Genomic DNA, 56,575 nt, shown 5'->3' with positions numbered 1-56,575 from the left:
GAGAGTCGAGCTTCCTGAGTCGCAGGCGGAGTTCGCCGGCCTGGGGGCTGTGCTCACCGGCAAGGAGATCAACTGGCGATTGGCCACGGCGGCAGGCCGAACCAACTCGGTTGTGCACAACAACACGGTGATGGACACCAGCCGGTTGGAGAACCAGCTCACTCGCACACAGGAACAGCTCGTGGCCATGCGAAAAGAGCTGTTCGGTGAGGTGCGAGCCGACGCGGCGCAGCGCGACTGGCAGGCGAGGACCGACGAGCGTCTGGCCGGACTCCCGGCGCTGCTGAAGTCCTCGCTCGCGGAAGCGCTGTCGGGGCCCACGATGGTGAACTTCACCGGATATCTCGTGGTGGAGCACCTGGACGACGACGCGTTCGTCAACGGCAGCACGATCGTCGCAGAGCCGGGGTCGCAGGTCGGTGTGGTCGTCTCGGTGATCGCCAACAGCGGTGCACAGGACTCGGCACCTGAACGCGGTACTCAAGCCGACCAGTTCATGGTGTTGCAGCCGGTTCACATCGAGGGCGGGCGAACCGTGTCGGTGGTGGAGTTCGAGCTGGTCGTCGACAGCGCCACCTTGCGTGCGGCGCCGAGGCGGCACACGGTTCGCGTGACACCGGACTCCGGTCAGGCTCAGTTACAGGTGTCGCTGCTGGTGCCGGCGCAGGAGGGCAGGCACGAGGCGTGGCTGCAACTGTTCCAGGCGGGCCAGTTGGTGCAGGCGATCGTGGTGGTGGTCGAGGCGGGTCATGCCTGATCGTCAGGCGCCGTCGGTGACGGTGCGGTTCGTCCCGATCCTGGGAGGCGTGGAGCTGGAGTTCTCTTCGCCCCACACCACTGCGCGGCCGACATTCAACCTCTCCGACACGAGCCGGATCACGTTGACGCGGAAGATCCTGCGCGACGGTCTGCGTGACCTGAAAAGCCTTGTGGTCAAGCACTTCGACGGCGCGCGGGTGTGCAACGAAGGGCTCCCCGAGATCGCGGCGCTGATGGGTACCACCGGGCGGCTGATGATCTCCACGCTCTGTTCCCAGAACCCTCGGCTGCTCAACCAGCTGCAGGACTTCTGGCGGCGTGCCACCCGATGGGACACACCTGGTCACCCGATTCCCGTTGTCGAGTACGTGGGACAACCGGAGCACGTGATCCCCATCGAGCACATGCCGTTCTTCGACCTGTCCAGGTGTGGCAGATCGACCACGGACCCGGACATGTTCGTCGAGCAGTGTCGGGCGTTCGTCGGTTTCTCCTGCGTGGTGCGGCGCAAGCTGCTGCTCGACAGCCCCATCCCGCAGCGCGACGAGCTCCGGCCGTCGGCGCAGGGCAGGCTCCAGATGAGGTTTCTGCGGCACAGCAAGCTCAAGGGTGCCGACGCCGAGTACAGCTGGCTGACGTCGGACGGCAGGGACAGGGTGGACGTACTCGGCCCGTTTCCCGCGGAGGGGGAGAACGCTGCCGACATCGCCGCCCAGATCTTCGATCCGAGGTGGCTGCCCGATGGCGCCCGGCGGTCCGAGCCCGAGCAGATTCAGCACTTCTCGTGCCACTGCGACACGAACACGAAGGACCCGCTGGACTACGAGCTCCAGCTCAGGGGTGAGGGCGCGGACGTGCGGTTGCGGGTGGGCGACCTCAAGGACCACTTCACCCGGCTCGCGGGCGACGGCCGCACGGACATGGCCATGCCGCTGATCGTGCTGAACGCGTGCGGCACCTCGGCGGCCGACCCGGAGAGCGCGACGTCGTTCCCGCGGATCTTTCTGGAGAACGAGAACCGGGCCGTGATCGGCACCGAGGTCGCGATGCCGGACCGGATGGCGGCGGCGTTCTCGAAGAAGTTCTACGAACTGCTCTTGCTCAAGGGCGAACCGCTGGGCATCGCGGCACACGAGGCCCGCGCCCATTTGCTGACCGAGTTCCGCAATCCGCTGGGACTCGCCTACTCGGTGTACGGCAACACCGAACTGCGCATCGTGAACGGAGTGGTCTGAGTGGCGGACGACGTGATCAGGATCTTCAGTGTCGAGGACGACGGCGACGATGATGACCGCGGGTTGTTCAAACGGGCCGACGACCTGCGGTACGGGCGCAGTGAGATTCCCGTGGACGAGTTCCGGCTGCGTGTCGCCGAGTTTGTGAGCGGGATCGAGAACGTCATCCAAGATATCGCCGCCACTGCTGGCGAATACGACCTGGACGAGGTGCAGGTCGCGGTCGAGGTGAGTGCCAAAGGTTCGTTGTCGCTGCTCGGCACAGGTGGTGAGCTGGCCGGTAAAGGTGCGATGACGTTCAAGTTCAAGAAGCGCGGTCAAGTTCAAGAAGTCCGGCTGCGAGGGACCGACTAACGTTCGGGTATGCACAACGAGCAACGTGCCGCCCGCCGGTCAGCAGGCGTGGGCAGGACGGCCGACCTGGCGACCAACCCGTTCCGGGTAGACCGCGACCGCGTCGCCAGCTCCCCGTTCTTCGCGAGGCTCGGCGGCGTCACGCAGGTCGTCAGCTCCACCGGCTCCGGCCTGCTCGTGCACAACCGCCTCACCCACAGCCTCAAGGTCGCCCAGGCCGCCCGCGCCATCGCCGAACGCCTGACCGTCCGCCCCGAGCTCACCGCGGTGCTCGAGAAGCTGGGCGGGTGCGACCCCGACGTCGTCGAGGCGGCCGCGCTCGCGCACGACCTGGGGCACCCGCCGTTCGGGCACCTCGGGGAACAGGTCCTCGACAGGCTGGCTCGCCACCGGTTCGGGTTGCCGGACGGGTTCGAGGGCAACGCGCAGTCGTTCCGGATCATCACGACCACGGACGTGCGGGGGCCCAAGGCACTCGGTCTCGACCTGACCGTGGCGGTGCGGGCCGCGATGTTGAAGTACCCGTGGACGCGTCACCAGCCGCTGGGGTTGCCGGTGGCGCCGCGTGGTGCGTCCGAGCCGGAGGACATGCCCGGGACGGGTAGTTCGAAGTTCTCCGCGTACGTCACGGAGATCAACGACCTGCGGCAGGCGCGCGAGCCGTTCGAGGGGCGCATCGAGTCGTGGCAGCAGACGGTCGAGGCGAGTGTCATGGACACCGCGGACGACATCGCGTACGCGATCCACGACCTGGAGGACTTCCATCGGGTCGGGGTGTTGCAGCACGCGACGGTCGCCGCGGAGCTCGGCACGTGGCAGGCGCAGGCGCTCGACCTCGCCGGGCTGAGCGACGCTGAGCTCTCCGCGGAGATCCGCATGCCGGGGAGGTCGTTGGAGACGCTCAGGCGGCGCATGCACCTCAAGGACTCCTGGGTGATGAGCGACGAGGCGTTCGCGATGGCGGTGCGCAAGGTCAGCAAGGAGCTCGTGGACGGGCTGTTGTCGGTGCCGTTCGACGGGTCGGTCGAGGCCGAGCAGGCGGTTGCCGGGTTCAGTGCGCGGTGGACGCGCCGGCTGGTCGATGCCGTTGGTGTCATCGAGGAGCCGACGCCGCGGTCTGGGCATGTGGTGCTGGCTGTGCAGCAGTGGCACGAGGTGCAGGTGCTGAAGTTCGTGCATCGCCGGTTTGTGTTGCTGCGGCCGGATCTGGCTTTGCACCAACGTGGACAGGCGCGGCTGTTGAGCTCGCTCGTGGACGCTCTGGAGCAGTGGGTGACCGATCGGGCGGAGGCTGACCGGTTGCCGCGCAGGTTGCACGATCTGGTGGAGCTGGCCGAAACGGAGTACGCGGCGATCGCCCGGACGGAGCCGTCCACATTGGTCGGTGCCGCCGGTGAGCTGCCGGTTGGGCCGGATGTCGTCAAGGGATTGGCGCGCGGGCGTGCTGTCGTCGACTTCATCGCCTCGTTGACGGACAACCAGGCGGCCGCTCTGCTGGAAGCCCTTTCCGGGCGAACCGGTCAGTTGTGGACTGACGCTTTTGTTCTGTGAAGTGTGATTGCGTCTGCTAAGTGAGAAGTAGCCCAATCGGATGCTGACTGTGATCAGGCAAGCACCATACGTTGGCGCCTCGACCGGGAATCGCCGGTCGCAGGCCGCGTGCTCGGGGGCACGCCAACGTTCGGGGGAGAAACTCCTGTGCGCCGATCTCGAAGAGGCACGACCTTAGTCACCGCAGGCACCGCAGTTCTTCTGGCCGCACTGACCGTCGTCACGCCGGCGTCCGCGGATCCGGGCAAGGCGTCCAAGACCATCAACGACCGCACGGCAGCGCAGATCGCGGCGCTGCAGAGCATCAAGAAGTCGCTCACCCCTGCCGAGTCCAAGGTGGACAGCGCGCTGGTCGTCGAGGCGCGCAAGCGCGTCTCAGCCGCGACGACGAGCGCTCTTCCGCAGGTGCAGACCGGCGTTGCCGTGACGCCGAAGTCGACCACCCTCGTGGACATCCGGGCCAAGCAGTACTCGGAGGACCTGGTCAACGCTGTCCGCGCGGCGGGTGGACAGATCCGGGCAGTGTCTCCCGAGCATCGCACCGTGCGTGCGGAGGTCCCGGTCGCGAAGATCGCCGAGATCGCCGCGCGTGCCGACGTCGCGCGCGTCGAGCCCGGTAGTGACGCGATGACGCAGGACGTGAAGAACAAGAAGGACACCAAGTCCCGCAAGCAGGCTCCGTCCAAAGAGGACAAGTCGCGCGAGATCGAGCGCCGGCTGTCGGAGAAGCAGCTCTCCGTGCAGGCCGCCAAGGTCGCGGAGAGCGACAAGGCGCACAACGCCGAGGCCGCGCGCGGGTCGTTCCGCGTGACCGGTGTCGGCACGAAGCTCTGCGCGCTGTCGGACGGCGTGAGCTCGCTGTCCGTGTCGCAGGCCTCCGGCGAGCTGCCGGCCGTCGACATCGTGCCGGGCCAGGCCGGTTCCGGTGACGAGGGCACCGCGATGCTCGAGATCCTGCACGACATCGCGCCCAACGCCGAGCTCGGCTTCGCCACGGCGTTCAACGGCGACGCGAGCTTCGCGGACAACATCAAGAAGCTCCGCTTCGACCTCGGTTGCGATGTCATCGTTGACGACGTCATCTACTTCAACGAGTCGCCGTTCCAGGACGGCATCATCGCGCGCGCCGTGGACGCCGTCGTCGCTGATGGCGCGATGTTCTTCTCCAGCGCCGGCAACCAGGGCAACGTCGTGGACGGCACCTCCGGCCACTACGAGGGCCAGTTCGTCGACTCCGGTGTGGGCGTCGGCAAGTTCGCCGGTTCCGCGCACGACTTCAACCCGGACCCGAACGCGAAGCAGCTGTTCAACCCGCTGTCGAACTTCTCCGGCGACACCCCGACCGTGCTGCACTGGGCCGACCCGCTCGGCCAGTCGGCGAACGACTACGACCTCTACCTGGTCAACGCCCAGGGCAACGTCGTGACGTTCAGCCAGAACAACCAGGACGGCGCGCAGGACCCGTACGAGCGGATCAACACCCCGGCCAGTTCGACGGGCACGCGTCTCGCGGTCGTGAAGTACCGCGGTGACGACAAGTACTTCGCGCTGTCGCTGTTCGGCGGCCGGTTCGCCGACACCAACGACGGCCTCAAGAAGTACGTCACGCCGGGCACGACCCGCGGGCACTCGGCGGCCAAGGGCGCGATCTCGGTCGCGGCCGCACCCGCCGCGGCGGCACTGCCGTTCGACCTGGAGCCGGGCGACCCGGCCAACCCGAAGGGCCCGTACCCCGGCGCCTTCGACAACCTGCAGAAGCCGGAGCGCTTCACCTCCGACGGCCCGCGCAAGACGTTCTTCGCGCCGGACGGCTCGCCGCTCGCCGAGACCCGGCAGAAGCCGGACATCACCGCGGCCGACGGCGTGACCACGTCGGTGCCGGGCTTCGCGCCGTTCTTCGGCACGTCCGCCTCGGCTCCGAACGCCGCCGCGATCGCCGGTCTGATCCTGTCGGGCAACCCGACGCTGTCGCCCGCCGAGGTCAAGGAAGCCCTTGTGACGACGGCGATCGACATCGTCGAGTCCGGTGTGGACAACCGCACCGGCGCCGGCATCGTGATGGCCGACCGAGCCCTGCAGTACACGGGTGCGTCACCGCAGGCACTGGCCCGCGCGCAGAAGCCGACGATCGTCAACGACGCCGACGGAAGCGCTTTCCTCAAGCCCGGCACCACCTCCACGGTGACGGTGCCTGTGGCCAACAACGGTGACGGCTCTGCCGCGTCGACCTCGGTCGTGCTGTCGACGACGTCCGCCGGTGTGACCATCGCGCCGCGGTCCAAGTACTACGGCAACATCGACCCGGGCCAGACCGTCAGCAACACCTACAAGGTGACCGTGCCGGCCTCGGCCACGCTCGGTTCGGCGGTCAAGCTCGACGCTCGCGTGACCTACGCGGGCTCGACGTCGCCGACGACCAACTCGTTCACGCTGCGCGTGGGTGAGCCGTCGCGCGAGTTCAAGACCTTCGCGTACACCGGCGAACCGGTCGCCATCCCGGACAACGACCAGACCGGTGTCTCGGTCTCGCTGCCGGTGACGGGTGTCGGCGCGGCGTCGAACCTGAAGTTCTCCGTGGACGGCTCCGCGTGCTCGGCGACCGAGGGCTCGACGACGGTCGGCATCGACCACACGTTCGTCGGTGACCTGGTGGGCACGCTCACCTCGCCGTCGGGCAAGTCCGTGACGCTGTTCTCGCGGGCTGGTGGCACCGGCAACAACATCTGCCAGGCCGTGTTCACCGACGACGCCACGCTGCCGTTCTCGGGCGTGACGAGCGGCAACGCGCCGTTCACGGGCTCGTGGAAGGCGGGGGCGCCGCTGTCCTCGCTGACCGCGGACGCCGTCGACGGCACGTGGGTGTTCAAGGTGGCCGACGTCGTGGGCTCCGACCGCGGTTCGATCCGCGCGGTGACCCTGAGCATCGCCGGCTGGGTCTGATGACCTGAGCCAGACCGCACGCGGGGACCTTTCGTACTGCATGTCGGTACGAAAGGTCCCCGCGTGCGGTCTGGCACCGGGCACGACGCGACGAAAGGGGCGCCTCCCGGGATGGGAGGCGCCCCTTTCGCGTCTGTCAGAGCATCGTCAGCGGTTCGGCCACTCCCAGCGAATGCCGAACACGCCGGGCCCGAACCCGAGCGCCACGGCGTGTACGCCGCCACCCGAGTCCAGGGTGAGGTTGCGACGGCGCGACGGCGTCTCGTCTCCCGCGGGCACGCTGTACTGCTGCACGCGCGAAGGCAGGTTCGTCTCGTCGAAGCGGACCTCGATCACGTACTCGCGCACCGGCAACCGGAACTTGCGCGCGAACGTGTTGTTGCCCTTGGGGGCGTGGCCCTCGGGGAACACCAGCTGGTATTCCATGATGAGGGTCTCGCCGCGGGTGAGTGGGCGTTCGAACATCATCTCCGCGACCATGATGTTGGCATCGTGGTCACGGGCGATGCGGCCGAGGTGGCAGTTGCGCACGTTGACGATCTCGGGGAGCACGTCGGACTCCTCGGTCTCGAACACGAGCGCCCAGCGGTCGGGGCCGTCCTGCTCCGCGCGGAGGATCTGCCGCACCCACACTGATTTCTGCCCGCCGTCGGCAGAGATCTCGATGCGGTCGTGCTGGCTGATCCGGCCGAGCTTCAGGTCAGAGGATGTGTCGACCTTCGAGAGCAGGTTCGCGACCCGTTCCCTACGCGCCCAGAGCGCGTCGATCGGCATCATCGTCGTCGGACGGCAACGGCGGCCTCGCGGACGAGGTGGACCGAGCAGTGCCGACAGACCCGACTGGGGCACTCCCAGAACCGACTCGAGGTGCCGCAGCGCCTCCAGCGATTCAGGGCGTTCAGGCCTTCGTCGTCCTGACTGCCAGTAGCTGAGCGTCGCGACGCTGATCGTCACGCCGCGCAGTGCCAACCTGTGCTGGATGCGGTCGAGACTGAGTCGGCTGGCCTTGATCGCCGCCCTCAACGCTTCCGGGAACGGTCCCGTCGTCAAGAGCTGCGTAAGGCTGCCGTGGCCCGTTGAGTCCGTCTCTTCAACGGTCAGTGTTGGTCGACCGGCAGCAGTCGTCATGGTGACTCCCCGCTGTCATAAGATCACGCCCCAGTGACCCTACCCGTCCGTGAACATCGCTGGTCGGAGCCGGATGGAGTCAATGGTTAATCCATACGGTTGATGAGTTCACGCTTTCGAGACTCATCTGTCAAGTGAATCGAACCGATCAGTAACATCTCTGTGCCGTGCACGCCCCGTGTCCGGCCGGTTCTACTGTGTGTGCGGTGATCGACCTCGGTCACGGGTGCCAGGGGGTGACGGCCGGATGAGCAGGGTGCGGCCGGTGCCCGGCGGAAGGGCCGTCGAGGTCGAGCCGGAACGGGTGCTGGGCTGGATCGACCGGTTCGCGGACCGGCACGGCGCGGCCGACGTTCGAGTCGGGGAGACCGAGGTCGTGGTCACCGCCGAGGACGGCGCGACGGCCACGTTCGCGACGCGCGGCGGCACCTCTGTAATAGAGGTGGTTGAAAAGTTGACGGAGCCCCGCCGGATCGGCCTCGTCCTAGTGCGGCTCGGCGGTCACAGCGTCGGTGTGGCGTTCGGCGGCAAGGTCGAGGTGTCGGCCACCGATCGCAAGCAGGTCCACGGCCGCATCCGCGCAGGCGGGTGGTCGCAGCAGCGGTTCGCCCGGCGTCGCGAGGGGCAGGCCAGGGTCGCGCTGCAGGCCGCGGCGGACGACGTGGCCAGGGTGCTCGTCCCGCGGCTCGGCGAGCTCGACAGCGTCGTGCTGGGCGGCGACTGGCAGGCGCTGGACGTCCTGCGCAACGACCGCAGGCTCTCGGGCGTCTTCTCCAAGGCCGAGGACCGCGTCCTGGACGTGCCGGAACCCCGGCGGACGGTGCTCGACGAGGCCGCTGAACGGGCCCGCTGCGTCGAGATCGTGATCCAGGACACACGGGCAACCGGCTGAGGGCCCGTCCGCATGGATACGGGTGAGGGTGCCTGATCCTGGCGCCACTGACCTGCTGGAGCTGCAAGTGCGCAAACGAATGGTGATCGTGGCCGGAGCGGTCGCGCTGGGTGCCGTCGGCATCGCCGTGCCCGCCCTCGCGCTGAGTGGCGGCGACACCGCGCCCCAGCCCACGACCTCGGCTCCGCAGCCGCCGTCCTCCACCAAGGCCGAGGCCCCGTCGACCACGGTGCTGCCGCCGTCCTCGAAGCCGGAGCAGCCGTCGACCACCGCGCCGATCTCGACCTCGCCCGCGGCGACGAAGCCCCCGGTCTCCTCGACCCCGGTCAACACGACGCCCCCGGTCAACACGACGCCTCCGGTCAACACGACGCCCGCGTACCCGACCAACACGAAGACGCCGACCTCGGCGCCTGTCTCGACGACGCCGGCCCGGTGAGGAGCCACCGCTGAACTGGGAGGCTGAGTTCACCGACTGCTTCGACCGGTGTGCCGACTCGATGCGCTTCACGGCGTTCCTGCTGTGCGGCAACTGGCACGAGGCGGAGGACGTCATGCAGTCGGCGTTCTTGAAGCTGTACCTGGCAGGTCCGAAGCTCGCGGACCGGTCGGGGCTGGAGCCGTACCTGCGTCAGATCGTCGTGCGGACGTTCCTCGCCGAACGCCGCAAAGTGCGCTGGCGCAGGGAGAAGCTGACTGACGCACCCCCAGAGGGCCTGTCCTCCGTCACCGCGGCGGAGGACAGGCTCGTGGTGTGGCAGGCGCTCACCGCCGTGCCCGCACGGCAACGCGCTGTCCTCGTGCTGCGCTTTTGGCACGATCTGAGCGTCGAGGACACGGCGACCGCGCTGAACTGCTCGACGGGCACGGTGAAGTCGCAGAGCAGCAAGGGGCTGGAGACGCTGCGGCGGAAGCTGGGCCCGGAGTTCGACCACTTGAGGCTGGAGGTGTGATGGTTCGCGAAGACGACCTGCGGGCGACTTTCTCCGCTCTGCACCAGGAAGAGGCGCCGCCGCGGGCCATCACGGCAGCCGAGGTGATCCAGCGCGGCCAGGCCGTGAGATCACGGCGCCGCACCATCGCGGTGGTCGGCAGCGGGCTCGCGACCGTGGGGGTCGTGGCGGTGGCGCTCGCCGTGCTGCCCGCCGCGGCACCCGTGGACCCGGCGACACCAGTGCCGTCCCCGACGACCACCACGACGACCTCGGTCCCGCCGTCGCCGTCCTCGTCCTCCGTCGACCCGCCGAACACCAAGGTGCCGACGAACACCACGCCGCAGTCCAACAAGGTCGCGCCGCCCGCTTCCGCGCCGCCCACGTCCGCGCCGGTGAACACGTCGGCGACCGTCACGAAGCCCCCGACGTCCTCGACGGGACAACCGGTGTCCACGTCCCCCTCGACCACCAGCTGAGCGGCACACTCTGCAGGCATGAGCGCTCAGATCAGCCTGGTCGAGGTCACCGACGCCAACCGCGACGCCGTCATCGCCGTGCGCGTGCATCCTGGGCAGGAGCAGTTCGTCGCGTCCGTCGAGAAGTCCTTCCAGGACGCGCGGGACACGCCTGAGGCGAAACCGTGGTTCCGCGCTGTCTACGACGGCGCCACGCCGGTCGGGTTCGTCATGCTGAGCTGGAACCTCGTGCCCGGGCCGGGACTGCGCGGGCCGTACTTCCTGTGGCGCCTGCTCGTGGGCGCGGAGCACCAGGACCGCGGGTACGGCACCGCGATCCTCACCGAGGTCGTGCGGCTGCTGCGGGAGGCCGGGGCCACCGAGCTGTACACCAGCTGCGTGCCGGGGGAGGGGTCGCCGCTGCCGTTCTACCGCGCGTTCGGGTTCGAGCCCACCGGCGAGGTCGACGACGACGGCGAGGTCATCCTGCTGCTGGACCTCGGCTCGCGACCGTGAACCGGCGGTCCTCGCCGGGGTGCTCCAGCTCGTCGAGCACCGCGACGGCCAGGTCCTCCGCCGAGATCGAGGACGGTCCGGTCAGCAGCACGTCCGTGCCACGCCGGTAGGTGCCGGTGCGCTCGCCCGGTTCGAGCAGCGCGGGCGGGCTCAGATAGGCCCAGTCGGCGCCATGGGCCTCGCACTCCCGCAGCTGCCGCATGCTCGCCTCGGCCACGGGTCGGATGTGCGGCGGCACGTACCGGTCGTCGTCGAGCACGAGGCCGGTGCCGTCCGGCGTTCGCAGCGGCGCGGCGCCACCGACGACGATGACCCGTGTGCGGGTCGCGAGTGCCGCGTCGAGCACCACCGTCGAGGTGACGCCCGTGGTGGCCACGACCGCACCGTCCACTCCGGACAGAACGCTGTCCATCAGCTCCCGGTCGGTGGCGTCACCGCCGGCGCGGCGGGACACCTCGGTCACGTCGTGCCCGCGGCGCACCGCCTCTGCCACGACCCGCGAACCGACCATGCCGGACGCGCCGACGACCGCGATCTTCACTGCAGAACTCCTTTGACGAGAACGGGTGCCGGTCGCTGGCTCGCGACGATCGCGGCCAGTGCCAGCGCGAAACCGAGGAGCTGCACGGGATCCAGCGTCTGGCCGAGCACCACGACACCGAGCACCGCGGCGACCATCGGGGACAGCAGGCCGAGCATCGAGACGGACGTGACCGGCAGCGTGCCGATCGCGCGGAACCACAGCACGTAGGCGAGCAGGCCGCCGACACCGCCGAGCCACAGGTACCCGAGCAGGGCGGTGAGGCCGATCGCGGGCGGCGGTCCTTCGAACAGGAACGTCACCGGCACCAGGAACAGCCCACCGGCCGTGAGCTGCCAGCCCGCGAACGCCGTGGGGCTCGCGTTCGCCGGCCTTCCCCACTTCTTCGTCAGCGTCACGCCCAGCGCCATCGTCGCGGCGCCGCCCAGCCCGGCCAGCACACCCACCAGGTCGAACCCGGCCGCAGGCCCGAGGACCACGAGCCCCACGCCCAGCACGCCGACGACGCCCCAGGCGAGCCGCCACGCGGACGCGTTCTCCCTGAGCACCCCGACCGCCAGCAACGCCACCACGAGCGGCTGAGCGGCGCCCAGGGTGGCCGCGACGCCACCGGGCAGGCGTTCGGCCGCGATGAACAGGAACGGGAAGAACAGGCCGATGTTGAGCACGCCCAGCGCCGCCGCTTTGGCCCACCACGAACCGCGCGGCAGCGTCCTGGTCAGCGCCAGCGCGACCAGGCCGGCGGGCAGGGCGCGGAGCAGGCCCGCGAAGAGCGGGTGGCCCACCGGCAGCAGCTCGGTGGTGACCACGTAGGTGGAGCCCCAGACCACCGGCGCGAACGCCGCCAGCGCGGTGCGGGAGAGGTCGCTGTTTCTCACGTCATCCAGTGTCTGGCGGGATGATTGATGAGTCCAACGCATGCTTTTCATCCGATCCATCGTGATTCAAGATGGATGGCGTGGAGCTTCAGCAGATGCGGTACGTGGTGGCGGTCGCCGAGACGGGCAGCTTCACGCAGGCGGCGCGGCGGTGCCACGTCGTGCAGTCGGCGTTGAGCCACCAGATCGCGCGGCTCGAACGGTCGCTGGGGGCGCGGTTGTTCGAGCGGACCAGCCGCAGTGTCCGGCTGACTCCGGCGGGTGCGGCGTTCCTGCCGTCCGCGCGGCAGTGTCTCGACTTCGCCGAGCGTGCGGTGGCCGAGGTCGCGGCGGCGGTGGGGGAGGTGCGCGGGCGGGTCGTGGTCGGGGTGATCCCGACTGTCGCCGCCGTGGACCTGCCGGCCGCGCTGAGGGTCTTTCGGGAGCGGTATCCGCAGGTTCGGGTGGCGTTGCGGATGTTGTCGAGCCTCGACATGGTCGAGCTGGTGCGGGCGGGAGGGCTCGACCTCGCGTTCCTCGGGTTGCCGTTGGGGGTGCGGCCTGAGGGGGTGCGGGGGCGTGAGCTGGCTCGCGATGAGCACGTGGCCGTTGTGGCACCTGAGCATCCGCTCGCTTCGCTCGAGTCGACGAATCTGCGGGCGCTCGCGGAGGAGTTGTTCGCCGACTTCCCGGCCGGGTCGCCTGGGCGGATGCAGTCGGATCAGGCGTTCTCGATCGCCGGGCTGCATCGGGAGGTGGCGTTCGAGGTGACGACCGCGGAGTTGATGGCCGGGTTGATCCGGGAGGGGCTGGCGGTCGCGGTGTTGCCGTCGCGGTACACGCCTCAGCTCAGCGGGGTGGCGACGGTGCCGATCGTGGGTGGGCCTTCGCGGGTCGAGCACCTGGTGTGGAGCGAGGGTGGGCTGACTCCGGCGGCCGCGGCGTTCCTGGACGTGCTCGGTGTGCCGGAAAATGTCGGTGGTGCCTGAGAGAATGAAAGCAGGGGACCCCCTGCGGGGGACCCCTGCGTGAGCATGGCTGGGGCGAGCCGCGCGGTGAGCGGTGCCTCAGTCCGCCTCTCAGCCCGCCGTGCCCGTGGCGAGCAGCCCGCCGTCGACCCGCACCGTCTCACCCGTGATCCACGAAGCGCCGTCCGAGCAGAGGAACGCCACGAGAGAGGCGACGTCCTCGGGCGTGCCGAGGCGCTTCATCGGGTACTGCTGCGAGGCTTCCTCCTCGCGGCCGACGTAGAGAGCCTCCGCGAACTTCGTCTTCACCACGGCCGGCGCGACGGCGTTCACGCGCACCTTCGGGCCCAGCTGCCACGCGAGCTCCTCGGTCAGGCGGATCAGCGCCGCCTTGGACGCGCCATACGCACCGATGACGCCCGTGGACCTGATGCCGCCGACCGACGCGACGTTCACGACCGCGCCGCCGTGCTCGCCCATCCACGCTTTCCACGCGAGCTGGACGAAACCGAGTGTTGCCACCACGTTGACGTCGAAGATCTTCCGGACGGCGTTGAGGTCCGCGTCCATCAGGAACCCGTATTGGGGATTGATGCCGGTGTTGTTGACGAGCACGTCGAGGCTGCCGAACTCCTCGACCGTGCGCGTGACGGCCTCCTCACGGGACGCGTCGTCGCCGGCGTTGCCCTGGACCGCCAGCACGCGGCCGCCCGTGTCGGCCTCCAGCTGCTTCGCCGCCTCGGTCAGCTGGTCGGCCTTGCGGCCGGTGATCGTGACGGAGGCGCCGCGGGAGAGGAGCTCGCGCGCGATGCCGAGGCCGATGCCGCGGGACGCGCCGGTGACCAGCGCGGCCTTGCCCGAGAAGTCTTCGCTCATGGCCGCAATCTATGCGCCTGGACACAGGTGGGAAATTCGATGGTCGTGATCCCGTAGAATGGTTCCCGTGATCCTCCTGGAGTAGGCCGAACCGGACGTGCCATCCCTTGTCATGCCCGGAGTTGTTGTTACTACTCGGAGTTTCTCTTGATCACCGCAACTGACATGGAGTTGCGCGCGGGTTCACGCATTCTCGTGAGCGGCGCCAACCTGCGCGTTCAGCCCGGCGACCGCATCGGCCTCGTGGGCCGCAACGGTGCCGGCAAGACCACCTCGCTGCGCGTTCTCGCCGGTGAGGGCCAGCCCTACGCCGGCGCCATCATGCGCAAGGGTGCGCTCGGCTACCTGCCGCAGGACCCGCGCGAGGGCGACCTGTCGGTCATCGCCAAGGACCGGGTGCTGTCGGCGCGCGGCCTCGACCAGCTGCTCCGCGACATGGAGAAGGCCCAGTCGAAGATGGCCGAGCTGGTCGACGCGAACGAGCTCGACGTCGCCGTCGCCAAGTACGGCAAGCTCGAGGAGCGCTTCTCCTCGCTCGGCGGGTACGCCGCCGAGTCCGAGGCCGCCCGCATCTGCTCGAACCTCGGCCTGCCGGACCGCGTTCTCGCGCAGCCGCTCAGCACGCTGTCCGGTGGTCAGCGCCGCCGCGTCGAGCTGGCCCGCATCCTGTTCGCCGCGTCCGAGGCGGGCATCGGCGCCAAGTCGAGCACGATCCTGCTGATCGACGAGCCCACGAACCACCTCGACGCCGACTCGATCACGTGGCTGCGCGGCTTCCTCAAGTCGCACGACGGCGGCCTCGTCGTGATCTCGCACGACGTCGACCTGCTCGACGACGTCGTGAACAAGGTGTGGTTCCTCGACGCCATGCGCGGCGAGGTCGACATCTACAACCTCGGCTGGAAGAAGTACCTCGAAGCCCGTGCGACGGACGAGAAGCGCCGTCGCCGTGAGCGCGCCAACGCCGAGAAGAAGGCCGGCGCGCTGATGACGCAGGCCGCCAAGATGGGCGCGAAGGCCACGAAGGCCGTTGCGGCGCAGAACATGGCGAAGCGCGCCCAGAAGCTGCTCGACGGTCTCGACGACGTGCGCCAGAACGACAAGGTCGCGAAGATCAGCTTCCCGTCGCCGGCCCCGTGCGGCAAGACCCCTTTGATGGCAGAGGGTCTGAGCAAGTCCTACGGCTCGCTGGAGATCTTCACCGGCGTGGACCTGGCCGTCGACAAGGGTTCCCGCGTCGTCGTGCTCGGTTTCAACGGCGCAGGCAAGACGACGCTGCTGCGGTTGCTGGGCGGCAGCGAGAAGGCGGACGCGGGCGGTGTCGTCCCCGGCCACGGCCTGAAGATCGGCTACTTCGCGCAGGAGCACGAGACGCTCGACCACAACGCGTCGGTGTGGGAGAACATCCGCCACATGGCGCCGGACGAGCAGGAGCAGCGGCTGCGGTCGTTGCTCGGCACGTTCCTGTTCAGCGGCGAGCAGCTCGACCAGCCGGCGGGCACGTTGTCCGGTGGCGAGAAGACGCGGCTCGCGCTGGCCGGTCTGGTCTCGTCGGCGGCGAACGTGCTGCTGCTCGACGAGCCGACCAACAACCTCGACCCGGCCTCGCGCGAGCAGGTTCTCGACGCGTTGCGCCGCTACGAGGGCGCCGTCGTCCTGGTGACGCACGACCCCGGCGCGGTCGAGGCGCTGGAGCCGGAGAGGGTCATCCTGCTGCCCGACGGCACCGAGGACCACTGGTCCGAGGACTACCTCGACCTCGTCCAGCTGGCGTGATCTCCACCCGTCAAAGGACTACCGAGCGCGTTCTGTGATCAACTGAGTGTGATCGAATCGACCGTTCGGCGATCTCTTTGCTTGATCACCTGGCGTTCTGCCGGTTCCTGTTCGATCATTGCGACGACAGGGGCCGTCAAACGGCCCACCTGCTCGTACGGAAGGCGGGACAAGGTGGCTGACCTGAAGAAGGGTGCCCGGATCACCGGCGCCACACGGGACAAGCTGGCCGCTGACCTGAAGAAGAAGTACGAAAAGGGCGCGAGCATCCGGGCTTTGGCCGAGAGCACCGGGCGTTCCTACGGCTTCGTGCACCGGGTTCTCTCCGAATCCGGGGTCACGCTGCGCGGTCGCGGTGGCGCCACCCGGACGAAGAAGAAGTAGCCCCTACCCAGACTGCTACTCTCCGGTAACTAGCTACTAGTTCGCCGGAGGTAACGACCATGCCAGTGCCTTCCATCGACGCTGGCGTGCTCGAGCGCGGTGGCGTTCGGCTCGCGATCTCCGGGCCGCGCGCGACCATCACGCTCGATCGTCCCGACGTGCTCAACGCGCAGACGCCCGGAACTTGGCAGGCGTTGCGGCACATCGGCGAACAGCTGGACCCGGACGTCCGCGTCGTGGTCGTCCGGGGTTCCGGCCGTGCCTTCTCGGCGGGGCTGGACCGGCGCATGTTCACCGGTGAGCCCGTCGACGGCGAACCCGGTGGCCTTGGCGCGATCCTGGCGCTGTCTCCCGAGGAGGCGGACGCCCGCATCGCGTCGTACCAGGCAGGGTTCGCCTGGCTGCGCGACCCGGCACGGGTGACGATCGCCGCGGTGCAAGGGCATGCCATCGGCGCGGGTTTCCAGTTGGCGCTGGCGTGCGACTTCCGCGTGCTCGCCGAGGACGCGCAGTTCTGCATGGCCGAGACCGGGCTGGGCTTGGTGCCCGATCTCGGCGGAACGCTGCCCTTGGTGCGCCTCGTGGGGTACTCGCGCGCGGCCGAGATGTGCGTGACCTCCCGTCGAGTGCCGGCGGAGGAGTCGCTGCGGATCGGCCTCGCGAACTCCGTCGTGCCCGCGGACGGGCTGGACGCCGCCGTTGATGAGCTGGTGGCTGCCGTTCTGAAGCCTGTCGCCGGTGCCGTCACGGAGACGCTGGCGCTGATCGCGTCGGCGGCTTCCGGTGTCGACGCGGAGTCGCAGCTCGCGCTGGAGCGTGCCGCCCAGCTGCGCCGGCTGCAGTCGTTCGCGGCCCTGTCCGCTCAAAGCTGAAACTTTCCCGTTCGCGAGCGACTCGCGACGGAATTGTCAGACCGCTGTGCTGTTCTAGTCAGCGTGGACGGATACAGCTCTTGGCGATTCATGATGGGGGCGACCTCGGACGCCCCCTCGAAGGTGCGCCGGGGGACGTTCCGGCGCGTGCTGACCTTCGCCCGGCCTCATCGGGCGAAGCTGGTGGTGTTCCTCTTCCTGACGGTGGTCTCGTCGGTGCTCGCGGTGTCGACACCGCTGCTCGCCGGTCGAGTGGTCGACGCGATCGTCGGCGGCTCCGTGCCGTCCGTGGTCGTGTGGCTGGCCGTCGCGATCGCGCTGATCGCCGTGGTCGACGCCGGGCTGGGCGTGGTCGAGCGCTGGCAGTCGACGCGCATCGGTGAGGGCCTGATCTACGACCTGCGGCGGGCCGTGTTCGGCCACGTGCAGAAGATGCCCGTCGCGTTCTTCACGCGCACCCGCACCGGAGCGCTCGTCTCGCGCCTGAACAACGACGTGATCGGCGCCCAGCGCGCCTTCACCTCCACGCTGTCCGGCTTCGTCACGAACATCATCCAGCTGGTCCTGTCGCTGGCTGTCATGTTCACGCTGTCGTGGCAGGTCACGGCGTTGGCCCTGGTGTTGTTACCGGTCTTCGTGCTGCCGGCCAAGCGGATGGGCCGCCGGATGGCGGACATGCAGCGCGAGGCGTCCGGGCTCAACGCCTCGATGGTCACGCAGTCGACCGAACGGTTCTCGGCGCCCGGCGCGACGCTGGTGAAGCTCTTCGGCCGTCCCGACCGCGAGGAGAAGGAGTTCAGCGAGAAGGCAGCGCAGGTCCGCGACATCGGCATCCGGACCGCGATGGCCACCCGCTGGTTCATGACGGGCCTGACGCTCGTGTCGGCTCTCGCACAGGCGCTGGTCTACGGCCTGGGCGGCTACCTCGCGCTGACCGGGCACCTGGCGGCCGGTGCCGTGGTGTCGCTGGCGCTGCTGCTGACCCGCCTGTACGCGCCGCTGACGGCCCTCGCGAACGCCCGCGTCGACCTGATGACCGCGCTGGTGTCGTTCGAGCGCGTCTTCGAGGTGCTCGACCTCGACCCGATGATCAAGGAGCGCCCGGACGCCCGTCCGGTGCCCGACGGTCCGGTGTCGGTCGAGTTCTCCGACGTCCGCTTCGCCTACCCGTCCGCGGAGAAGGTGTCGCTGGCCTCGCTGGAGTCCGTGGCCACTTTGGACACCCGCGGTGGCGAGGAAGTGTTGCACGGCATCAGCTTCAAGGCCGAGGCCGGTCAGCTGGTGGCGCTGGTGGGCTCGTCCGGCGCGGGCAAGTCGACGCTCGCGTCGCTCGTGCCGCGGCTCTACGACGTCGACTCCGGCGCGGTCCGTCTGTCCGGTGTGGACGTCCGAGACCTGACGTTCGACGCGCTGCGGTCGTCCGTCGGCGTGGTGACGCAGGACGGGCACCTGTTCCACGACACGATCAGGGCGAACCTGGAGTACGCGGCCCCCGGCGCCACCGACGACGAGCTGTGGGACTCGCTGCGCCGCGCCCGGCTGCTGGACCTGGTGACGTCGCTGCCGGACCAGCTCGACACCGTGGTCGGCGAGCGCGGGTACCGGCTCTCCGGCGGCGAACGGCAACGGCTGACGATCGCGCGGCTGCTGCTCGCGAAGCCACGGGTCGTGATCCTCGACGAGGCCACCGCACACCTGGACTCGGAGTCCGAGGCCGCCGTGCAGGAGGCCCTGACCGAGGCGCTGCAGGGACGGACGTCGCTGGTGATCGCGCACCGGCTCTCCACGATCCGCGCGGCCGACCAGATCCTGGTGCTGGAGCACGGCGACATCGTCGAACGCGGCACGCACACCGAGCTGATGACGGCCGAGGGCCGCTACGCGGACCTGTACAAGACGCAGTTCGCCGAGCCGCCGGTGGTCGGGGTCGTGCCGACGCCGAAGTTCAGCGAGCGGGTGGGGGTGCCGCAGGCGAACTGACCGCCGGTGGGCTCGACTCAGCCGATCGGTTGGGTCGTGGCTCAGCCTCGGGGCCGGGTGATCGGCTGATGTCCCGGGGATCCCGTTCCGCCACGGTGGGAAGCACGAGGGTGGAAGGGAATCCTGCGGGGTGTCGAGCTGGTGGCCGGGCCCAGGGGTGTTGTCCGGGCCCGTGATCAGCCGCCGGGCTTGGGGTGCAGTCCGGGCCGATCGCCGGCTGCCGGGCTTGGGACGTGGTCCGGGCCGGTGATCGGCTGACGTTCCGGGGATCTCCTTCCGCCACAGGGCAACCGAGGCGGAAGGCATGGGGATGAGCAACTCCGGGGGCGGGCACCTGAGTCGGCGAGCACTGATGGCCGGTGCGGGAGCCGTGGCGGCGGGCGGCCTGATCGGACAGGGTCGGGCGACGGGCGCTGTGACGGGAGCGGGCCAGGAGGCCGCAGCGGCCGGCCTGACGGGACCGGGCCAGGCGGGATCCGCCACACAGAGCGGGGCCGTGCGGATCGCACCCGGCGACGTCCGATACGAGAACCTGCTGCGGGGCAACAACTTCCGGTTCACGGGCCAGCCGGACGAGATCCGGGTGGCCACCTCGGCCGACCAGGTCGTCCGCGCGGTGGACGAGGCGGTGCGGGCCGGGCGGCGGATCGCGGTGCGCAGTGGTGGTCATTGCTTCGAGAACCTCACGGCCACGCCGGAGGTGCGGACGTTGCTCGACCTCTCGGCGATGAACGCCGTCGGGTTCGATGCCGGGCGCAAGGCGTTCTCGGTGCAGCCGGGGGCCACGCTCGGGCAGGTGTACCGGGCGTTGTGCTCGGGGTGGGGTGTCACGATTCCCGGTGGCGGGTGTCCGGAGGTGGGGGCCGGTGGGCACTTCGCGGGTGGTGGGTACGGGCCGTTGTCGCGGCGGTACGGGGCCGTGGTGGATCACCTCTACGGCGTCGAGGTGATTGTCGTGGGCAAGGACGGCAAGGCGAGGACCGTTGTCGCCACGCGGGAGCAGGATGATCCGAACCGCGAGTTGTGGTGGGCGCACACCGGGGGTGGCGGCGGCAACTTCGGGGTGGTGACCAAGTACTGGTTGCGTTCGCCTGGGAGTGAGTCGGCGTTGCCGCCGGTGCCGCGGAACATGCTGCAGCACGTGGTGTTCTGGGACTGGGGGCAGCTCACCGAGGAGAAGCTCGGCGGGCTGGTGCGCAGGTTCGGGACGTGGCACGAGCGCAACAGCGCGCCCGGTGTCCCGCAGGCCGGTCTGTACGGGATTCTCGAGGTGAAGCACCAGGCCGGCGGGGTTGTGATGCTGGCCGTGCAGGCCGATGCGGACCTGCCGGGGGTCGACGCGATGGTGACGGAGTTCGTCGCAGAGGTGGGCGAGGGGCTCACTCCGGTGTTCGAGCTGCGCAAGACGATGCCGTGGCTGCACCGGATGACGTGGCCCGGCACCGGCGAACCGGGCGACGTGCTCACCCGGCGGTACAAGATCAAGGCTGCCTACCTGCGCCGGTCGTTCACCCCGGAGCAGCTGAACGCGCTGTGGCGCAACCTGACCAACGCGGGCGGGGCCGGGGGCAGCGTGCTGTTGATCGGTTACGGCGGCCAGGCGAACGCGGTCGCGCCGGGCGACACCGCTGTCGCGCAACGGGACGTGGTGATGAAGGCGGTCTACCAGTCGATCTGGAGCGAGGAGCAGGAAGACGCGGCCAACCTCGCCTGGGTGCGCGCGCTCTACCGGGACGTGTACGCCGACACCGGGGGCGTGCCCGTGCCGAACGAGGTCAACGACGGCTCGTACATCAACTACGCCGACGCGGACCTGGCGGATCCGGCCTGGAACACCTCGGGTGTGTCCGCGCAACGCCTGTACTACAAGGACAACTACCCACGCCTGCAACGGGTCAAGGCCCGCTGGGATCCGCGCAACGTCTTCAGGCACGCCCTCGCGATCGAACCCGGCTAGGCTCCTGGCCGGGGGAGGAACGCGGATGAGCATTCCTGTTGCGCGGTGGCCGTACTTCCTGCTGGCGTTGCTGGCCGCTGCCACCACTCTCGACCAACGGCCGGTGCTCGCCGAACTCGTGCTGTGCGCGGTCACCGCGGCCTGGCTGGCGGCGGGGATGATGCTGAAGACCGCCCGCCCGTGGGTGTTCGCCGTCGGGCTGACGCTGCTCACGGGAACGTTGGTGGTGCTCAACCCGCTGTTCGGGTTTCTGACGCCCGTGCCGTACTTCTACGCGTTCCGGACGATGGCCTTTCCCTGGCAGCCGGTGGGGGTGGCGGCCGTCGCGGCGGTGGCGGGCACGGCCCAGGCGTACGGGGTGGACAAGTCCACGGTCACCGGCGTCGCCATCTGGGTCGCGGTCATGGCCGGCAACGCCGTGCCGATGTGCGCGTACGCGTTCGTCGCGCGCAAGGCCGAACAGCAGGAGAGGGAACGGGAAGAGGCGCTCGACCAGGCCCGCGAGGCGAACCGCAGGCTCGCGGAGTCGTTGGCGGACAACGCCGTCCTGCAGGAGCAGCTCCTCGCGCAGGCTCGCGAGGCCGGGGTGCGCGACGAACGGCAGCGGATGGCGCGGGAGATCCACGACACGCTGGCGCAGGGGCTCACCGGCATCATCAGCCAGCTCCGCGCGGCCGACGACACCACGTGGCAGCGGCACGTCGCCGCCGCGGCCGGGCTCGCCAGGGAGAGCCTCGGCGAGACGAGGCGGTCCGTCGCGGCACTGCGCCCGGAACCACTGCGGACGGCGCGGCTGATCGAGGCGCTGGCGAGCGTCGCGGAGAGGTGGTCGGCGTTGCACGACGTTCCCGTGCAGGTCGTGACCACCGGCGAGGCGCGGCCGATCGCGCCGGAGGCCGAGGTCGCCCTGCTCAGGGCGGCGCAGGAGGCATTGGCGAACGTGGCGCGGCACGCGCGGGCCGGCAGGGTCGGCGTGACGTTGTCGTACCTGGAGAACGAGGTGGCGCTGGACGTGCGCGACGACGGACGCGGGTTCGACCACGCCGAGCCGGTGGAGGGGTTCGGGCTCGAGGCGATGAGACAGCGGATCGAGAGCCTTGCCGGCACCGTGCAGGTCGAGTCAGAACCGGGTGCGGGCACGGGTGTCTCGGCCCGCGTGCCCCTGGAGGTGCCGGCGTGATCAGGGTGCTGGTCGTCGACGACCACCCGGTCGTCAGGGACGGGCTCACGAGCCTGTTCGCCCATGCCCCCGGCTTCGAGGTGGTCGGCGAGGCCGGCGACGGCGCGGAGGCGGTGCGGCTCGCGAAGACCCTGCGGCCCGACGTCGTGCTGATGGACCTGCGCATGCCGGGCACGGACGGCATGGCCGCGACCAGGGAACTGGCCGGCACCACGAACGTGCTGGTGCTGACCACGTACGACAACGACACCGACGTGGTGACCGCGATCGAGGCGGGCGCCACCGGCTACCTGCTCAAGGACGCTCCGCGCGACGAGCTCGTGCGCGCGGTCAGGGCCACCGCCCGGGGCGAGGCGGTGCTCGCCCCGGCCGCGGCGGCGTTGCTGATGAGACGGGTGCGCACGGCCGCCGCGGAGGTGCTCAGCCCACGCGAGCTGGAGGTGCTGCGGTGCGTCGCCGGCGGGGCGACGAACCGCGAGGTGGCCGCGGGACTGTTCATCACCGAGGCCACGGTGAAGTCACACCTGCTCAACATCTACGCCAAGCTGGAGGTGGGCGACCGGGCGGCCGCCGTGACCGAGGCCTTCCACCGCGGGCTGCTCGTCCCGCGGGAGCAGCGGTTCAGCCCTTGAGGAACGCCGCGGTCGCGTTCAGCGCGCTCTGCGAAGATCCCGCCTTCTCCACGATGACCGCGAACGCCACGTTGTTCTGGTAGCCGACGAACCAGCCGTGCTCGGTGCCGCCGCCCGCCTCCGCCGTGCCGGTCTTCCCGGCCAGGCCGGGGATTCCGGCGAGCTGCTTGGCCGTTCCGGACGTGACGACCTCGCGCATCATGGCGCGCAACGGCTGAAGGACGGCCGCGGGCGGGGCCGCCGCCACGTCGTTCGCCTCGGAGGGCTTGCCGCGCAACAGGGTCGGCGTCGGGGTCTTGCCCGAGACGACGGTGGCGGCCACCAGCGCCATGCCGAACGGGCTGGCCACCACGTTGCCCTGGCCGAAGCTGTTCTCGACCTCCTGGTCGCCGCTCGCCGGCGGGACCTTGCCGGTGTTCGTCTCGGCGCCGGGGATGGCCCAGTCGGCGCCCAGGCCGAAGCGCTTCGCCATGGCCGGAAGGGCGTTCTCGTCGAGCTTGGAGCCCAGGTCGCCGAACGTCGTGTTGCAGGACAGGGCGAACGCGGTGTGGAACGGCAGGCTCTCGTGGCCGAAGCCCGCGTTGCTGATCCGGCGGGTGCCGATGGTGGCGGTGGCCGGGCAGGGGACGGCGGTGCCGCTCTGCACCAGGCCCGCGTTCATGACCGCGGCGGCGGTGACGATCTTCATCGTGGAACCGGGGGCGTAGCGGCCGACGAACGGGTTGGTGCCCGCCAGCGCCTTGTTCTGCGCCACGGCGAGGATCTCGCTGGTGGAGGCCTCGATCGCGACGATCGCCGCGCCCTGCGGGAGTGCGTCCACCGCTGCCTGGGCCGCGGCCTGGCGCGCCGGGTCGATGGTGACGGTGATCTTCTCACCGCCCTCGGCCTTCTTGCTGTCCAGCGCGGTGAACGCGCCGCCGGCGGTGATGCCCACCTCCCAGCCGTCGATGCCCTTCACGTCGCCGACCGTGCCGGTGATCGTCTTGTAGAGGCCGTCCGGGATCGAACCCTGGAGCAACGGCTTGCCGTCGCGGCCGAGCAGTGCGCCTTCCGCGAGCGCCTTGCGGTAGGTGAGGGACGCGCCCTCGGTCAGCTGCGGGTGGATGAGCGCCGGGGTCCAGTGGACCTTCCAGGCGCCATCAGCGCGGACCAGCGGGACCTTGATCTCGTACTTCAACGTGCTGGCGCTCGGCATCGTCCAGGTGACGGCCGCGGTGAGCTCGGTGGTCGTGGCGTCGGCCGCCGGTGGTGGCGCCGTCGCCACGGCGGCCTGGTAGGCGGAGGTGCCCATCCCGGCTTTGGTGGCCTCCAGGGCCGTGGTCGCCGCCGCCGGTGCGTCGGTGAAGACGGCGGCGCTGGCCGGACCCGAGAACGCCCTGGTCAGGAACGAACTGGCCACCTGTGCCGGCGTCTCAGCCGACTTCGCCGGTTCGTCGGCGACCACTACCGTCCTGCCGCCCGACCAGAGCATCGCGCCCGCCACGCCGACTATCGCGGTCGTGGCGAGCGCTCCGCCGATCAGGATCCATCTGCGAGTCTTCTGCTCCACTGTTCAAATCCCCCCAGGCAAGTACATCCCCGGTGGGAGAATAACGGCGGGCCGCTGAGATTTTGTGAGGGTTTTTACCTATCCGAGCTGCGGGATGCGGGTCTGGTAGTGGCGCAGCATGTCGGCGTTGGCCGCGTCGCCGCCCTCCACGTTAGCGCTGCGCCACAACGGGAGCCGCACGCCGGACTCGGTCGCCTTGTCGATCAGCCGGACCATCAGCAGGTTCCACAGGAACGTGGTGGCCAGCGTGGAGATCGCCGCGGTGACCGGTGCGTGCTCGGGGTAGGTCGAGTCGCCGGGCGGGACGAGGTTGTCCAGCACGACGGTCGACACCTCGGCCAGCGTCGCCCCTGCCCGGCGGGGTGCCTGGGCGCTGGAGGCCACCGACGTGACGCCGACGACGGGGCAGCCCCTGCTCGCGGCCTCCTGGGCCAGCTCGACCGGGTAGTAGTTGACGCCCGAGGTCGAGAACACGAACAGCACGTCGTGCGGGGCCAGGCCGGACTCGCGCAGGACCTCGCCGGCGAGGCCGGAGCGGCGCTCGGCGGAGGTGCTGCTGATCGCGCCGTGCATCGGGAGCAGCTCGGGGTGGTAGATCGGGCGCACGCAGGCCAGGCCGCCCGCGCGGTAGAAGGTCTCGGCGACGGCCGCCAGAGAGTGCCCCGCACCTGCGGTGAGAAGGATTCCGTCTGCCTGCACGGCGGCCAGCACGAGCTCGGCCACGTCGTCGAGTGCGGCCGCGTTGTGCTGCTCGACGCGCGTCAGGTGAGTGCGCACGAGGTTGCCGTAGTCGGATCCGGTCACGGTGTCGGTCGTCATGCGGGTCAGTACTACCTGATTGCAGATGACCTCACCAGTAACCCAGGCACCACGAACCTCGATACGCGCGATGAGGGGTGTGGTGACTCGGTGGGCGGACAGGTGGTGGGTTGGATCAGGCGGTACTTCTACTTCTGGGTTGTGCTGGTGGCGGTCTTCACCGCCGCGGCGGCCACGCACATCACGCTGGCGATCACCTACTCCGAGCTGTGGCCGGTGTGGGCGGCGCTGGCGCTGCTCGTCGTGGCCGGCGGGTGCGCTCGGGCGGCGGTCAAGGCGAGGCCCTAGACCTGCCCTAAGCCAGCAGTTCGACGCCCAGCGCCGACGCGGTGTGCAGCACGGAGTTGCGGTGCCGCTGGGCCACGGCCAGGCCCGCGTCGCGCAGCACGGAGGCGTGCGCACTGGCCGAGGCCGCCGAGATGCCCAGGCGGCGGGCCAGTTCCGTGGTGGTGCACCCGGTGGCGATGACCTCCAGTGCGGCGGCGCGGGTGCGGCCGAGCAACGCCTCCAACGGACGTTTGCCCGCGCTCGTGACGTGCAGGTCGCGTGCGATCGGGTACACGAGCACGGGCGTGCGGCTCTGGTCGCGGAGCATGATCGGCCGTTCCCAGCAGAAGTACGACGGCACGAGGACCAGGCCCTGGCCGTGCAGGTGGACGTCGCGGTGCGGGAAGCGGGACTCGATCGACAGCACGGGCCGCGACCACGAGATCGTCGGGTGCAGGGCCGCGAGCACGCCCTCGCAGCCGGCGTCCAGGAACGACCGCGCCCGCACCGCTCGTTCGGCGTCGACGATGGCGCGGACCTCGGCCCAGAACGGGGCGAGCGCGTGCCGGTGGTAGGCGCGCAACGCCTCGCCCAGCGAGTCCAGGGTGGCCGTGTCGCCGTCGGCCAGCCGGTGCGTGCGCGGGTCGAGGCGCTGCTGGCAGGCCAGTTGTTCCAGGTCCGCGCGCAACGACTCCACCGGCGTCGACAGCACCGCGTCGATACCCGCGTCCACCGCGCACGAGCCCGCGGTGGGCGTCAGGAAGTCGGGGGAGTAGCCGACCGGGGGCGCCAGCTGCATGAGCCAGCGCGTGTCGTCGGGCAACGTCGTCCGCACCGCCGCGCGCCACGTGCCGAACACCGGCGTCGCCGAACGCTGCCGCAGCACGTGCAGGCTCAGCAGGATCTCAACGAGTTCGCCGTCTCCGACCCGGCCTACGCGGGCGGCGGCCTGCACTGGCTGAGCGCCTCCAGCGTCTCGTCGGGCATCAAGCTCCGCCGCTACGTCGCATGAGGTCGCTCGGGTGATCGATGTCCGCACCGTCCGCCACGTCAGCGCATTCGACGTGGCGGACGGTGTTCGCCTTGAGGTAGTCCCGCGCGCCCTGGTCGCCCGCCGCCGACGCCATGACGCCCGCGAAGTGGTCCGAGCCGATCAGCACCGGGTGCCCGATCTCGCCGTCGTAGGTGGCGCGGGCCAGCACCTTCGGCTCGGCGAGCGCCATGAGGCGGTGCAACGCCTCGACGGTGACCCCAGGGGTGTCCACGGGGAGGACGACCACCGCGTCCGCGATGCCGACGGCGTGCAGACCGGTGCGCAGCGACGACCCCATGCCGGTGTCCCAGTGGGGGTTGTCGACGACGGTCACGCCGTCCAGAACGGCCTGCTGCCTGACCTCCGCCGCCTGGGCGCCGAGCACCACGACGACCGGGTCGCAGCCGGCGGCCCTGAGCAGGTCGGCGGCCGAGTCCACGAAGAGCTTGCCGTGCAACGGGACGAGGGCCTTGGGGGAACCGAACCGGCGACCGGCCCCCGCGGCGAGCAGAAGACCGGCCACGCGCATGCCGCTGAATCTACGGACTCGGGGCCGATCGCACGATCCGGTAACCGACTCCCGGTGTCGTGGCGATGATCGGCGGCTCGCCGAGCTTGCGGCGCAGCCGGCCCACCGTGACGGTGACGGTGTTGGTGAACGGGTCGGCGTGCTCGTCCCAGACCCGTTCGAGCAGGTCCTCTGCGCTCAGGAAGCCGGGGTGCGCCCGCAGCAGCGCCTCCAGCACGGCGAACTCCTTCACCGAGAGGGCGAGGTGTCGGCCGTCGCGCACGGCCGTGCGGCGCACCGGGTCCAGCTCGATCCCGGCCGCGCGCAACGTCCGCGGCCTGGCGTCCGGCCTCCGGCGGGCCAGCGCCCGGATGCGCAGGACCAGCTCCGGGAAGTGGAAGGGCTTGGCGAGGTAGTCGTCGGCACCCAGGGTCAGCCCGCTGACCCGGTCGCCGGGCGCGCCCGCCGCGGTCAGCATCAGCACCATCGGCCGGTCGGCCCGCTCGGTGATCATCTGGCACAGCACGTCACCGTGCAGCCCCGGCAGGTCCCGGTCCAGCACTACCACGTCGTAGGCGGTGACGTCGAGGTTCGCGGCGGCGACCAGCCCGTCGTGCGCGAGGTCGACGGGCATCCCCTGGTCACGCAGCCCTTCCGCGACGACCTCGGCGAGGGCGCCGTCGTCCTCGACCACCAGGATCCTCATGCCGTCACCGGCAACATCACCGACACCCGCAGACCACCTTCTGGCAGGGCCAGCAGTGCGAGCTGTCCGCCGTGCGCGGCGGCGACGGCGGCCACGATGGACAGTCCCAGACCCGAGGACCCGATGCGCTCGCCACCGAGCCGTTCGAACGGCCGTGCCAGCCGGTCGACCTCCCGCTGGTCGAAGACGGGTCCGCCGGACTCGACGACCACCACCGCCTCCTCACCCGCGACCCCGCTGATCCTGACCCACCCGTCGATCTCGTTGTGCCGCACGGCGTTGTCGACGACGTTGCCCACCAACCGTGCCAGCAGCGCCGGACTTCCCTGCGTCGCCGTGCCGGACGCGATGTCCGTCGTCACGGTCAGCCGCTTCGCTTCCACTTCGGAGGACAGCTCGCGCAACGCGTCCCCGACGAGCTCGCCGAGGTCGACCGGGGCGGAGTCGGCCAGCGCGCCGTGCTGCGCCCTGGCCAGTACGAGGAACCCGTCGAGCAGGTGGTCCACGCGGTCGAGCTGCACGCGCAGGCGGTCCGCGAGCGCCACCGTCGAGGCGGCCGGATCGGGTTTGGCGATCGCGACGTCGAGCGACGCCCGCATCGTCGTCAGCGGGGTGCGCAGCTCATGGGAGGCGTTGGCGACGAAACGGCGCTGCGCGGCGAACGACACCTCCAGCCGTTCGAGCAGCTCGTCGATCGTGTCGGCGAGGCCCTTCACCTCGTCGGCCGGACCGGTGACGGCCAGCCGCCGGTCCAGGCTGTCGGCGGAGATGCGCCGCGTGGCGCTCGTGATCGTCCGCAACGGCCGCAGCACGCGCCGGGCCAGCACCCGGCCGAGCAGCAGCGAGACGACCGCCATCACGACCAGCGCCAGCAACGCCCCGGCCAGCAGCTGGCGGGCCTGCTGCGTGTGCACCTCGGCCAGCTGGTCCTGCAACTGCAGGATCTGTTGCTGAGCCGAGTCGAGTCCGGGCGGCGGAGCGACGTCGGTCATCGCGCCGCCGGACAGCAGGTAGGTCAGGCCCAGCAACCCGACGCCCGACAGGAGGAACACGACGGCGTACAGGATCGTGAACCGCACCCCGATCGTTCTCATGCACGTCAGCATGCCCGCGACGACCTAACAGCAGCATGACAAGACCGCTTCGGACCGTGTTAGCCGCGGATCAGTAGACCCAGCACCCATGTCGAGCACCGAACTCCTGCGGGCGTGGACCGCGTTCCGCAGCCCTGGCCGCCTGATCTCCCTGGCCACCGCGGCCCTCGCCGTCGTCGCGGTGGGCCTGATGTTCACCGGCGGCACCTCGTCCGGCGTCAGCGACACGTTCTGGTTCCGGCACCAGGACCTGGGCCGCGAAGGCTCCATCACGGTCCGGATGACGTCGATGACCGGCACGATCACCTACCCGCCGCCCGGACACGACCAGATCGTCGCCGGGCTGGTGCCGTGGGCGAAGTCCGGGATCATCGTCAAGGACGGCGTGCGGCAGGGCTCGCGGTACGCGGCGCTCGCGATGACCGGCGCCCACGGCGTGCGCTTCCAGCACGACTACGTGCACGACGTCGCGGGAAGTGCGGACCGGGCTCCTCGCTGGCTGCGGCTGACCCGGTCCGGCGACACCATCACCGGGTCCGAGTCGGCGGACGGCTCGCAGTGGCACGTGGTCGGGTCCGCGGAGCTCACGGGGCTGCCGGAGACCGTCCAGGTCGGACTCTTCGCCACCTCGCCGGGCGACCTCACCCTCCGCGAGACCGGCCTCGGCGGCACGATCGAGGAGGTGCGGTTCACCCAGGCCGTCGGTGTCTTCGACAACGTCGGCGTCCAGGGCGGCTCCGGCCGGTGGGCCAGCGGTTCGGTCGGCGAGATGAACCACACCGACTGGGAGAAGTTCCACAACGCGTCCGGTGTGGTGGAGAAGGACGGCGTGGTCACCATCAGCGGCACCGGTGACATCGGGCCGATCGGCGAGGGCGGTGCGCGCGGTGTCGAGAAGACGTTGTCCGGTCTGGTGATCGCGCTGATCGTCGTGATCGTTCTCGCGGGCCGTTTTGGCGCTCGCTCGGCCGGCGCCCCACGGCAGGTGATCGCTGCCCAGGCAGCCGTGGTCGGATCGGCCACCTTCGTCACTGGGCTGCTCGCCGTCGTGCCCTTGCTGACCGTGGTCCGGGTGGTCGTCGGGGTCGCGGCGGCGCTCGCGCTCTGCGCGGTCCTCTCGTACGGGCTCGGCGTGTGGCTGCGCCGCGGCTGGGCGGCGATCCTCATCGGACTGGTTCTGATCGCCGTGCCTTACGCCGTCACCGCGGTGCCGTTGCTGCCCGACGGGATCGCGGACTGGTTGCTGCGGCTCACCCCGGCCGCGGGCTTCGCCGTCAAGCAGACACTGGTCGAGCATCCGCAGGTGACGGCCCACTACGCGTCGTCGGCGGGCTACTTCCCGTTGCCGGGGTGGGCCGGGTTCGCGGTGCTCTGCGCCTACACGGCGATCGTGCTGTGGCTCAGCTCAGGTTCTCGAGGATCAGCGAGGAAGCCATCTCCGGTGCCTCCTCCGGGATCCAGTGGCTGACGTCCTCGACCATCTCGAACCGGTACGGCCCGGTGCACCACTTCTCGGTCTCGAAGGCCGCGAACGACCCGAACGCGACGTCCTCGGTGCTCCACACGTACATGGTCTTCACGCCGACCTTGTCCGCGGCGCCGTGCGGCTTGCCCGCGCGGTACCAGTTGAGCGCGGCCGTGAGGGCTCCCGGTTCGGACAGCCGCTGGACGTACTCCTCGACGTGCGAGGGCCGGACCCGCCACTCGAACATCTGCTTCAGGGCATGGGCGTTGTTGTCGAGCATGCGCTTCTCGGTGCTGCGCTCACGCCAGTCGCGCATGTACTGCGACCGCATGGCCTGTTCCTCGTCCGTCTGCAGCGCGGTCTTGAGCGCACCGGGGTGCGGGGTGGAGAAGACGGTGAGCGTGCGCAGGCGGTCGGGGTGCTCGATCGCGGTCCACCACGCCACCGCGCCGCCCCAGTCGTGGCCGACCAGGTCGAACGTGTCCCAGCCCAGCGCGTCCGCCATCGCGACCACGTCGCCGACCAGGTGTGTGACCGTGTACTCGGACACCTGCTCCGGGCGCACGCCGGGGGAGTAGCCGCGCTGGTCGGGGGCGACGGCGCGGAAGCCGTTCACGCCCAGGACCGCGACCTGGTGCTCCCACTCGAGGGCGGCCTCGGGGAAGCCGTGCAGCAGCAGCACCGGGCGGCCGTCCTCGGGACCGGACGCGATGGCGTCGAAAGTGCCTGCCTCGGTGGGGATGCTGATGTGCTCGATCACGAGTTCGACAGTACTGGTGTGAGGTGGATCTCAACGGGCGAGCCGATTGCCGTGGCCTTCCGAACATCAAATGTGCACCCGCATGTTGACGTGTCGAAACCGCCGGACGGTACGAATGCCGTTGTGCTCGTGCTGCACGGCGGACGGGAACACGGCACCGGACCCGTCCGGCGCCACAACCTGGCGTACCTGCGCATGGTCCCGCTGGCCAGGGCCCTGCGGGCGCCGGGTGTCGAGGTGTGGAACCTGCGCTACCGGGTCCGCGGCTGGAACGCGCCGAGCCTCGACCCCGTCAAGGACGCCGAGTGGGCGCTCGCGAAGATCACCGAGCTGCACCCCGGCAGGCCTATCGTGCTCGTCGGGCACTCCATGGGCGGCCGCACGGCGCTGCGGGTCGCCGGGCACCCGAGCGTCGTGGCCGTGTGCGCACTGGCGCCGTGGATCGTGCCGGGTGAGCCGTTCGAGCAGCTCAGGGGCAAGGCGTTGCTCATCGCGCACGGCGACCGCGAGCGGATGACGGATCCGGCGAAGTCGCTGTGGTTCGCGCGCCAGGCCAAGACCGTGACGGACCGGGTCGCGCGGTTCAGCGTGGTCGGGGACGGCCACGCGATGCTCAAGAGGGCGAAGGACTGGACCCGGCTCGTCGTCGCTTTCGTCCACGGTGAGCTCGGGCTCGAACCGGTCGCACCGGACATCGCGAATGCCATGCAGGAGACCTCGCCGCGAGGTCTCGACGTGCCATTGGGAGGCTCGCGTGGCTGAGGTCGCCGTCATCGGAGCAGGGGTCGCCGGGCTCACGGCCGCCTACGTGTTGCAACGCAGGCACGACGTCACGCTGTTCGAGGCCGACGACAGGCTCGGCGGGCACGCGCACACGCACGACATCGGCGGCACCGCCGTCGACTCCGGGTTCATCGTCCACAACGAACGGACCTACCCGAACCTGATCAGGCTCTTCCGCGAGCTGAACGTGTCCACTCAGGACTCCGAGATGTCCATGAGCGTGCGGTGCGACGGCTGCGGCCTGGAGTACGCGGGCGCCCGGAAGCTGCCGGGGCTGTTCGCGCAGCCCAAGAACGTCGTCAACGGCCGGTACGTCCGGATGCTCGCCGAGGTCACGCGCTTCTACCGGCACGCACAGCGCGTGCTCGCCCACGAGGAGGCGCACGACGTCACGCTCGGCGCGTTCCTCGTCATCGGCGGGTACTCGCGCTACTTCGTCGACCACTTCATCATCCCGCTGGTCAGCGCCGTGTGGTCGTCCGGCGCGGCGCTGAGCATGAAGTACCCGGCCTGGTACCTGTTCGAGTTCCTCGCCAACCACGGGATGCTCGCGATCGGCGGCACCCCGCAGTGGAAGACCGTCGTCGGCGGCTCGCGCACGTACGTCGACCGCGCGGTGCAGGGACTGAAAGCAGTGCACGTGAGCACGCCCGTCAGGGCCGTCACGCGCCACGGCTCCGGCGTGGAGATCCGCGACGAGAACAACGTGCTGCACACCGCGGACCACGTCGTGATCGCCACGCACCCGGACCAGGCGCTGGGGCTGCTGGCCGACCCGACGCGCGCGGAGAAGGAGGTGCTCGGCGCGTTCCAGTACTCGCGCAACGAGACCTGGCTGCACACCGACGCCTCGATCCTGCCGCGGGCTGCGGGCGCGCGGGCGTCGTGGAACCTCTACAAGCGAGCCTGCCGGGAGGCCGACGGCCAGGTGCTCGTCAGCTACCACATGAACCGGCTGATGCGGCTCGACGACCAGCGCGACTTCGTCGTCACGCTCAACCCGCACGACGTGAACTCCGACCGCGTGCTCGCGAAGATGGTCTACGAGCACCCGATCTACACGCCGGAGTCCGTTGCCGCGCAACGCCGTCTGCCGGAGATCAACACCGGCACGACCGCCTACGCCGGCGCGTACCACGGCTGGGGCTTCCACGAGGACGGCTGCGCGTCCGGCGTGCGCGCCGCGCAGCACCTCGGGGTGGACTGGTGATCTACGACGTCCTCATCACCCACTCCCGGCGCGAGCTGATCGACAGGGCGTTCAGCCACCGCGCCTACATGTGGCTGGTCGATCTCGGCGAGATGCCGCGCTTACCGTGGTGGGCGCGGCCGTTCGCGAAGTTCGACGCCCGCGATCATCTCGGGTCGCCGGACAAGAGCATCCGGGAGAACCTGGACGAGTGGCTGGCCGGGCAGGGCATCGACCTCGGCGGCGGGCAGGTCCTGATGCTCGCCAACGCGCGGGTGCTCGGCTACGTCTTCAACCCGCTGTCCGTGTACTGGTGCCACGACGCTTCCGGAGAGCTCGTGTGCGTCGTCGCCGAGGTGCACAACACCTACGGCGGACGTCATTGTTATCTGCTGCGCACCGACGCCCAGGGCCGTGCGTTGGTGGACAAGGAGTTCTACGTCTCCCCGTTCCTGGAAGTCGACGGCCACTACGTGATGAAGCTGCCGAAACCGGGAAACCAGCTGTCCGTGACCATCGCGTTGCGGCAGAACGGGAAGACGACCTTCAGCGCGACGATGAAGGGCGAGCGCAGTTCGGGTCTGCGCATGCTGTTCAAGCGTCCGCTGATGCCCCAGCGCGTGTCCGCGCTGATCCGCCGTCATGGCATCGCCCTCTACCTGAGGCGCATCCCGATCATCCCCAGGAGTGATGGATGAGCACGCTGTCCCTGCCCCGTCCTGGCCAGGGCATCTGGCCTGGGCTCTTCACGGCCCCGCGTTCGCCCATGCGCGCCCGCATCGCCGAGGCGCTGTTCCGCAAGGCGGTGCGCACGCTGCACGTGACCGTCCAGTTCCCCGACGGCAGGACGTGGGGAGCGGGCGGCCCGGTCATGCGGATCGTGCGGCCCGGCGAGTTCTTCCACCGCCTCGGCGCCGACGCCAAGATCGGCTTCGGCGAGGCCTACATGGTGGGCGACTGGGACTCCGACGAGCTCGCGGACGTGCTCGCGGTGTTCGCGGCGAAGCTCTCGACGCTGATCCCGCCCCGCCTGCAGCTGATGCGGCGCTGGGCGGAGCGCCGGCAGACCGAGATCAACGACGTCGCCGGCTCGCGCCAGAACATCCACCGGCACTACGACCTGTCGAACGAGCTGTTCTCGGTGTTCCTCGACGAGACGATGACGTACTCGTCCGCGTTGTTCGAGGGCGGCAACGCCGACCTGCGCACGGCCCAGCTGCGCAAGATCGACGGCGTGCTCGACTACGCCGGCGTGCGTGAGGGCTCCCGCGTGCTGGAGATCGGCACGGGCTGGGGCGCGCTCGCGATCCGCGCCGCCCAGAGGGGTGCCACCGTCACGTCGCTGACCATCTCCGCCGAACAGCGCAAGCTGGCGATGGAGCGAGTGAGGGACGCGGGCCTCCACGATCGGGTGACGATCGAGCTGCGTGACTACCGAGAGGAGCACGGCCAGTACGACGCCGTGGTCAGCGTCGAGATGATCGAGGCAGTGGGTGCCGAATATTGGCCCGACTACTTCGCGATGCTCGACCGCGTGCTCGCGCCGGGCGGCCGCGTCGGACTCCAGGCGATCACCATGCCGCACGACCGCATGATCGCGTCGAAGGCCAGCTACACCTGGATCCACAAGTACATCTTCCCCGGCGGGCTCATCCCGTCGGTCCGGTCGATCGAGGAGTCGGTGCGCGACCACACCCGGCTGCGGATCGTCGAGACGCGGTCGTTCGGCGAGGACTACGCCGAGACGCTGCGGCGGTGGCGCGAAACGTTCCTCACCCGTTGGGACGAGGTGCGGGAGCTCGGCTTCGACGACACCTTCCGCCGGATGTGGGAGTTCTACCTGGCCTACTCGGAGGCAGGTTTCCGCGTCGGATACCTGGGAGTACAGCAATTCGGCATGTCCGAAAGACTGGGCCATTAGGACCACGTTCTACCCCAAAGGGGTGCTGCCGGCCCCACCCACCTGGACTTCGTGGTCCTCTTTGAAGCAGGCGGTATCAACCAGCTCACTGCGGTCTCTTCTTCAGTGAAGCCCCTAGTGTCGCTGTAGTGGAGGAGGTCGCCGGGATGGTTCTACCCACAGCCGTGCGGGCCGGTGGCGGTGTAGGCGTCCTCGAACCCGAGGACTCTTGGAACCAGCCAACGGTGCCCATGCGCCGTCGGGTGCTCCAGGCACCGGTCTCCAACCAGTGGCTCGCCGAAGCCGAGTTCGCCGACCTCGTCGATGCCGCCCTGGCCGGAGACAGACGTGCGGTCGAGCACCTGCTCGGCCGGATCCAGCCGTTGATCGTGCGCTACTGCCGCGCACGGGTCGGCGGCCGCGAACGCACCCTCGTCTCGGCCGAGGACATCGCGCAGGAGGTCTGCGTGGCGGTGCTCGGCGCGTTGTCGAAGTACCGCTACGAGCCCGGCTCGTTCCTCGCGTTCGTGTACGGCATCGCCGCGCACAAGGTCGCCGACGCCCGCCGTCGTGCCGTCCGCAACCGCGCCGAGGTCGTGCCGGAGCTGCCGGACTGCCCGTCGCTCGAGACGGGCCCGGAACAGCACGCCGTCAACGGCGAGATGATGGCCCAGGTCACGCGGCTGCTGCACAAGCTGCCGGCCCGCCAGCGCGAGATCCTCGTGCTGCGGGTGGCCGTGGGCCTGTCCGCCGAGGAGGTCGCGCTGGCCGTCGCATCGACTCCGGGTGCCGTGCGGGTCGCACAGCACCGCGCGCTCACCCGGATGCGGGAGATGATCGCCGAGGAGGGCTGACCGCGGTCGTGATGACCGCGGCGAGGTCTTGCGGGCAGGACAGGAACGGGGAGTGTCCTGCATCAAGGCGTTCTGTCGTGGTCGCGCGCCGCGCCATCGCCTCCTGGGCGAACGGCGGGATGGCGTTGTCCTTCTCGCAGATGACGTAGGTGCTGGGCGTGGTGCGCCAGGCCGCCTCGGTGAGCTGGTCGGTGAAGGCCTGCCGGCTCTGCGGCAGGAGCCGGTCGGCCGGCGGGGTGCCGACGTCGTTGAAGAAGACGGTCTCCGGGGTCAGGGCGTGGATGACGTCGCCCTGGGTCTCCCACCACGGCGGGGGCGTGCCGCCGACCATGCCCAGCAGCGAGTCGCCGAGGTCCGGCAGGAACGCCGCGACGTAGACGAGGTGCTGGACGTCCGGGGTGGCGGCCTGCGTCGCCGGGATGCCGCCGTAGGAGTGGGCGACGATCACGGTCGGGCCGGTGATGGCGTCCCGGATCGTTCTGGCGTCGTCATGCATGCCGTGTCTGGGCGCGGTGTCGGGCGCCACGCTGGGCAGGTCGACCGTGTCGACCCGCCAGCCGTCGTTCTCGAGGATCGTGCGCAGTGGTTCCCAGCACCAGGGGCCGTGCCAGGCGCCGTGCACGAGCAGCAGAGTGGGGCGTTCGGGCATGTCCTCAGTGGACGCTCCGGCCGGGTCAGGGGGGAAGCGCCGGCTTCCGCTGAACGGAAATTCTCCGGCGTCCTCAGGTCGGTGAACGCCGCCGCGACCGCCGTCACCAGGATCAACACGCCGAACGCCACCAGCGCGACCGCGCCGCCGAGCACACCGGCGAGCAACCCTCCGAGCGCCGGCGCGAGCGGGGTCAGCACCCGGACGGCCAGCGTCGAGACCGCGTCGAGGCGGCCCATCATGTCCTCGGGGACCAGCGCCGAGTGCAACGCGGACACCGACACGTTGATCAACGGCGTGACGACCGCGGTCAGCGCCAGCGGCACGAACGGCCAGAAGACGCCGAACGGGAGTGCCATCGCGAGATCGCAGGCGCCGAAGACGACGAGCACGGCGACCATGAGCCTGCCCGGCGCGAGGGTGACCCTGGGCGACAGCAGCGAGCCGATGACGCCGCCGACGCCGATGCCCGCGAACACGAGGCCCGTGTCGAGGCCGGTGCCGCCGCGTTCGGCGACCAGTGCGAACACCGGCAGCATCGAGGCGCCGCCGAGCAGGTTCAGCACGAGGAAGATGACCGTGAGGTTGCGCAGGCCGGTCTGGTGCCACAGCCAGCGGCCCGCGTCCTTCATGTCGTGGTGCATGCGCCGGCGGGGCTTCTGCTCACCGCGGGCAGGGATCTTCGCGAACCAGGCGCAGATCGCGGCGACCGCGTACGTGATCGCGTCGGCCACGAACGGGACCGCGCGGCCGACCGCCATGAGCAGGGCGCCGAGTGGCGGTCCGGCCACCCGCGCGGCGTGACCGCGGGCCTCCTCCTGCGCGTACGCGGTGGTGAGCTGTTCTTGGGGGACGACGGCCTGGATCGCGGCCGTGCGGGAGGGGCCGGCGAACGCGGTGCAGACGCCGTCGACGATCGCGAGCGCGACGAAGACGACGACGTAGGCGTGGCCGGTGAAGACCGCGGCGGCCAGCAGGGCGGCGGCGAGAGCCTGGACGGACTGGCTCCAGACCAGCGTCCTGCGGCGGTCCCAGCGGTCCACCCACACGCCCGCGGGCATCAGGGTGAGCAGCAACGCGGCGGCCCGCGCGCCCGCGATCACGCCGGGCAGGAGGTACGAGCCGGTGAGCGCCACGACCAGCAGCGGCATCGCCAGCGTCGTGATCGTGGCGCCGAGCTGCGAGACGGCGCCGCCGATCCAGAGCAGCTGGAACTGAACGTTCTTCCTGAGCGGAACCCCCACGGCCGACGTTTCTATCGCATGACGGCCTGGCAGGGGTGGCAAGGTTTACGCATGGCGCAACCGGACTACGACGTGCTGCTCACCGGCACCGTCTTCCTCGACATCATCTTCACCGGCCTGCCCCGCCCGCCGGAGCCGGGCACCGAGGTGTGGGCCGAGGGGCTGGGCTCGTGTCCCGGCGGCATCGCGAACCTCGCGGTGGCGTTGCGCCGGCTCGAACTGAAGACCGCGCTGGCGGCGGCGTTCGGGGAGGACGCGTACGGCGACTTCTGCTGGGACGTGCTGGCGGACCAGGAGGGTGTCGACCTCTCCTACTGCCGTCGCTTCTACGGCTGGCACTCGCCCGTGACGGTGAGCATGGCGATGGAGCGTGACCGGAGCATGGTCACGCACGGGCACAAGGCGCCGGTTGTCGCGGACGACCTGTTCAATCCGCCGCCGTCCACCAAGGCGTGTTTCGTGCACATCCAGGCCGAGGACGAGCAGTGGGTGCGCACGGCGAAGCAGAACGGCGCGAAGCTCTTCGCCGACATCGGCTGGGACCGCACCGGGGCGTGGTCGCCGGAGCTGCTGCGCAGGCTCGACGGTTATGACGTGTTCCTCCCGAACCACGTCGAGGCGCAGGGCTACACGCGCACCGACACCCCGGAGGCCGCCGCGCGCAAGCTCGCCGAGCACGTGCCCGTGGTGGTCGTCACACGCGGGGGCAGGGGAGCGGTCGCCGTCGACAGCGCCACCGGTGAGTGCGTGGACGTGCCCGGGCTCAACGTCGCGCAGCTCGACGCGACCGGCGCCGGTGACGTGTTTGGCGCGGGGTTCGTGATGGGCACTCTGGCCGGGTGGCCCCTCGAACACCGAGTGCGGTTCGCGAACCTGTGCGCCGCGCTGTCCGTGCAACATTTCGGCGGCTCGCTGTCCGCTCCCGGCTGGGGGGACATCGCCGTGTGGTGGCGGACGGTGAGCAGGCGGCCGGACGAAGAACTGTCGCGCTACGGGTTCCTCGACGACGTCCTTCCCGACCACGCGGGCGTCGAGGTGCGCAGGGCCAGTCCGACGATCGGGCTCCGACTACTCCGGTAGGTTGGAAATCAGTCGATCAGTGGACGCAACCTCCTGGGCCTTCCGCGCGACTTATACATGTAGAGAGTCTCTGGGGATTTTGCTCGGAAGGAGTTGCGGGTTGTTCGCCGCACGCGCGTCAGGCTTGGTCAAGTTGCTGGGGTTGTGCCTGACGGCGGGCGTGCTCCTCGCTGCGATGGTGTTCCCGTTCGTCGGAGGTCTCGGGCTCGCGTCCAACCGCGCTGCCGACACGGTCGACCAGACGTCGGGAGACCTCGCCAAGGGCGAGCTGCCGCTCGTCACCACCATCCAGGACATGAACGGCGACCCGATCGCCTACCTGTACGACCAGTACCGCATCCCGCTGGAGACCAAGGACATCGCGGACACCATGAAGGGCGCGATCCTGGCGATCGAGGACAAGCGGTTCTACGAGCACCAGGGCGTCGACTGGCAGGGCATCGCCCGCGCCGCCGCCAAGGCCGGTGTGGACGGTGGGGCGACGCAGGGCGCGTCGACGCTCACCCAGCAGTACGTGAAGAACTACATGGCGTTCGTGCTCGGCGCCGACAACGAGCAGGAGGCCTGGGAGAAGGCCACCGAGGCGACGGTCGGCCGCAAGATGCGCGAGGCGCGGGTCGCGTTGCAGCTCGAGCAGCAGATGAGCAAGGACGAGATCCTCACCGGCTACCTCAACATCGTGCCGCTGGGCAACCAGACCTACGGTGTCGGCGCGGCGGCGAAGGCGTACTTCAACACCACCGCCGACAAGCTGACCGTCCCGCAGGCCGCGCTGCTCGCCGCGATCGCGAACCGGCCCTCGTCGCTGAACCCCGGCGCGTCGCCGGAGAAGGCGCTGGAGCGCCGCAACATCGTCATCGACAAGATGCGCGAGAACGGCGCGTTCGGCTCCGACGAGTCCGAGGCCAAGAAGAAGGCAGAGGAGTTCAAGGCCGCGCCGCTGGGCGTCGTCGAGGACCTGCAGATCCTGCCCAAGGGCTGCGTCGGCGCCGGTGACGGCCCGATCTACGGCTTCTTCTGCTCCTACCTGCTCGACTACCTGCGCGAGTCCGGCATCACCGACAAGCAGCTGCAGCGCGGCGGCCTCACCATCAAGACGACGATGGACCCGAAGGCCACCAAGGCCGCGAAGCAGTCGGCCGAGCAGCAGGTGCCGAAGACCCAGAACGGCATCGCGAACGTCATGTCCGTCGTCCAGCCGGGCACCGACAAGCACCGCGTGCGCGCCCTCGTCGCCTCCCGCGACTACGGCAACAAGGCCGAGCTCGGCCAGGTCGCCCGTCCCGTGCCCGCCGAGGTCCTGCCGTTCGGTCCCGGCTCGGTGAACAAGATCTTCACCGCCGCCGCGGCCCTGGAGCGGGGCATCACCGGCATCGACCGGCAGATCGACGTCCCCAAGACCTACTCGTCGCGGGTCTACCCCAACGGCGGCAAGGCGTGGACCGTCCAGAACGCGGGCAACTACCCGGACAAGATGTCGCTCACCCAGGCCCTCGCGACCTCGCCGAACACCGGCTTCGTGATCCTGCAGGAGAAGGCGGGCCTGAGCCAGACCGTCGACATGGCCTACCGCCTCGGCATGCGCGAGACGCTGCAGGGCGTGAACCGCGGCGGCGAGCCCCTGCTGCCCGACAAGTCCAACGGCCCGTCGCAGGGCGACTGGACGAAGCAGAACAACTCGGGTGCCTACACCCTCGGCCCCGGCGCCACGAGCGTCCTGGAGCTGGCGAACGTGGCCGCCACCATCGTCTCCGGCGGCACCTGGTGCCCGCCGACCCCGGTGGAGCAGGTCCTCGACCGCTACGGCAAGCCGATGCCGCTCAAGGAGAAGCCCTGTGAGGAAGCGGTGAAGCCCGACCTGGCCGCCTCCCTCGCCCAGGGCATGTCGCACGACACGACCGGTGGCGGCACCGCTGCTGCGGCGGCCTCCGCCTCCGGCTGGAACCGCCCGGCCATCGGCAAGACCGGTACCACCGAGGAGCACAAGTCGGTCGCGTTCCTGGCCGCGACGCCGCAGTACGCGGGCGCCGTCATGACCTATGCCGACGGCAACCGCCCCGAGGTGATCTGCGCGAACCCGATCCGCCTCTGCGGCGGCAGCAACTCGGGTGTCTTCGGTGGCCAGGTGGCCGCACCGACGTGGTTCAACGCCATGAAGGTGATCCACGAGGGTCTGCCCGTGGTGGGCCTGCCGCCGGCCGCGGCCAAGTACAAGTAAGCACCGCTCGGCTTGAGGGGCCGTCGGACGCCAGGTGCGTCCGGCGGCCCCTTTGTCGTGCCCAGGGGGTCCAAACGACCTCGCACACACGAAGTAACCACCTGAGGGCCGCCGTCCCCACGCCTCCGGGCGGCAAACCTTTCACGATTAAGCGACTGACCAGTACAAACGCCGAGGCGAGGATTGGTCTGAAGCGCGGTGACCATGGCCTAAACCGATCGATTACCCAAAGTGACGAGCAGTGGGCCTAATCACCTGAACCCCCACTTCGCTTGCTCGGGCCGGTGACACGAGGTTACGTTCTGCGCCGCATGTCACGGTTCGATAACCGCAAGGACACGGAACGCCTCCCGAAGCGGTCCAGTCCACCACCGGGCCCCCGAAGCCCGCAGCCAGGCCCCCCGACGCCAGGCGAAGCGCGGTTGCCGAACTCCCCCGAGTGCATGGAGGCAGTTTTGGCACGGCATCGTGCGAAAGGTCCGCTGGTCGACGTCATCACCAGAGTGGACCTGGACCGCAAGAAGGCCGTAGCGGTGGTGGTCGCCGCGAGTGCCCTCGCCGGCGCCGGCTTCGCCCAGGCGGCGTCCGCCGTCACCCCGATCGACCGCGTGATCGCCCCCGTGGCGGCCACCAAGAACCTCGCCGCGGTCATGACCGCCGAGCCGCAGCAGCAGGGCCCGCAGACGATCCACTCCGTCGCCACCGGTTCCGAGGCGCGCAAGCTGCTGCAGGCCGAGCAGATCCAGGCGCAGTTCCACGTCTCGGAGGCCCTCAAGTCCGCGGAGGGCGCCTACGCGAAGCGCCTGGAGGCCGCCAAGGCCGAGCAGGCGCGCATCGCGGCCGAGCAGGAGGCGAAGCGCCCCAAGTGCGTGCGGCCCGCCCAGGGCTCGTTCACGTCCGGTTTCGGCGCTCGCTGGGGAACCAGCCACAACGGCATCGACATCGCGAACGCCATCGGCACGCCGATCGTCTCCGTCATGGACGGCACCGTCGTCGAGGCGGGGCCCGCGTCCGGGTTCGGGCTGTGGGTCCGCATCCAGCACGAGGACGGCACCATCACCGTCTACGGGCACATGAACACCATCGACGTGCCGCAGGGCGCCAAGGTCAAGGCCGGGCAGCAGATCGCGACGATCGGCAACCGCGGGCAGTCGACCGGGCCGCACGTGCACTTCGAGGTGTGGGCCGGTGGCGGTCAGAAGATCAACCCCGTCGGCTGGCTGGCCGAGCGCGGCGTGAGTCTCTGACCATTTTCGGTGTGGGTCTTTGACCAACTCATCGACACGATCACGAAAAGTGTCGATAGTGTCCGGCCACGTCGCCGTGCATCAGGCGCGGCGACGTGGAGACCGGAGCCGAGCCAGTGATCTACCGCAGCCCCCTGCCGGCGGTGGCCGTTCCCGAACGCACGGTTCCCGACCACGTGCTGGAACGCGCACGGCACAACGGCAAACTCGCGCTCGTGGACGCCGTCACGGGCGAGTCGCTCACGTACGACGAGCTCGGCGAGCAGGTCGAGCGCACGGCCAAAGGCCTTGTCAGGGCTGGGATCCGGCCCGGTGACACGGTCGCGATCGCCAGCCTGAACAGACCCAGGTTCGCCGTCGGCCTCCATGCCGTCATGGCCGCGGGTGCGACGGCCGCGCTCATCAACCCGATGCTCACGCCGCCGGAGATCGCGCGGCTCAAGGACCTCGCGAACGTCACCGCGACGCTCGACCTCGACGACCTTCCCGACAGCCAGGAGGATTCGCTCCCACCGGGAAACCCCGACAGCACGGCGGTCGTGCTCTTCTCCAGCGGCACAACGGGTCTCACCAAGGCCGTCGGTCTGAGCCACCGCGCGCTCGTCGCGAACCTGGAGCAGCACCGCCCCGGCTGGCGCATCGACGAGACCGACGTGCTCGCCGCGAACCTGCCGTTCTTCCACGTCTACGGCTTCGCGATCATCCTCAACTCCGGCCTGCTCGGCGGCGCCACGCTCGTGACGATGCCGCGCAGCGACGCCGCGACCTACTTGCGGCGGCTGGCCGAACATCGCGTCACACGGGCGTTTCTCGTTCCTCCGCTCGCCGCCGCCATCGCGGATCTCCCAGAGCCGGTACCGGGACTCGGCCTCAAGCTCGTTCTCTGCGGCGCGGCCCCGCTCGACGACACGATCCGCCAGGAAGCCGAACGCAAGCTCCAAGCGCCTCTGCGGCAGGGATACGGCCTCACCGAAGCCGGCGGCACGCACCAGACATTCGACTACGACTTGGAATCAGACCCGACGAGCGTCGGTGTGCTGTGTCCCGGTACCGAGGCGAGGATCGTCCAACCGGGTACCACGACGGACGCGGCGGAGGGCGAGATGCTCATCCGCGGACCGCAGCTCATGGACGGTTACCTCGGCGACGAGCAGGCCACGCGGGACGCCTTCGTGGACGGCTGGCTGCGCACGGGGGATCTCGTGCGAGTCCACAACGGCCGGTTCCACGTCGTCGACCGCATCAAGGAGATGATCAAGTACAAGGGATACCAGGTCGCGCCCGCCGAGCTGGAGGCGGTGCTGCGGCGGCATCCCGCCGTGCTGGACGCGGCGGTGATCGGTGCGCCCGATCGGGTTAACGGCGAAGTGCCCAAAGCCTTTGTGGTCACGCAAGGCGACGTCACCGCGAACGAGCTGATGGCCTTCGTGGCCGCGGAGGTGGCGCCTTACAAGAAGGTGCGCCAGGTTGAGTTCGTGCGAGAGATACCGAAGTCCGTCTCAGGCAAGATCCTCCGTCGCCTGCTGAAGGACACCCCTAGGTGAGGGTGCTCATCACCGGTGGCGCCAAGGAGCTCGGCAGGGCGTTCAGCGAGGTCCTTGGCGCGCAAGGACATCGGCTCGTCATAACAGGACGCGACGAGAAGGCTCTCGACACCGCGCAGGCCGAACTGAGGGCCCAGGGCGTGGATGTCGAGTCGCATGTAGCCGACCTCGGCGACCCGCACGCGACGCCTGAGCTCATCGAGAGTCTGGGCGGGATCGACGTGCTGGTCAACAACGGTGCGCTCGGCGGTCCGGTCGGTCCGACGTGGCAGGTCGACGAGAACGACTGGTGGCACACGGTCGAGGTGAACCTGCGCGGCACCGCGTTCGCGGCGAACGCGGCGATTCGCACGATGACGAGCGGCCGGATCATCAACGTGGTCAGCAATGCCGGTGTGCACCGGTGGCCTTACGTCACGGCGTACTCGGTGTCCAAAGCGGCCGTGATCAAGCTGACCGAGAACCTCGCGGTCGAACTGAAACACCGCCCGATCGCCGTTCTCGGCTACGACCCCGGAATGGTCGATGTCGGTTTGATGCGCCGTGGGGCCACCATGGACTCGGACGATCCGGACCAGCGAAGGATCTCGACGTGGGCGAGGTCTCAGCGCGACGAGGGCAGGTTCACCCCGGTGGAGCAGTCCGCCGACCTTTTGGCCCGAATCGTGCGCGGAGAGTTCGATCACCGCTCCGGTGGCTTGATCACGCCGAAGGACTGCTGAGAACTTTTTCTCGTCTACTGCGTACCTAAGGCCCTTCCTCGCAGACAGGTCAACGGGGATCGTCGCGAGTGGCTCCCAGTCCCCAGGAGGCATCGTGCCTGTCGGAACTTCCTCTGCTGCCTTGAATCTGGCCGCACGCCTCGAACCCGCGCACCTCGAACTCGCCCGCGATCCGCTGCACGTCGAACTGCCTGAAGACGTGCGGGAACGCATCGCGCGCTGCCGTGAGTTCGTGCTCGAAGTCAGCGCGTCCGGGCGCGCCATCTACGGTGTCACAACGGGTTTCGGCCCGCTCGTCGAGTTCGAGGGCCGCGCGGACAGCGCCGGCCAGAGTGACAACACCATCCTGCACCACATCGTCGGCCACGGTGAACTGATGCCGCCGGGGGTCGCCAGAGCTGCCGTTCTCGCGCGGCTGTTCTCGTTGGCACAGGGGCGATCCGGAGTGTCCGAGCAGGTCGTGGCGTCGCTGACTGCCATGCTGGACACCGAGTTCGCCCCAGCAGTACCACGTTTGGGGTCAGTCGGTGCGAGTGGTGATCTCCAGCCACTGGCCTATGTGGCGCATGCGTTGCGCGGTAACGGGAACGCATTCCACCGAGGACGGCTCATGCCTGCCGAGGAAGCGCTCACACGGGCAGGGCTTGGGAAACTCGTGCTGGACGGCCGGGACGCGCTCGCGTTGGTCAACGGAATTTCGGTGACCGCCGCAGCACTAGGACTCGCTGTGGCGCAATCGGTTCGCGCTCGGCGGACGGCGGAGTTGTTGTCCGCCTTGATGACCGACGTCCTGGGCTGCGGCACCGAGTTCACGTCGGTTGGACTACTGGCCGCGTTCGGGCATCCGGACGTCGCTGAATCGGGTGCGGCCATCAGAAGTTGGCTCGAAGGGAGTAAGCCATCCGGGGAGCGTCCGCTGCAGGAGCCCTACAGCATCCGCTGCACGCCACAGCTGATCGGCGCCGCCGGCACGAGCGTGCGGCACGCGGACGACGTGGTGTGCCGCGATCTCAACGGCGTGAGCGACAACCCGTTGTTCTTCCCGGAGTCCGGGGAGATCGTGCACGGCGGCAACTTCTTCGGCCAGCCCAGCGCGTTCGCTGCCGACCAGCTCAACGTCGCGCTGGTGCAGCTGGGCAACCTGGCCGAACGTCAGCTCGACCTGCTGGTGGATCCCCACCGCACCAACGGGTTGCCGCCGATGCTCAGCCCGCTTCCCGGTCAGCACCACGCGGTGCAGGGCGTCCAGCTCTGCGCGACCGCCACGATCGCCGCGATGCGCAGGGCCGCGGCGCCCGCCTCGGTGCAGAGCCTGCCGACCAACCTGCACAACCAGGACGTCGTCCCGTTCGGCACCCAGGCCGCGTTCACCGCGCTCGACCAGACGGGGCTGCTGCGTTATCTGCACGCGGGGCTCGCGATCGCGTTGCGCCAGGCCGTGCACGTCGGTGCGCGCCGTCCGCAGGCGCCCCGGATCGCGGAGGTGTTCGACCGGCTGGCGGACGAGGTGCCGCCGATCGTGGAGGACCGGCCGCTGGACACCGCGCTGGGCGAGGTGGCCGACCTGCTCGACACTCTTGTGTCCGAAGTGGAGGGTCGACGATGAGTGCTCCCCTCTACGTGCCCCCGTGGGGGCACTCCTGGGTCGACCTGCCCGTGCTGCGGCTGCCGATGCCGGACGTGGAACTGATTCCGTGCGCGGAACGCTGCTTTCAAACGGTGATCGACATCAATGCTCCGGAAGACCCGGTGGAACACGCCGTGCACCGGTGGTTTCTCGGCCATCAGGGCGCATTCCTGGTGTGGAAGTTTCTTTCGGCTTCACTCGATCGGCTGATACGCGAGCCTGATTCGCAACTAGTCCGCCTCGCTGCGCTTGGATACGACGCGTACTCGGTGATGCTCGCCTATTCGGGCAGTTGTTCCCGTGAGGTGTACGAGGACGTCATCCGGCCGATGATGGTGACGTTCGACCCGGCGTTCAGCGGGCGATGGGCACGTGACTACGAGCCACTGCCCGGCCTGTTGCGCCGGGCGCGTGCCGCTCTGGGGCCCGTGGCGGCCGAACCGCTCTCCATCGCGAGCAAGGCGAACCTGGTGGCACACATGGAGGTCATGCGCAGACTCGTGCCCAGCGGCCCGTCGCTGCTGCGCGAGGCCGGCCGCACGAGCGTGCCCACCAGTGACGCGGAGCGCGACCGGTTCGACGAGTTCTTCCTCGTCAGCCGGGAGAACGTGTGTGTGAGCCGCTATCACACGCATCGCGCGGCCATCTTGTCCGCGATCGGTCACGACCTCGCGAAACGCCCGCTGAGGCCCGAGTACGGAGAGACACTCAGGACGTTCGTCACCCGACTATGAGAGAAGGCCGCGCGTGAACGACTTCAAGACCGTGGTCATGACCCCGCAGATCTACCGTTACGTGCGCGAGCAGGCAGGCCAGCCCACCGCCGTGCAGGAGAAGCTGATCGCCCGCACGGCCGAGCTCGGCGACTCGGCGGAGATGCAGATACCGCACGAGCAGGCGGTGCTGCTGTCGTTGCTGGTCAAGCTCACCGGCGCGCAGACGGTGGTCGAGGTCGGCACCTACACGGGGTACTCCACGCTGGCGTTCGCGCAGGCCCTTCCCCCGTCCGGCAAGGTCATCACCTGCGACCTCTCGGCCGAGTGGACCACGATCGCCGAGGAGGCCTGGCAGGCGGCGGGCGTGCGCGACCGGATCGACCTGCGGATCGGCGCGGCCGCCGTGACGCTGGCCGAGCTGCCGGAGGAGCCCGTCATCGACCTCGTGTTCATCGACGCGGACAAGGTCGGGTACGTCCACTACTGGGACCTGCTGGTGCCGAGAGTGCGGCAGGGCGGTCTGCTGCTCGCCGACAACACGCTCTACTACGGCGAGGCCGCCGACGAGCAGCCGGAGGGCAACGCCGCCGCGATCGACGCGTTCAACAGGTTCGTCCGCACCGACTCGCGCGTCGAGTCGGTGCTGGTGCCCATCGCGGACGGGCTGACCATGGCCCGCAAGAAGTGAGGTTGTGAGCATACCGACCGGTCGGTAGGGTGCCTCCCAAGTCGCTGGTGATGTTGTCGGCACGCGAGCGTTCCTCTCGCGTGCCGACAACATCACCAGCCCACGGCTTTTAGGAATGTCGCAGGCTTGGAGGCGTTCATGGCTCGTTGGGGAATCACGCTGCCGCTGATCGGTGTGCCGGTGCTGGAGCACCGCGCGCTGGTGTCCGAGCTCGCCGGCCTCGGCTACACGGACGTGTGGTCGGCCGAGACGACGGGCACCGACGCGTTCACGCCGCTCGCCCTGGCCGCCCAGTGGTCCTCCGAGCTGCGGTTCGGCCCTGCGATCGCGCCCGTCTACACGCGCGGTCCCGCGACGCTGGCGATGACCGCGGCGACGCTCGCCGAGGTGACCGGCGGGCGTTTCGTGCTGGGCATCGGCTCGTCGTCGCCCGCGATCGTGCAGCGCTGGAACGCGATCCCGTTCGAGGAGCCGTTCAAGCGCACCCGCGACACGCTGCGGTTCCTGAAGGCCGCGCTGGCGGGGGAGAAGGTCAGCGCCGACTACGACACGTTCTCGGTCAAGGGCTTCAAGCTGGAGCGGCCGCCGACCGAGAAGGTGCCGATCATGCTCGCGGCGCTGCGCCCGAACATGCTGCGCCTGGCCGGTCGCGAGGCCGACGGCGCGATCACGAACTGGCTCGCCGCCACCGACGTGCCGCAGGTCCGCGCCGAGTTGGGTGACGCAGAGCTCGCGGCCCGCATCTTCGTCTGCCCGACCGAGGACGCCGACGCCGCGCGGGCGCTGGGACGCATGCTGATCAGCACCTATCTGACCGTGCCCGCCTACGCGGCGTTCCACGACTGGCTGGGCCGCGGCGAGGCGCTGCGCCCGATGCACGAGGCGTGGGCGGCGGGCGACCGCAAGGCCGCGTCGAAGTCGATCCCGGACGAGGTCGTGGACGCGCTGGTAGTGCACGGGTCGCCGGCGCAGTGCCGTGACCGCGTGGCCGAGTACCAGGCCCAGGGCGTCGACACCCCGATCATCGCCCTGCTCCCGACCGGTGGTGACCAGATCGAACAAGTGCGCGCGCTGGCACCGAAGGCCTGACGATGCCTGGCGCGACCGAGCAGAAGATCATCGACGCGGCCGTGCGGCTGTTCGCGTCGCAGGGCTACGACGCGACCTCGGTGCAGGAGATCGTCAACGCCGCCGAGGTCACCAAGGGCGCGCTCTACCACTACTTCCGCTCGAAGGACGACCTGCTCTTCGAGATCTACCGGCTGCTGATCACGGCCCAGTCCGCCGACATGGACCGGATCATCGGCCTCGGCCTGCCCGCGGGCGAGACCGTGCGCGAGATCCTGGCGTCGCTCGTCACCTCGACGGCCGACCACGTCGACGAGACGGCGGTGTTCGTCCGCGAGCTGCACCGGCTCGGCGAGGACCGGATGGCCGACTTCCGCGCGGAACGCCGCCGCTACCACGAGACGTTCCTCGCGGTCGTCGAGAAGGGGCAGGCCGACGGCGAGTTCAGCTCCGTCGTGCCGGCGGACACGGTCGTGCGGATCGCGCTGGGTGTGGTCAACCAGCTGCCGATGTGGTTCCGGCCGGACGGGCAGAAGACGCCAGGACAGCTGGCGGGGGAGATCGCCGACTTCGTGCTGGCCGGATTGAGATGACGAATTAGGGCGCGTTAAGCGCGATCTGATCGACTACGCCGGTGCCCCGACTGAACCTGTTGTTCGCGACCATGCCCGTGCCCGGCCACGTCGCGCCGTTGCTGCCCATCGCCCGTGCGCTGACCGACCGCGGTCACCACGTGCGCTGGTGCACCGGCCGGGTGTTCGCGGACAGGATCGCCGCCACCGGGGCCGAGTTCGTCGGGATGGACGCCTCGATCGACCACCAGGGGCGCAACGTCGACGAGCTGTTCCCCGAGCGCGCCCGGCTCAAGGGCATCGCGAAGCTGCGCTACGACATGACGGCGGTGTTCCTCGACCCGATCCCGGCGCAGGTCGCCGACCTGCAGCGGCTGCTGGCCGAACAGTCGGCCGACCTCGTCGTGCACGACACCGCGTACGTCGGGGCGACCGTGCTCGAACTGCTCGGCGGGCCGCGCGCCGTCAGCGTCGGCGTCACGCCGATGATGCTGCCCGCGCCGGACGTGCCGCCGTTCGGACCGGGTCTGCGGTACCGGACCGGTGCGTTCGCCCGGTTGCGCTACGCGGCCGTGCGCGGGCTGCTGGACAACGTGGTGTTCAAGCCGGTGTTCGAGCACCGCGACCGGATCCTCGCCGGGCTCGGGCTGCCGGAGGGCGAGCGCCGGCTCGCGAGCGTGTCGTCGCACCTGCATCTGCAGAACGGCATCGCCGGCCTGGAGCACCCGCGCGCGTTCATGCCGCCGCAGGTGAAGTTCGTCGGTGCGCTGGTCGACGCGGCGCCGTCCGCCGGCCTGCCGGACTGGTGGGAACGCATGATGACCGCAGGACGCCCGATCGTGCACGTCACCCAGGGCACGGTCGCGGACATGGACCTGCACCAGCTCGTGCTGCCCACGATCCACGCGTTGGCCGACGAACCGGTCACCGTCGTCGCCAGCACCGGCACGCACGACCTGGGCCCGTTGCCCGCCAACGCCTTCACCGCGCCGTTCCTGCCCTACGACCGGCTGCTGCCCGAGATCGCCGCGATGGTCACCAACGGCGGGCTCGGCGGGGTGCAGCTCGCGCTCGCCCAGGGCGTTCCGCTGGTGGTGGCGGGTGCGACGGAGGACAAGCCCGAGGTGGCCGCCCGCGTCGAACGCTCCGGTGCCGGGGTGAACCTGCGCACGTCGGCGCCGTCGGCGAAAGCGATCAAGGCCGCGGTGCGCGAGGTGCTGTACGGCGGGTCGTTCCGGCTGCGGGCGCGCGAGCTCGCGGCGGAGTACCGGTTGCACGACGCGGGGGTGCTCAGCGCGGACCACGTCGAGCAGCTCGCCCAGGCCGGGGTGCGGATCGGCTGACCCGGATCCGTTTCGCCGTCGTCCGCGTCTCAGCCACGGGTAACAGCGGGAGGCGCGAGATCGACTCCCTCAGCAGGGGGTCTCCATGTCGCACCAACCGCCGCAGTACGGGGTCGCGCCGCCGTTGCACGAGCCACCCAGGACGTCGAAGTGGCCTTGGGTGCTGTTGCTGGTCACGGTGCTGGTGGTCGTGGGCTCACTCGCGTTCGGCAATCACGTGACGACCATGCTGAAGCAGACCTTCAGCTCCTCGACGGGCGTGGCGCCGGAGCCGGGACCGCCGCCGCCCGTGGTGCAGGCGGAACCTCCGCCCGTGCCGGGCAAGCGCACCGTGGTGTTCGAGGTGACCGGCGTCGGCAAGGCGTTCAACGTCACCGCGACCGTCGGCGCGTCCATCCGCAACGAGGCGAACGTGACGCTGCCGTGGACGTACGCCGTCGACGTGCCTGCCGAACCCGCGCCCGTGTCCGTGATGCTCGTGGTGGTCGCGGGCCCGGACGGCGCCGAGGTGCACGGCAAGTACTCGATCGGCGGCGAGACCGTCCGCGAGGGCAAGGCCTCCGGGCCCTACGGCGTGCTGACGATCACCGACTCCTGAGAGCCTCCAGCGCCTTGTCCGCGTGCGCGTTCATCGAGAACTCGCTCTTGACCACCTCGATGATCTCGCGGCCGGCGCCGATGACGAACGTGTGCCGCTTGACCGGGATCGGCCCGAACCGGCGCCGCACGCCGTACTGCTCCGCCACGTCGCCACCGACGTCGGCGAGCAGCGGGTAGTCGAAGCCGTTGAGCTCGGCGAACTCCTTCTGCTTCGCGACGTCGTCCATCGAGATCCCGACGCGCTGGGCACCGGCCTCCTCGAACTCCTTGGCGAGGTCGCGGAAGTGGCAGCTCTGCGCGGTGCACCCGGACGTCATCGCCGCGGGGTAGAAGAAGAGCACGACCGGCCCGTCCTCGAGCAGCGCCGACAGCTTGCGGTCGGTGCCGTCCTGGTCGGGCAGTGTGAACTCGGGGGCGAGGTCGCCGGGCTTCATGGATCTCCAATACGCTCGGGCCGTGACCAGCATGTCCGACGTGGCCAAGGCCGCTGGGGTGTCCGCTGCGACCGTATCGCGTGCACTGCGGGGCGAACCGGGCGTGTCCGAGGCGACCAGGCAGCACGTGAGCGAGATCGCGCGGCGGATGAAGTACGCCATCGCGCGCGACGCCTCCTCTTTGGCCGGTGGCCGCCGGTACGCGATCGCGGTGCTGACGTCCGAGGTCAGCCCCGTGCTGGCCGGCGCGGAGGGCGCGTTGCGGCAGGCCGGGTACGACGTGCTGCTCTACGTCCTGGGTGACGCGGACGCGCGCGCGAAGTTCTTCGGCGAGCTCCCGCTGGGGCGCCGGGTGGACGGTGTGCTGCTGCTGTCGATGTCGCTGTCCTCTTCGGAGCAGGTGGCGCTGGAGTCGTTGGAGGTACCGCACGTCACGGTCGACGACACCGATCTGCGCCACGCGCTGCGGACCGCCGTGTCCCACCTGCAGGCGCTCGGGCACCGCGAGGTGGCACTGGTGCTGGCCGACGGCGTCGACGAGTCCTACGACGAGATCCTGGTCGCCGCGGGACTCGAGGTCCGTCCCGAGTGGACGGTGTGGTGCTCGCCGACCGTCGACGGCGGCGAGCAGGTGGTCGACGTGCTGCTCGACGGCGAACGCCTGCCGACCGCGGTGATCAGCTCGAACGGCGCCGCGGCCGTCGGGATCTTCCTGCGCATGCAGCGGGACGGGCGCGCGGTGCCGGACGAGGTGTCGATCGTGTCGCTGGACGGGCAGGAGCTCACCCGCGTGGTCGGGCTGACCGCGGTCGAGGGGGCCGCGAAGCAGCAGGGGGAGCGGGCGGTCGCCGACCTGTTCACGCTGATCAGGGGCGGGGAGATCGAGCCGGCCGAGCACCCGGTGCGGCTGGTCGTGCGCAACTCCAGCGGGCCGGTCGCCTGAGTACTGTGGCGCCATGCCCGCTCATGAGCGCCTGACCGAACTGCCCGGCCTGCCGACCACCCCCGGCTACGCCCACGCGGTGACGGTCACCGGAAGGCTCGCGTTCGTCTCCGGACAGGTGGCCGTGGACGCGCAGGGATGCGCGGTCGGCGTGGACGACCTCGCGGCGCAGACGCGGCAGGCGTTGGGCAATCTTCATCACGTCATCGAAAATCTCGGCGCCGACTGGTCGGATGTCATCAAGTTCACGTGGTTCGTGCTTGATGCGTCGGAGGTTCAGACCATTCGTGACGTGCGGGACGAGATTCTCCGTCCCGCCCTGGGAGAACTGCCCAACCCGGCCAGCACGCTGGTTCAGGTGGCGGCTTTGTTCGGACCCGATTTCCTGGTCGAGGTCGAGGCGGTCGTGGCTGTTCCAGGTGAAGCATCGGATGTCTAAGTAAATGCATCTCTGCGTGGGTGTCTCGACCGGCCTGCACCCATCGGGTGACCAGGGACCATTTGCTCTGGTAATGCGGCGCTGGCTATGACATAGCTTGTAACTGTGGAGGAGTTGGTGGCGCGGCTGGCGGACGCTTGGGGCGTTGCCACACGGTACGAAAACGCGGACCAGCAAGAGGTCGTGGTCGATCGCGAGGTCGTGGTGAAGGTCCTCGCCCAGTTCGGCGTCGACGCGTCCACTGAGGACTCCGTCGCCCGCGAGCTCGCCGAGGTCGAGCGGCGCAGGGCCGAGCGGAAGCTCCCTCCCACGATCGTCGTCCGCGAGTACGAGACGTACGACCTGCGCGGGCCGGCGACCATCGAGCTGGAGGACGGCACCTCGTTCGCCGTCGAACGGCACGTGCCCGACTCGGTCCCGCTGGGCTGGCACCGCGTCGTCACCGAGGACCAGATCGTCACGCTCGCCGTCGCACCCAGGACGCTGCCGGACGTCCCGCACACCTGGGGCTGGATGCTGCAGCTCTACGCCGCGCGCTCGAAGGAGTCGTGGGGGATGGGCGACTTCGCCGACCTCGCGACCATCGCGCGCCGCAGCAGCCTGGAGCTCGACGCCGGTGTCGTGCTCGTCAACCCCGTGCAGGCGCCGTCGCCGACGCACCCGGTCGAGCGCTCGCCGTACTCACCGACCAGCCGCCGGTTCGCGAACCCGCTGTACCTGCGCGTCACCGACACGGCCGAGTTCCTGCAGGCCTGCCCGCGCACCCGGCAGCTCATCCGCGACCTCAGGCCCGAGAACCACGAGCTGATCGACTACGACGCGATCTGGGACGCCAAGAAGCAGGCCCTGGAGCTGCTCTTCCCCGGCGGCGACGTCGAGATGGACGCCGAGCTGGAGAAGTTCGCGACCTACTGCGCCCTCGCCGAGGTCCACGGCAAGGACTGGCGCACCTGGCCCGCCGACCGCGCCGAACCGCCGGCCGAGCGCGTCGGGTTCTACGCCTGGCTCCAGCACCTCTGCACCCGCCAGCTCCAGGACGTGCGGCTCGCCGCGCACGAGGCCGGCATGGCCATCGGCGTCATCCACGACCTGCCGGTCGGTGTCGACCCCGGCGGCGCGGACACGTTCGCCGACCCGGACGTGTTCGCCATCGACGTCACGGTCGGTGCGCCACCGGACGCGTTCAGCGCGGACGGCCAGGGCTGGGGGCTGCCGCCGTGGCGCCCCGACAAGCTCGCCGAGACCGGCTACCGGCCGTTCCGGCAGGTGCTGCGCAGCGTCCTCAAGCACGCCGACGGCATCCGCATCGACCACGTCGCGGGCCTCTGGCGGCTCTGGTGGATCCCGCCGGGCGAGCCGCCCAGCAGGGGCACCTACGTCCACTACGACTCCGACGCCATGCTCGGAGTGCTCGCGCTGGAGGCGTACCGCGCCGGCGCCGTCGTGGTCGGCGAGGACCTCGGCACGGTCGAGCCGGTCGTCACGAAGACGTTGCAGGAGAACGGCATGCTGACCAGCGCCGTCCTCTACTTCCAGCGCGACTACTACGCGGAGGGTCACCCGCTGATCCCGCCGTCGCAGTGGAACCCGAACCAGATGGCCAGCATCTCCACGCACGACCTGCCGACCGCGGCGACGTTCTTCGCCGGACCGGACGGCCCCGACTTCGACGCGCTGATGCGTCAGGAGGGCGTCAAGACCGCGGACAGGGTCGAGGGCGCGCACGAACTGCTCGCGCAGGCACCCTGCGCGTTGGTCCTGACCTCACCCCAGGACGCTCTGCGGGAGACCCGGCAGCCCAACGTGCCGGGCACGATCGACGAGCACCCGAACTGGAGAATCCCCCTGCCGGTGGCACTGGACGACTTCTTCCCCAGGGTCCGCGAGATCACCCGGCCACTCCGCAACCGCGGAAGATGAAACTTTTGCGTAACGGCAGGTCATAGACCTGAGGAGTACTGTGAAGCCGTCACCGGACGGCGGAAGACGAACGTTCTTGGAGGTGGCGTACCAAATGAGCTCAGCCGTGGGCACGCGGACATCGACCGGCGTGCTTGAACTGGCCGTCGAGCAGGTCCTCGCTTCGGTGAGACCGACCGCGCTGGGCGACCCGGTCGTCGGGGCACGGCGCGCGGAGGAATCCCTGCGCGACGCGCTGCGGGACGCAGGTCCCGTCGAGGACAACACGGCCCTGCAGTACGCGCTGGCGTGCGCGGAGGCGGCGTGTGAACACCTGAAGTACGCGGAGATCCAGGAAGCCCGCACGTTGCTCACGGCCGCACGTGGGCAGCTGGTGCTGGCACACGAAGGAGTGTGACGGCGGCCGGTAGTCGCCGACGGGTGACGATCACACGATCGAGTTAAGCCTCTCCTGTTCTCGTGAGAACTTCGCTGTAGCGGGCCGGAATTGTCGGTGCCCGCTCGTAGGGTTTCGAGTGTGATCGCCCACCAGGCCTACCGGCCCGCATCCGACCCGGCACGGGCGCGGGCACTGTCCGCGCACCGCGTTGCCGCGAGGTCGCGGTGCTCGCTGCCCGGGCTCTGCGACGTCCGTCACCGCGTGGTGAACCCGCGGCACGACGGCCTGCGCGAGCGGACGACAGCGCCGTCCGAGGACCTGCACGTGGCTGAGCTGCGCCGCACCCGCCGGCTTCCCCTGGCGATCGCCGGGCTCACAAAGTGTCGGCGGCACCTGGAGTACAAGACGCGCTCGCTGGGTAGTCACCTGATCGTGGCAGACCGCTGGCTCCCGTTGTCGAAGACCCGCGCGGACCGGGGCGTGGCGAAAGCCGAGGACCCGCTCCACGTGGGCTGGTGGCCGTGAAACGCCGGCCCCGCAGCCGGTGGCCGGGTCTGATGAAGACCTGATCTGCCGGTCACGACGACGTGATGCCACGACGGTGCCGCACGGATATGGTCTGTCGGTAGCTCTACTGCCTTGTGACGAGGAGCATTGTGCGACCCTGGCCTGGAAGGCCCTACCCGCTCGGCGCCGGCTACGACGGAGTGGGCACGAACTTCGCCCTGTTCTCCGAAGTCGCGGAGTACGTCGAGCTCTGCCTCTTCGACGACGACGGCACCGAGACCCGCGTGAGGCTGCCCGAGGTGGACGGGTTCGTCCACCACGGCTACCTGCTCGGCATCGGCCCGGGGCAGCGGTACGGCTATCGCGTGCACGGTCCGCACGACCCTGCGCGAGGTCTCCGCTGCAACCCGAACAAGCTGCTGATCGACCCGTACGCCAAGGCCATCTCGAACGGCCTGGCCTGGGACGAGGCGCTGTACGGGTACAAGTTCGGGTCGCCGGACGAGCGCAACGACGACGACTCAGCGCCCCACGTGCCGAAGTCCGTGGTGGTGAACCCGTTCTTCGACTGGACGAACGACAGGCTGCCCAAGACGCCGTACAACGAGAGCGTCATCTACGAGGCGCACGTCCGCGGTCTCACCATCGACCACCCGGAGATCCCGCCGCGCCTGCGGGGCACCTATGCGGGTCTCGCGCACCCGGTGATGATCGACCACCTGATCAAGATCGGTGTCACGGCCGTCGAGCTGATGCCGGTGCACCAGTTCATCAGCGACCACACGCTGGCCGAGCGCAGGCTCAGCAACTACTGGGGTTACAACACGATCGGGTTCTTCGCACCGCACGACGGGTACTCGGCGCTGCCGCTGAACCAGGTGCAGGAGTTCAAGGGCATGGTGCGCGCCCTGCACCAGGCG

Annotated in this window: 56 protein-coding genes and 1 pseudogene (2 of these 57 only partly in view); 43 read left to right on the top strand and 14 right to left on the bottom strand. The window is 69.7% G+C overall.

Annotated elements, in window-relative coordinates:
* The 5 genes from ACSHWB_RS47975 to ACSHWB_RS47955 all read left to right on the top strand — a co-directional run.
* Positions 1 to 757, top strand: partial view of a hypothetical protein gene (locus tag ACSHWB_RS47975; protein ID WP_439660022.1) — the 3' portion only. 1,205 nt of this gene lie to the left of the window's left edge; only the last 757 of its 1,962 coding nucleotides appear in the window; its start codon lies off the left edge, out of view; the stop codon is at positions 755 to 757.
* Positions 750 to 1,994, top strand: a complete 1,245-nt coding sequence (locus tag ACSHWB_RS47970; protein WP_439660021.1) for a CHAT domain-containing protein — start codon at positions 750 to 752, stop codon at positions 1,992 to 1,994. Before ACSHWB_RS47975 ends, ACSHWB_RS47970 begins: the two co-directional genes overlap by 8 nt.
* Positions 1,995 to 2,348, top strand: coding sequence for a Pepco domain-containing protein (locus tag ACSHWB_RS47965; RefSeq protein WP_439660020.1), 354 nt, complete (start codon positions 1,995 to 1,997; stop codon positions 2,346 to 2,348).
* A gap of 9 nt (positions 2,349 to 2,357) precedes the next feature.
* Positions 2,358 to 3,899 carry a deoxyguanosinetriphosphate triphosphohydrolase family protein gene (locus ACSHWB_RS47960; protein WP_439660019.1) on the top strand — a complete coding sequence of 514 codons (1,542 nt, stop codon included), beginning with the start codon at positions 2,358 to 2,360 and terminating at the stop codon, positions 3,897 to 3,899.
* Between the two features lie 147 nt (positions 3,900 to 4,046).
* Positions 4,047 to 6,839, top strand: a complete 2,793-nt coding sequence (locus ACSHWB_RS47955; RefSeq protein WP_439660018.1) for a S8 family serine peptidase — start codon at positions 4,047 to 4,049, stop codon at positions 6,837 to 6,839.
* A 147-nt stretch (positions 6,840 to 6,986) separates the two neighbouring features.
* On the opposite strand, the gene ACSHWB_RS47950 is transcribed toward ACSHWB_RS47955, so the two are convergent.
* Positions 6,987 to 7,889, bottom strand: a complete 903-nt coding sequence (locus ACSHWB_RS47950; RefSeq protein ID WP_439660017.1) for a hypothetical protein — start codon at positions 7,887 to 7,889, stop codon at positions 6,987 to 6,989.
* Between the two features lie 325 nt (positions 7,890 to 8,214).
* Here ACSHWB_RS47950 and ACSHWB_RS47945 point away from each other — a divergent pair, with 325 nt between their 5' ends.
* The 5 genes from ACSHWB_RS47945 to ACSHWB_RS47925 all read left to right on the top strand — a co-directional run bounded on the left by ACSHWB_RS47945 (position 8,215) and on the right by ACSHWB_RS47925 (position 10,765).
* Positions 8,215 to 8,859 (top strand): acVLRF1 family peptidyl-tRNA hydrolase, encoded by a 645-nt coding sequence (locus tag ACSHWB_RS47945; RefSeq protein WP_439660016.1) that lies wholly within the window; start codon positions 8,215 to 8,217, stop codon positions 8,857 to 8,859.
* Positions 8,860 to 8,926: 67 nt separating this feature from the next.
* Positions 8,927 to 9,298: a hypothetical protein gene (locus tag ACSHWB_RS47940; protein ID WP_439664807.1), complete on the top strand. Its 372-nt coding sequence runs from the start codon at positions 8,927 to 8,929 to the stop codon at positions 9,296 to 9,298.
* Entirely contained in the window at positions 9,273 to 9,812 is a 540-nt protein-coding gene (locus ACSHWB_RS47935) for a SigE family RNA polymerase sigma factor (RefSeq protein WP_439664800.1), read from the top strand. Before ACSHWB_RS47940 ends, ACSHWB_RS47935 begins: the two co-directional genes overlap by 26 nt.
* A complete protein-coding gene (locus ACSHWB_RS47930; RefSeq protein WP_439660015.1) occupies positions 9,812 to 10,270 on the top strand; it encodes a hypothetical protein in 459 nt (152 codons plus the stop codon). The genes ACSHWB_RS47935 and ACSHWB_RS47930 overlap by 1 nt, the downstream gene beginning before the upstream one ends.
* Before the next feature lie 18 nt (positions 10,271 to 10,288).
* A complete protein-coding gene (locus ACSHWB_RS47925; protein WP_439660014.1) occupies positions 10,289 to 10,765 on the top strand; it encodes a GNAT family N-acetyltransferase in 477 nt (158 codons plus the stop codon).
* Here the strand turns inward: ACSHWB_RS47925 and ACSHWB_RS47920 are convergent.
* Together ACSHWB_RS47920 and ACSHWB_RS47915 are read right to left on the bottom strand one after the other, a co-directional pair.
* Positions 10,731 to 11,306, bottom strand: coding sequence for an NAD(P)-dependent oxidoreductase (locus ACSHWB_RS47920; RefSeq protein WP_439660013.1), 576 nt, complete (start codon positions 11,304 to 11,306; stop codon positions 10,731 to 10,733). The two genes, ACSHWB_RS47925 and ACSHWB_RS47920, sit on opposite strands and share 35 nt — an antisense overlap.
* Positions 11,303 to 12,184 carry an EamA family transporter gene (locus tag ACSHWB_RS47915; protein WP_439660012.1) on the bottom strand — a complete coding sequence of 294 codons (882 nt, stop codon included), beginning with the start codon at positions 12,182 to 12,184 and terminating at the stop codon, positions 11,303 to 11,305. The genes ACSHWB_RS47920 and ACSHWB_RS47915 overlap by 4 nt, the downstream gene beginning before the upstream one ends.
* A gap of 80 nt (positions 12,185 to 12,264) precedes the next feature.
* Here ACSHWB_RS47915 and ACSHWB_RS47910 point away from each other — a divergent pair, with 80 nt between their 5' ends.
* On the top strand, positions 12,265 to 13,152 hold the full coding sequence (locus ACSHWB_RS47910; RefSeq protein WP_439660011.1) for a LysR family transcriptional regulator: 888 nt from the start codon (positions 12,265 to 12,267) through the stop codon (positions 13,150 to 13,152).
* A gap of 90 nt (positions 13,153 to 13,242) precedes the next feature.
* Here the strand turns inward: ACSHWB_RS47910 and ACSHWB_RS47905 are convergent, their stop codons facing one another.
* Complete coding sequence (locus ACSHWB_RS47905; RefSeq protein WP_439660010.1) at positions 13,243 to 14,007, bottom strand: SDR family oxidoreductase; 765 nt, start codon at positions 14,005 to 14,007, stop codon at positions 13,243 to 13,245.
* 147 nt (positions 14,008 to 14,154) lie between these two features.
* Between ACSHWB_RS47905 and ACSHWB_RS47900 the strand changes: the two genes are divergently transcribed.
* The 7 genes from ACSHWB_RS47900 (at position 14,155) to ACSHWB_RS47870 (ending at position 22,788) form a co-directional block, all read left to right on the top strand.
* Positions 14,155 to 15,783, top strand: a complete 1,629-nt coding sequence (locus tag ACSHWB_RS47900; RefSeq protein ID WP_439660009.1) for an ABC-F family ATP-binding cassette domain-containing protein — start codon at positions 14,155 to 14,157, stop codon at positions 15,781 to 15,783.
* A gap of 174 nt (positions 15,784 to 15,957) precedes the next feature.
* Complete coding sequence (locus tag ACSHWB_RS47895; protein ID WP_030473247.1) at positions 15,958 to 16,167, top strand: helix-turn-helix domain-containing protein; 210 nt, start codon at positions 15,958 to 15,960, stop codon at positions 16,165 to 16,167.
* A 59-nt stretch (positions 16,168 to 16,226) separates the two neighbouring features.
* Positions 16,227 to 17,039 (top strand): enoyl-CoA hydratase/isomerase family protein, encoded by an 813-nt coding sequence (locus tag ACSHWB_RS47890; RefSeq protein ID WP_439660008.1) that lies wholly within the window; start codon positions 16,227 to 16,229, stop codon positions 17,037 to 17,039.
* Between the two features lie 90 nt (positions 17,040 to 17,129).
* Positions 17,130 to 19,019 (top strand): ABC transporter ATP-binding protein, encoded by a 1,890-nt coding sequence (locus ACSHWB_RS47885; protein ID WP_439660007.1) that lies wholly within the window; start codon positions 17,130 to 17,132, stop codon positions 19,017 to 19,019.
* 352 nt (positions 19,020 to 19,371) lie between these two features.
* A complete protein-coding gene (locus tag ACSHWB_RS47880; protein WP_439660006.1) occupies positions 19,372 to 20,976 on the top strand; it encodes an FAD-binding oxidoreductase in 1,605 nt (534 codons plus the stop codon).
* Between the two features lie 25 nt (positions 20,977 to 21,001).
* Positions 21,002 to 22,156, top strand: coding sequence for a sensor histidine kinase (locus ACSHWB_RS47875; protein WP_439660005.1), 1,155 nt, complete (start codon positions 21,002 to 21,004; stop codon positions 22,154 to 22,156).
* Positions 22,153 to 22,788 (top strand): response regulator, encoded by a 636-nt coding sequence (locus ACSHWB_RS47870; RefSeq protein WP_439660004.1) that lies wholly within the window; start codon positions 22,153 to 22,155, stop codon positions 22,786 to 22,788. The genes ACSHWB_RS47875 and ACSHWB_RS47870 overlap by 4 nt, the downstream gene beginning before the upstream one ends.
* Here ACSHWB_RS47870 and ACSHWB_RS47865 read toward each other — a convergent pair.
* Both ACSHWB_RS47865 and ACSHWB_RS47860 read right to left on the bottom strand, forming a co-directional pair.
* Positions 22,778 to 24,337, bottom strand: a complete 1,560-nt coding sequence (locus ACSHWB_RS47865; protein ID WP_439660003.1) for a penicillin-binding transpeptidase domain-containing protein — start codon at positions 24,335 to 24,337, stop codon at positions 22,778 to 22,780. The two genes, ACSHWB_RS47870 and ACSHWB_RS47865, sit on opposite strands and share 11 nt — an antisense overlap.
* 78 nt (positions 24,338 to 24,415) lie before the next feature.
* Entirely contained in the window at positions 24,416 to 25,156 is a 741-nt protein-coding gene (locus ACSHWB_RS47860) for an SIS domain-containing protein (protein WP_439660002.1), read from the bottom strand.
* 105 nt (positions 25,157 to 25,261) lie between these two features.
* On the opposite strand from ACSHWB_RS47860, the gene ACSHWB_RS47855 reads away from it, so the two are divergent.
* On the top strand, positions 25,262 to 25,444 hold the full coding sequence (locus tag ACSHWB_RS47855) for a hypothetical protein (protein WP_439660001.1): 183 nt from the start codon (positions 25,262 to 25,264) through the stop codon (positions 25,442 to 25,444).
* A 7-nt stretch (positions 25,445 to 25,451) separates the two neighbouring features.
* On the opposite strand, the gene ACSHWB_RS47850 is transcribed toward ACSHWB_RS47855, so the two are convergent.
* The 4 genes from ACSHWB_RS47850 to ACSHWB_RS47835 are packed head-to-tail and all read right to left on the bottom strand — an operon-like array spanning position 25,452 to position 28,764.
* The gene (locus ACSHWB_RS47850; protein WP_439660000.1) at positions 25,452 to 26,378 is read right to left on the bottom strand and encodes an ArsR/SmtB family transcription factor; all 927 of its coding nucleotides are present in this window, start codon (positions 26,376 to 26,378) and stop codon (positions 25,452 to 25,454) included.
* 31 nt (positions 26,379 to 26,409) lie between these two features.
* Positions 26,410 to 26,985 carry a nucleotidyltransferase family protein gene (locus ACSHWB_RS47845; RefSeq protein ID WP_439659999.1) on the bottom strand — a complete coding sequence of 192 codons (576 nt, stop codon included), beginning with the start codon at positions 26,983 to 26,985 and terminating at the stop codon, positions 26,410 to 26,412.
* Between the two features lie 10 nt (positions 26,986 to 26,995).
* Positions 26,996 to 27,670 carry a response regulator transcription factor gene (locus ACSHWB_RS47840; protein ID WP_439659998.1) on the bottom strand — a complete coding sequence of 225 codons (675 nt, stop codon included), beginning with the start codon at positions 27,668 to 27,670 and terminating at the stop codon, positions 26,996 to 26,998.
* On the bottom strand, positions 27,667 to 28,764 hold the full coding sequence (locus tag ACSHWB_RS47835; protein WP_439659997.1) for a sensor histidine kinase: 1,098 nt from the start codon (positions 28,762 to 28,764) through the stop codon (positions 27,667 to 27,669). The genes ACSHWB_RS47840 and ACSHWB_RS47835 overlap by 4 nt, the downstream gene beginning before the upstream one ends.
* An 88-nt stretch (positions 28,765 to 28,852) precedes the next feature.
* Here ACSHWB_RS47835 and ACSHWB_RS47830 point away from each other — a divergent pair, with 88 nt between their 5' ends.
* Entirely contained in the window at positions 28,853 to 30,232 is a 1,380-nt protein-coding gene (locus ACSHWB_RS47830) for a hypothetical protein (RefSeq protein ID WP_439659996.1), read from the top strand.
* Here ACSHWB_RS47830 and ACSHWB_RS47825 read toward each other — a convergent pair.
* Positions 30,165 to 30,989, bottom strand: a complete 825-nt coding sequence (locus tag ACSHWB_RS47825; protein WP_439659995.1) for an alpha/beta fold hydrolase — start codon at positions 30,987 to 30,989, stop codon at positions 30,165 to 30,167. The genes ACSHWB_RS47830 and ACSHWB_RS47825 overlap by 68 nt on opposite strands.
* A 90-nt stretch (positions 30,990 to 31,079) precedes the next feature.
* On the opposite strand from ACSHWB_RS47825, the gene ACSHWB_RS47820 reads away from it, so the two are divergent.
* The 5 genes from ACSHWB_RS47820 to shbA all read left to right on the top strand — a co-directional run bounded on the left by ACSHWB_RS47820 (position 31,080) and on the right by shbA (position 35,715).
* Positions 31,080 to 31,751 (top strand): alpha/beta fold hydrolase, encoded by a 672-nt coding sequence (locus tag ACSHWB_RS47820; RefSeq protein ID WP_439659994.1) that lies wholly within the window; start codon positions 31,080 to 31,082, stop codon positions 31,749 to 31,751.
* The gene (locus tag ACSHWB_RS47815) at positions 31,744 to 32,982 is read left to right on the top strand and encodes an NAD(P)/FAD-dependent oxidoreductase (RefSeq protein ID WP_439659993.1); all 1,239 of its coding nucleotides are present in this window, start codon (positions 31,744 to 31,746) and stop codon (positions 32,980 to 32,982) included. Before ACSHWB_RS47820 ends, ACSHWB_RS47815 begins: the two co-directional genes overlap by 8 nt.
* The gene (locus ACSHWB_RS47810; protein WP_439659992.1) at positions 32,979 to 33,659 is read left to right on the top strand and encodes a DUF1365 domain-containing protein; all 681 of its coding nucleotides are present in this window, start codon (positions 32,979 to 32,981) and stop codon (positions 33,657 to 33,659) included. The genes ACSHWB_RS47815 and ACSHWB_RS47810 overlap by 4 nt, the downstream gene beginning before the upstream one ends.
* Complete coding sequence (locus ACSHWB_RS47805) at positions 33,656 to 34,882, top strand: class I SAM-dependent methyltransferase (RefSeq protein ID WP_439659991.1); 1,227 nt, start codon at positions 33,656 to 33,658, stop codon at positions 34,880 to 34,882. The genes ACSHWB_RS47810 and ACSHWB_RS47805 overlap by 4 nt, the downstream gene beginning before the upstream one ends.
* 146 nt (positions 34,883 to 35,028) lie before the next feature.
* Entirely contained in the window at positions 35,029 to 35,715 is a 687-nt protein-coding gene (shbA, locus tag ACSHWB_RS47800) for an RNA polymerase sigma factor ShbA (protein ID WP_439659990.1), read from the top strand.
* On the opposite strand, the gene ACSHWB_RS47795 is transcribed toward shbA, so the two are convergent.
* Together ACSHWB_RS47795 and ACSHWB_RS47790 are read right to left on the bottom strand one after the other, a co-directional pair.
* Positions 35,678 to 36,364, bottom strand: a complete 687-nt coding sequence (locus ACSHWB_RS47795) for an alpha/beta hydrolase (RefSeq protein WP_439659989.1) — start codon at positions 36,362 to 36,364, stop codon at positions 35,678 to 35,680. The genes shbA and ACSHWB_RS47795 overlap by 38 nt on opposite strands.
* Before the next feature lie 71 nt (positions 36,365 to 36,435).
* Positions 36,436 to 37,608: pseudogene (locus tag ACSHWB_RS47790) on the bottom strand (MFS transporter); the annotation flags it as partial.
* Between the two features lie 51 nt (positions 37,609 to 37,659).
* Between ACSHWB_RS47790 and ACSHWB_RS47785 the strand changes: the two are divergent.
* From ACSHWB_RS47785 to ACSHWB_RS47730, 12 genes are all read left to right on the top strand, one after another.
* Positions 37,660 to 38,688, top strand: a complete 1,029-nt coding sequence (locus ACSHWB_RS47785; RefSeq protein ID WP_439659988.1) for a carbohydrate kinase family protein — start codon at positions 37,660 to 37,662, stop codon at positions 38,686 to 38,688.
* A 124-nt stretch (positions 38,689 to 38,812) separates the two neighbouring features.
* Positions 38,813 to 40,906 (top strand): transglycosylase domain-containing protein, encoded by a 2,094-nt coding sequence (locus tag ACSHWB_RS47780; protein WP_439659987.1) that lies wholly within the window; start codon positions 38,813 to 38,815, stop codon positions 40,904 to 40,906.
* 455 nt (positions 40,907 to 41,361) lie between these two features.
* Entirely contained in the window at positions 41,362 to 42,153 is a 792-nt protein-coding gene (locus ACSHWB_RS47775; protein WP_439659986.1) for a M23 family metallopeptidase, read from the top strand.
* Between the two features lie 116 nt (positions 42,154 to 42,269).
* The gene (locus ACSHWB_RS47770) at positions 42,270 to 43,697 is read left to right on the top strand and encodes an AMP-binding protein (RefSeq protein WP_439659985.1); all 1,428 of its coding nucleotides are present in this window, start codon (positions 42,270 to 42,272) and stop codon (positions 43,695 to 43,697) included.
* A complete protein-coding gene (locus ACSHWB_RS47765) occupies positions 43,694 to 44,419 on the top strand; it encodes an SDR family NAD(P)-dependent oxidoreductase (RefSeq protein WP_439659984.1) in 726 nt (241 codons plus the stop codon). The genes ACSHWB_RS47770 and ACSHWB_RS47765 overlap by 4 nt, the downstream gene beginning before the upstream one ends.
* Before the next feature lie 94 nt (positions 44,420 to 44,513).
* Positions 44,514 to 46,025, top strand: a complete 1,512-nt coding sequence (locus ACSHWB_RS47760; RefSeq protein ID WP_439659983.1) for an HAL/PAL/TAL family ammonia-lyase — start codon at positions 44,514 to 44,516, stop codon at positions 46,023 to 46,025.
* 50 nt (positions 46,026 to 46,075) lie between these two features.
* Complete coding sequence (locus ACSHWB_RS47755; RefSeq protein WP_439659982.1) at positions 46,076 to 46,780, top strand: L-tyrosine 3-hydroxylase; 705 nt, start codon at positions 46,076 to 46,078, stop codon at positions 46,778 to 46,780.
* Between the two features lie 13 nt (positions 46,781 to 46,793).
* Positions 46,794 to 47,450 carry an O-methyltransferase gene (locus ACSHWB_RS47750; RefSeq protein WP_439659981.1) on the top strand — a complete coding sequence of 219 codons (657 nt, stop codon included), beginning with the start codon at positions 46,794 to 46,796 and terminating at the stop codon, positions 47,448 to 47,450.
* Between the two features lie 138 nt (positions 47,451 to 47,588).
* Positions 47,589 to 48,539: an LLM class F420-dependent oxidoreductase gene (locus ACSHWB_RS47745; RefSeq protein WP_439659980.1), complete on the top strand. Its 951-nt coding sequence runs from the start codon at positions 47,589 to 47,591 to the stop codon at positions 48,537 to 48,539.
* 2 nt (positions 48,540 to 48,541) lie between these two features.
* Positions 48,542 to 49,111, top strand: coding sequence for a TetR/AcrR family transcriptional regulator (locus ACSHWB_RS47740; protein WP_439659979.1), 570 nt, complete (start codon positions 48,542 to 48,544; stop codon positions 49,109 to 49,111).
* Positions 49,112 to 49,152: 41 nt separating this feature from the next.
* Positions 49,153 to 50,433 (top strand): nucleotide disphospho-sugar-binding domain-containing protein, encoded by a 1,281-nt coding sequence (locus tag ACSHWB_RS47735; RefSeq protein ID WP_439659978.1) that lies wholly within the window; start codon positions 49,153 to 49,155, stop codon positions 50,431 to 50,433.
* Positions 50,434 to 50,518: 85 nt separating this feature from the next.
* Positions 50,519 to 51,031 carry a hypothetical protein gene (locus ACSHWB_RS47730; protein WP_439659977.1) on the top strand — a complete coding sequence of 171 codons (513 nt, stop codon included), beginning with the start codon at positions 50,519 to 50,521 and terminating at the stop codon, positions 51,029 to 51,031.
* On the opposite strand, the gene ACSHWB_RS47725 is transcribed toward ACSHWB_RS47730, so the two are convergent.
* Entirely contained in the window at positions 51,018 to 51,467 is a 450-nt protein-coding gene (locus ACSHWB_RS47725) for a peroxiredoxin (RefSeq protein WP_439659976.1), read from the bottom strand. The genes ACSHWB_RS47730 and ACSHWB_RS47725 overlap by 14 nt on opposite strands.
* 31 nt (positions 51,468 to 51,498) lie before the next feature.
* On the opposite strand from ACSHWB_RS47725, the gene ACSHWB_RS47720 reads away from it, so the two are divergent.
* From ACSHWB_RS47720 to glgX, 6 genes are all read left to right on the top strand, one after another.
* Positions 51,499 to 52,410, top strand: coding sequence for a LacI family DNA-binding transcriptional regulator (locus ACSHWB_RS47720; RefSeq protein WP_439664799.1), 912 nt, complete (start codon positions 51,499 to 51,501; stop codon positions 52,408 to 52,410).
* A 13-nt stretch (positions 52,411 to 52,423) separates the two neighbouring features.
* The gene (locus tag ACSHWB_RS47715; RefSeq protein WP_439659975.1) at positions 52,424 to 52,849 is read left to right on the top strand and encodes a RidA family protein; all 426 of its coding nucleotides are present in this window, start codon (positions 52,424 to 52,426) and stop codon (positions 52,847 to 52,849) included.
* A gap of 105 nt (positions 52,850 to 52,954) precedes the next feature.
* Positions 52,955 to 54,769: a 4-alpha-glucanotransferase gene (locus ACSHWB_RS47710; RefSeq protein ID WP_439659974.1), complete on the top strand. Its 1,815-nt coding sequence runs from the start codon at positions 52,955 to 52,957 to the stop codon at positions 54,767 to 54,769.
* 94 nt (positions 54,770 to 54,863) lie between these two features.
* The gene (locus tag ACSHWB_RS47705; protein ID WP_439659973.1) at positions 54,864 to 55,166 is read left to right on the top strand and encodes a hypothetical protein; all 303 of its coding nucleotides are present in this window, start codon (positions 54,864 to 54,866) and stop codon (positions 55,164 to 55,166) included.
* A gap of 120 nt (positions 55,167 to 55,286) precedes the next feature.
* Complete coding sequence (locus ACSHWB_RS47700; RefSeq protein WP_439659972.1) at positions 55,287 to 55,673, top strand: hypothetical protein; 387 nt, start codon at positions 55,287 to 55,289, stop codon at positions 55,671 to 55,673.
* 131 nt (positions 55,674 to 55,804) lie between these two features.
* Positions 55,805 to 56,575, top strand: partial view of a glycogen debranching protein GlgX gene (glgX, locus tag ACSHWB_RS47695; RefSeq protein WP_439659971.1) — the 5' portion only. Its footprint extends 1,335 nt past the window's final position; only the first 771 of its 2,106 coding nucleotides appear in the window; its start codon is at positions 55,805 to 55,807; its stop codon lies off the right edge, out of view.

Origin of the sequence: Lentzea sp. HUAS TT2 (assembly GCF_051853195.1) — a bacterium.
GTDB lineage: Bacteria > Actinomycetota > Actinomycetes > Mycobacteriales > Pseudonocardiaceae > Lentzea.
Note: the sequence above shows the minus strand (reverse complement) of the source record. Positions and strands in the feature narration are given on the sequence as shown.

What these genes read in the sequence shown, in the direction of transcription:
- ACSHWB_RS47945 (WP_439660016.1), top strand. Translation starts at nt 8,215, where the DNA reads ATGAGCAGGGTGCGGCCGGTGCCCGGCGGAAGGGCCGTCGAGGTCGAG.
- ACSHWB_RS47745 (WP_439659980.1), top strand. Translation starts at nt 47,589, where the DNA reads ATGGCTCGTTGGGGAATCACGCTGCCGCTGATCGGTGTGCCGGTGCTG.
- ACSHWB_RS47970 (WP_439660021.1), top strand. Translation starts at nt 750, where the DNA reads ATGCCTGATCGTCAGGCGCCGTCGGTGACGGTGCGGTTCGTCCCGATC.
- ACSHWB_RS47835 (WP_439659997.1), bottom strand. Translation starts at nt 28,764, where the DNA reads ATGAGAACGATCGGGGTGCGGTTCACGATCCTGTACGCCGTCGTGTTC.
- ACSHWB_RS47805 (WP_439659991.1), top strand. Translation starts at nt 33,656, where the DNA reads ATGAGCACGCTGTCCCTGCCCCGTCCTGGCCAGGGCATCTGGCCTGGG.
- ACSHWB_RS47845 (WP_439659999.1), bottom strand. Translation starts at nt 26,985, where the DNA reads ATGCGCGTGGCCGGTCTTCTGCTCGCCGCGGGGGCCGGTCGCCGGTTC.
- ACSHWB_RS47725 (WP_439659976.1), bottom strand. Translation starts at nt 51,467, where the DNA reads ATGAAGCCCGGCGACCTCGCCCCCGAGTTCACACTGCCCGACCAGGAC.
- ACSHWB_RS47905 (WP_439660010.1), bottom strand. Translation starts at nt 14,007, where the DNA reads ATGAGCGAAGACTTCTCGGGCAAGGCCGCGCTGGTCACCGGCGCGTCC.
- ACSHWB_RS47885 (WP_439660007.1), top strand. Translation starts at nt 17,130, where the DNA reads ATGATGGGGGCGACCTCGGACGCCCCCTCGAAGGTGCGCCGGGGGACG.
- ACSHWB_RS47720 (WP_439664799.1), top strand. Translation starts at nt 51,499, where the DNA reads ATGTCCGACGTGGCCAAGGCCGCTGGGGTGTCCGCTGCGACCGTATCG.
- ACSHWB_RS47840 (WP_439659998.1), bottom strand. Translation starts at nt 27,670, where the DNA reads ATGAGGATCCTGGTGGTCGAGGACGACGGCGCCCTCGCCGAGGTCGTC.
- ACSHWB_RS47705 (WP_439659973.1), top strand. Translation starts at nt 54,864, where the DNA reads ATGAGCTCAGCCGTGGGCACGCGGACATCGACCGGCGTGCTTGAACTG.
- ACSHWB_RS47880 (WP_439660006.1), top strand. Translation starts at nt 19,372, where the DNA reads ATGGCCGGTGCGGGAGCCGTGGCGGCGGGCGGCCTGATCGGACAGGGT.
- ACSHWB_RS47860 (WP_439660002.1), bottom strand. Translation starts at nt 25,156, where the DNA reads ATGACGACCGACACCGTGACCGGATCCGACTACGGCAACCTCGTGCGC.
- ACSHWB_RS47795 (WP_439659989.1), bottom strand. Translation starts at nt 36,364, where the DNA reads ATGCCCGAACGCCCCACTCTGCTGCTCGTGCACGGCGCCTGGCACGGC.
- ACSHWB_RS47730 (WP_439659977.1), top strand. Translation starts at nt 50,519, where the DNA reads ATGTCGCACCAACCGCCGCAGTACGGGGTCGCGCCGCCGTTGCACGAG.
- ACSHWB_RS47890 (WP_439660008.1), top strand. Translation starts at nt 16,227, where the DNA reads ATGCCAGTGCCTTCCATCGACGCTGGCGTGCTCGAGCGCGGTGGCGTT.
- ACSHWB_RS47925 (WP_439660014.1), top strand. Translation starts at nt 10,289, where the DNA reads ATGAGCGCTCAGATCAGCCTGGTCGAGGTCACCGACGCCAACCGCGAC.
- ACSHWB_RS47875 (WP_439660005.1), top strand. Translation starts at nt 21,002, where the DNA reads ATGAGCATTCCTGTTGCGCGGTGGCCGTACTTCCTGCTGGCGTTGCTG.
- ACSHWB_RS47960 (WP_439660019.1), top strand. Translation starts at nt 2,358, where the DNA reads ATGCACAACGAGCAACGTGCCGCCCGCCGGTCAGCAGGCGTGGGCAGG.
- shbA (WP_439659990.1), top strand. Translation starts at nt 35,029, where the DNA reads ATGGTTCTACCCACAGCCGTGCGGGCCGGTGGCGGTGTAGGCGTCCTC.
- ACSHWB_RS47930 (WP_439660015.1), top strand. Translation starts at nt 9,812, where the DNA reads ATGGTTCGCGAAGACGACCTGCGGGCGACTTTCTCCGCTCTGCACCAG.
- ACSHWB_RS47785 (WP_439659988.1), top strand. Translation starts at nt 37,660, where the DNA reads ATGGCGCAACCGGACTACGACGTGCTGCTCACCGGCACCGTCTTCCTC.
- ACSHWB_RS47740 (WP_439659979.1), top strand. Translation starts at nt 48,542, where the DNA reads ATGCCTGGCGCGACCGAGCAGAAGATCATCGACGCGGCCGTGCGGCTG.
- ACSHWB_RS47830 (WP_439659996.1), top strand. Translation starts at nt 28,853, where the DNA reads ATGTCGAGCACCGAACTCCTGCGGGCGTGGACCGCGTTCCGCAGCCCT.
- ACSHWB_RS47715 (WP_439659975.1), top strand. Translation starts at nt 52,424, where the DNA reads ATGCCCGCTCATGAGCGCCTGACCGAACTGCCCGGCCTGCCGACCACC.